The organism is Bradyrhizobium sp. FW305-F6 (assembly GCF_058782905.1).
This window is the reverse complement of sequence record NZ_JBYSYD010000001.1, coordinates 1634486-1691462: the sequence shown is the minus strand read 5'-3', so window position 1 is coordinate 1691462 and position 56977 is coordinate 1634486. Positions and strand designations below refer to the sequence as shown.

Sequence of the window (56977 nt, the reverse complement as noted above, 5' to 3'; positions counted from 1 at the left end):
TCGTCCTGATCTCGCTGGCCCTGCCGCGGGGGCTGCTGAGCCTGTTTTCCCGTGCGAAACCGAAGGGAGCCACGCGATGACCGCGCTCCTGGAAACCCGCGGCGTCTGGCAGCGCTTCGGCGGCCTCGTTGCCAACAGCGACGTCTCGATCTCGGTCGGCCGCGGCGAGATCGTCGGCCTGATCGGCCCCAACGGCGCCGGCAAGTCGACGCTGTTCAATCTCATCGCCGGCGTTCTGCCGCCGACGCAAGGCTCGATTCTGTTCGACGGCGAGGACGTCACCAAGCTGCCTGCGGCCGCGCGCTGCCAGCGCGGCATCGGGCGCACCTTCCAGGTGGTCAAGAGCTTCGAGACCATGACGGTCATCGACAACGTCATCGTCGGTGCGCTCGTCCGCAACACGGTGATGCGCGAGGCACGCCGCAAAGCGCACGATGTACTCGAATTCACCGGCCTTGCCGCGCGCGCCGACGTGCTCGCGAGTGACCTCGTGCCGGCTGAGAAGCGCCGCCTCGAAGTCGCGCGGGCGCTTGCGACTGAACCCAAGCTGCTGCTGCTCGACGAAGTCCTCACCGGCCTGACGCCGACCGAGGCGCAGACCGGCGTCGCCCTGGTGCGCAAGGTGCGCGACACCGGCATCACCGTCCTGATGGTCGAGCATGTCATGGAGATCGTCATGCCGCTGGTCGACCGCGCCATCGTGCTCGACCTCGGCAAGGTGCTGGTCGAGGGCAAGCCAGCCGACGTCGTCCGCGATCCCAAGGTGATCAAGGCATATCTGGGAGATCGTCATGCTGTCGGTGCGTGAAGTCACGACCGCCTATCAGGGCCTGGTCGCGATCTCCGCGGTCTCGATCGAGGTCGAGAAGGGCGAGATCGTCTGCGTTGCCGGCGCCAATGGCGCGGGCAAGTCGACGCTGCTCAAATCCATCGCCGGCGCCGAGCGACCGCGCTCGGGCAGCGTGACCTTCGACGGCAAGCGCCTGGACGGCATGGCGCAGCACCACATCACCGCGACCGGTATCGCCTACGTGCCGGAGAACCGCCGCCTGTTCCCCCGCCTGTCCGTGCGCGACAATCTTCGTCTCGGCAGCTACCTCTTTCGCGGCGAGGCGGATCGCGAAGCGCCGCTCGAACTCGTCTTCAAGCTGTTCCCGCGTCTGCAGGAACGATTGGATCAGCGTGCCGAAACGCTCTCCGGCGGCGAGCAGCAGATGCTCGCGATCGGCCGTGCGCTGATGACGCGTCCGCGGCTGTTGATGCTCGACGAACCCTCGCAGGGCATCATGCCGAAGCTGGTGGACGAAATCTTCCAGGCGGTGAAGCTCATCCGTGACTCCGGCATGACCGTCCTCATCGTCGAGCAGCGCATGGCCGAGTGCCTGGAGATCGCCGACCGCGCCTACATCCTGCAAACCGGCCGCGTGCTGATGCAGGGTGCAGCAAGCGAGATCAAGGGCAATCCCGACGTGCGCAAGGCGTATCTGGGGCTGTAGGCGAGAAGCATCGGGCACGCCCGCGCAACATTCTCAGCGTCATCGCCCGACTTGATCGGGCGATCCAGTACTCCGAGACGTCGATGATATGCGGAGAAGCCGCGGCGTACTGGATTCCCCGCCTTCGCGAGGAATGACAGCAGTGGGGGGAGCTAATGTCCGTGCCCGTGCCCATGCTCCGGCAACGTCACCCCAAACACCTTCACCAGATCCGTCACCTGCTCCGGCGACAGGTAGCGCGGGTTCATTCCGCGCAGCAGCAGATACAGCTTCGCCGTCTCCTCCAGCTCTTCCGTAGCAAACACCGCGGCTTCCAGCGTGTCGCCTGCAACGACCGGGCCGTGATTGGCGAGCAGCACGGACGAATATTTTCCCGCCAGTCCCTTGATCGCATCCGCAACCGCGGGATCGCCCGGGCGATAATAGGGCACGAGCGCGGTGGCGCCGCATTTCATCAGATAGTAGGCGGTCATCGGCGGCAGCGCGGCGCGCGGGTCGATCTCGGGCAGCATCGAGAGCGCGACCGAATGCGTGGAATGCAGGTGCACGATCGCACGCGCACTGCCGCGAGTGTCGTAGAGCGCAGTATGCAGCGGCACTTCCTTGGTCGGGGCGTCGCCCGACACCAGCCGGCCCTGGCTATCCAGCAGCGACAGCTTCGCCGGATCGAGGAAGCCGAGCGAGGCATTGGTCGGCGTCACCAGCCAGCCGCCGCCGTCCAGCCGGACACTGATGTTGCCTGATGAGCCCGGCGTCAGCCCGCGTTCGAACAGGGACCGGCCGAACCGGCAGATATCCTCGCGCAGCCGTGTCTCGTCGCTCGCGTCTGTTCTCATGGCCGTCATGCCCGCTTGTCTCACGCTTTGGCAGCGCGGCCAAGCCGTGATATCGGTTCGAGAAGCCGCCGCAAAGGGCGGCCATCCGGAAACGTTTCGCAAGGGTCAGTTGCATGTCGGCCTCCACGTCACAAAAGCAGCGTATCGCCGTCGTCGGGCTCGGCTCGATGGGGTTTGGCATGGCGACGTCGCTGAAGCGCGCCGGCCACGCCGTGACCGGCTGCGACGTCTCGGCCGATGCCGTGGCGCGCTTCATGAAGGATGGCGGCGCTGGGGCCAAGACACCGGCCGAAGCGGCCAAGGACGCCGACATCGTCGTCAGCGTCGTGGTCAACGCCGCCCAGACCGAGGCCATCCTGTTCGGCAAGGACGGCGCCGCCGAGACCATGCCGAAGGACGCCGTCTTCGTATCCTCGGCCACCATGGATCCCGACGTGGCGCGGCGCCTGGCCAAGCAGCTCGAGGCAACCGGCCGGCATTATCTGGATGCGCCGATCTCCGGCGGGGCGCAGCGCGCCGCGCAGGGCGAACTGACGATCCTGGCCTCCGGCAGTCCCTCCGCTTTTGCAAAGGCGCGGCCCGCACTCGATGCGATGGCGGCAAAGCTCTACGAGCTCGGCGATGCCGCCGGCCAGGGTGCTGCGTTCAAGATGATCAATCAATTGCTCGCCGGCGTGCACATCGCCGCCGCATCGGAAGCAATGGCGTTCGCGGCCAAGCAGGGCCTCGACATCCGCAAGGTCTATGAGGTGATCACGGCTTCGGCCGGCAATTCCTGGATGTTCGAGAACCGCATGCCGCATGTGCTCGACGGCGATTACACGCCGCGCAGCGCGGTCGAGATCTTCGTCAAGGACCTCGGCATCATCCAGGACATGGCGCGCACGGCCCGGTTCCCGGTGCCGGTCTCCGCCGCCGCGCTCCAGATGTTCCTGATGACGTCGGCCGCCGGCATGGGCCGCGACGACGATGCGTCGGTGGCGCGCATGTATGCGCAGGTCACCGGCGTGAAGCTGCCCGGCGACAAATAAACAAGAGGAACCTCAATGCCCCGTTTTGCCGCCAATCTCTCGATGATGTTCACCGAGGTGCCGTTCCTCGACCGCTTCGATGCCGCGGCGCAAGCCGGCTTCACCGCGGTCGAGTTCCTGTTTCCCTACGAGCATCCGGCGGAGGCTGTCGGCGAGCGGCTCAAGCGCAACGGCCTGACCCAGGCTTTGTTCAACCTGCCGCCGGGCGACTGGAATGCCGGCGAGAAGGGCTTTGCTGCGCTCCCGTCGCGGTTCAACGATCTCAAGGCGAGCCTGGACACGGCGCTGCCCTATGCCAAGGCAACGGGCGTCAAGCGCCTGCACCTGATGGCCGGCATCGCCAACCGCGGCGAGCGCGCCGCGATCGAGGCCTTCTACAAGTCGGTGGCATGGGCCGCGGAGTTCTTCGCGCCTCACGGCATCGATGTCGTGATCGAGCCGATCAATGCGCGCAACGTGCCCGGCTATTTCCTCAACGATTTCGGCTTCGCCCGCGATCTGGTCCAGGAGCTGAGGTTGGCGAACCTCAAGCTCCAGTTCGACATCTATCACTGCCAGATCATCCATGGCGACGTCACCATGCGGCTGCGCGAGATGATGCCGATCATCGGCCACATCCAGATCGCCAGCGTCCCCTCGCGCAACGAGCCCGATGGTGAAGAGCTGAACTATCCGTTCCTGTTCGAAGAGCTCGACCGGCTCGGTTATACCGGGTTCGTCGGCTGCGAATACAATCCGCGCGGCAAGACCACCGATGGGCTCGGCTGGTTCAAGCCCTATGCCGGAGTGAAGCCGTGACCCTTGCATTGGGCTGCATCGCCGACGACTACACCGGCGCTTCCGATCTCGCCAACACGCTGACGCGCGCAGGGCTACGCACCGTGCAGACGATCGGCATTCCGGCCGATGATCTGGCGCTGCCGGAGGTCGATGCCGTCGTGGTGTCGCTGAAGAGCCGCTCGATCGAGGCGGGCCTTGCAGTCTCGCGCTCGCGTGCGGCGGACAAATGGCTGCGCGGCCGCGGCGCGGGTCACGTGCTGTTCAAGATCTGCTCGACGTTCGATTCCACCGATGCAGGCAATATCGGTCCGGTGATGGACGCGCTGCGCGCCGACGGCGGCGAAGGCGCCGTTCTGGTGACGCCGGCGTTTCCGGAGACCGGCCGCACCGTTTACCAGGGCAATCTCTTCGTCGGGTCCGTGCCGCTCAACGAGAGCCCGCTGAAAGACCACCCGCTCAATCCAATGCACGACTCCAACCTGGTGCGTGTGCTGGCGCGTCAGAGCAGGACGCAGATCGGCCTCGTCGATCTCGCCACCGTCACCCGCGGCGCGGATGCGATCCGGGCGCGGCTGGGCGAGCTCGCCGCCAAGGGCGTCGGTGCCGCCATCGTCGACGCCGTCTTCGACCGCGACCTCGAGACCATCGGCCTCGTCGCCAGCGGACATCGGTTGTCGGTCGGCGCGTCGGGCATGGGCCTCGGGCTCGCGCGCGCGCTGGTGTCGACCGGCAAGGTGACATCGGCGTCGGCGAGCAGCGAGACCGGGGCTTTGGTCGGCGGGCCGGCCGCATGCCTTGCCGGAAGCTGCTCGCAGGCCACCCTTCAGCAGATCGCCAATGCCGAACGCATCATGCCGGTGCTTCATCTCGATCCGGACCGTATCATTACGGGGTCGGACGAAGCGCAGCGCGCGCTTGACTGGGCGAGACCGCGACTTGCCAACGGTCCCGTGCTGATTGCATCGAGCTCCACACCCGATCAGGTCGCCGCGCTGCAGGCGCGCCACGGCCGCGACGCCGCCGGCCATGCGATCGAGCAGGCCATGGCCGATATTGCAGAAAGCCTCGTCAAATCAGGCGTGCGGCGACTGGTGGTTGCCGGCGGCGAGACGTCCGGCGCCGTTGTCGATCGGTTGAAGATTCCCGGATTTCTCGTAGGAGTAGAAATTGCCGCGGGCGTTCCGGTGCTGCGCGCGGTCGGCGCCGAAGGCGACATGCTGCTCGCTCTGAAGTCCGGAAATTTTGGCGGAGCGGAGTTTTTCTCTGACGCGCTGAGGCTCATGCGCTGAGCGCAGGACATTTTTAGCTGCCTGTTCATTTCTTTCGGATTCCGTAGTCGCACGGAGTCGCAGTTGCCATCCGCCCAGGCGCTCTGGTGTCGGATGTCGGCGCTGCTCCCTTTTGGTTGAGTCTTTAGAGCTTCCGACGCGCGCCGGCGCCAGCACAATGGGACCCGATATGTTTGCCAACATTTCCATCCGCGCCAAGATCATCAGCGTCGTGGCGTTCCTGCTGCTCGCAATGACCGGCATGGGCCTGCTCGCCGTCATGAAGATGCGGACGATGAACGCCAACACCGTCGACATCACCACGAACTGGATGCCGAGCATCAGGGTGATCGGAGACCTGCGCGCCGCGGTCATCACCTATCGGAACGTGGTGCGCCAGCACATGCTGGCCGAAGCTCTGGACGACAAGCTCGCGGTGGAGAAGACCGCTGCCACCGTGACCGAAATGCTCGCCAAGACGCGCAGCAAGTACGAGCCCATGATCGCCTCCCCGGAGGAGCGGACGCTCTACAGCCAGTGGTCCAAGCTCTGGGACGAGTACAAGAAGGGCACCGAAGAGGTGATGGCCTTGTCGCGCAAGGAGGCCGGCAAGTTCCCGCGCGAGGCACAGGAGCTCAACTCCAAGACGGTCAACAAGATCGGGCTCCAGGCGGATGAGGTCCTGAACAAGGACATCGAGCTCAACACCAAGGGCGGCGAACAGGCGGCGCACGATGCCGCCGACAGCTACGCTTTCGCGTTGATGCTGGTTTTGGTCATCTTCGGCATCGCCGTCGTGATCGGCTGCGGCCTCAGCTTCTATCTCGTCCGAGACGTTTCCAGCGGCATCAACTCGATCATCGATCCGATGCAGGCGCTGGGCAAGGGCGACCTTTCGGCCGAAGTCCCTCATCGCGGCAAGAAGACGGAGGTCGGCGCCATGGCCGACGTGCTCCAGGTCTTCAAGGAGGCGCTGATCGCCAAGAAGGCCGCGGACGAGGCCGCGGCCGCGGATGCCGAAGCCAAGATCGAGCGCGGCCGCCGCGTCGACGACCTCACTCGCGAATTCGAAACGATGATCGGGGAGATCGTTCAGACCGTGTCGTCGGCCTCGACCCAATTGGAGGCCTCCGCCTCGACGCTGACCGCGACGGCCGACCGCTCGCAGCGGCTCGCGACCACGGTTGCCGGAGCTTCGGAGGAAGCCTCCACCAACGTGCAATCGGTGGCTTCGGCCACCGAGGAGATGGCCTCTTCGGTCGGCGAGATCAGCCGCCAGGTGCAGGAATCGGCGCGGATGGCGGGCGATGCCGTCGGCCAGGCCCGTGCCACGACCGAGCGTGTCAGCGAGCTGTCCAAGGCCGCCGCGCGCATCGGCGACGTCGTGGAATTGATCAACACCATCGCCGGCCAGACCAACCTTCTGGCGCTGAACGCCACCATCGAGGCGGCACGCGCCGGCGAAGCCGGCCGCGGCTTCGCGGTCGTCGCTTCCGAGGTGAAGGCGCTCGCCGAGCAGACCGCGAAGGCGACCGGGGAGATCGGCCAGCAGATCTCCGGCATCCAGGCGGCGACCAACGACTCGGTCGGCGCTATCAAGGAGATCTCCTCGACCATCGAACGTCTGTCGGAGATTTCGTCGGCCATCGCTGCCGCGGTGGAAGAGCAGGGCGCCGCGACGCAGGAGATCGCCCGCAACGTGCAGCAGGCCGCACAGGGCACGCAGCAGGTGTCGTCCAACATCACAGACGTGCAGCGCGGCGCCACCGAGACCGGCACGGCGTCGTCACAGGTGCTGTCGGCGGCGCAGATGCTGTCCAACGATTCCGGCCGGCTGAAGAACGAGGTCAGCAAGTTCCTCACCAACGTCCGCGCCGCCTGACAGAAGCGAACTCCGCAGGAGGAGTTGCGTCGGCTTCCATCGCGGCCGACGCATTAGCTTGGAAGCTCATGTCGGCCCCAAGACTCGCATTCAGCTGGAACTGCCAGTTTTCGATAACTCCAGTAGAATTGCGGGACGTTGCCCCGCATGTCCTCAGTAGGAATGCGGAGGACGGATAATTCTTTCCTAGGAGGTCGACCCTACAAAGGTAGGGGAACTGGTGCACAACTCACGAGAGCCGCGCGCTCGATGAGGATTCGGTGCGTGGGCAGCCTCAAGGAAAACCTATGTCTCTGATCAATAATCTACGCATTTCCATCAAGGTATCGGCGGTGTTTGTCGCGATCTGTCTCGTCGTCGCCGGCAGCACCGGGGCGATCTACAATTCGCTGAGCGTGATGAACTCGACGGCGAAGATGACGGTGCACACGTATCAGGTGATGGAGCAGCTTTCCGAGCTCGTCAGCGCCATGGTCAATCAGGAAACCGGCGTGCGCGGCTATCTCGTGTCGGGCGATACCGCCTTCCTCGCTCCCTATGAGGCCGGGCAGAAGCAGTTTCAGCAGGCGGCGGCCAAGGTCGGCAGCCTGACCTCGGACAACGCCACGCAACAGAAACGGCTCGAGCAAGTCAAGGCGCTCGCCAACGACTGGGCCACCAACGTCGCGCAGCGCGAAATCGCCTTGATGAAGGATCCGGCAACTCAGGCGAAGGCGCGTGAACTCGAGGCATCGGGCGCCGGCAAGAAGGCGATGGATGGCCTGCGTACCGTGGTGCAGGAAATGGACAAGGAAGAGCGGTCCTTGTTGTCGGTGAGGGCAGTGGCTTCCGACGCCGCGTCGGCCAGCGCCAACATGGCCATGCTGATCGGCGGCTTCGTCACCCTGCTGCTGTCGCTTGTGGGTGCCTTCGGCGTCGCGATCGCGGTGACCCGCCCGATCCAGCGCATCACCACGGAGATGGGGATTCTTGCGCAGGGTGACACATCGGTGGTCGTATCGGGCACCGAACGCAAGGACGAGATCGGCGAGATGGCCCAGGCCGTCCAGGTGTTCAAGACCAATGCGATCGAGGTCGAGCGGCTCAAGGCGGAACAGGTCGAAGCTGAGCGGCGGAGTGCGGAGCAACGCAAGCAAGACATGATCAGGCTCGCGGACGATTTCGAAGGCGCTGTCGGCCAGATCATCGGAACGGTCTCCTCCGCCTCCACGCAGCTCGAGGCGTCGGCCACGACCCTCACCGGTACGGCCGAACGCTCGCAACAATTGGCTACCACGGTCGCTGCCGCTTCGGAGGAAGCCTCGACCAACGTGCAATCGGTGGCTTCGGCGACCGAGGAGATGGCCTCGTCGGTCGGCGAGATCAGCCGCCAGGTGCAGGAATCGGCGCGGATGGCGGGCGATGCGGTCGGCCAGGCCCGTGCCACGACCGAGCGTGTCAGCGAATTGTCCAAGGCCGCCGCGCGCATCGGCGACGTCGTGGAGCTGATCAACACCATCGCCGGCCAGACCAACCTTCTGGCGCTGAACGCCACCATCGAGGCGGCACGCGCCGGTGAAGCCGGCCGCGGCTTCGCGGTCGTTGCGTCCGAGGTGAAGGCGCTCGCCGAACAGACCGCGAAGGCGACCGGGGAGATCGGCCAGCAGATCTCCGGCATCCAGGCGGCGACCAACGACTCGGTCGGCGCCATCAAGGAGATCTCCTCGACCATCGAGCGTTTGTCGGAGATTTCGTCGGCGATCGCCGCTGCGGTGGAAGAGCAGGGCGCCGCGACGCAGGAGATCGCCCGCAACGTGCAGCAGGCCGCGCAAGGCACGCAGCAGGTGTCGTCGAACATCACCGACGTCCAGCGCGGCGCCTCCGAGACCGGCACGGCCTCCTCGCAGGTGCTGTCGGCGGCCCAGATGCTGTCCAACGACTCGACCCGCCTGAAGAACGAGGTCGGCAAGTTCCTGACCACCGTCCGCGCGGCCTGACCCTTCGCCCGATGAAGACACGAGCGGCGCCGCAAGGCGCCGCTCGTCTCGTTTTGCGGTGCATCGCAGCCTGTGAGAGCTCCCGTAATGCTACGGGCGGTCCGTTTCACAGATAGTTAAATCGCATTTACGACAATCGACGGGCGGACGGGCTCAGATTGGAGACGGTCCCGATTGGAATAATCGATACTGCATTCCATCTTCTGGGGGCTTTGATGCGCAAGAACTTTCCGGTGACTGCTGTCGAATATCCGGTCAGCGACGAGACACTGATCGTCTCCCGTACCGACCTCAAGGGCAAGCTCACCTACTTCAATGAGGATTTCATTGCGGCTGCCGGCTTTGCGTCGGCGGAACTCATGGGCCAGCCGCACAACATCGTCCGCCATCCCGACATGCCGCCGGAGGCGTTCGACAATCTCTGGGACACGCTGAAGGCCGGCAAGCCTTGGCTCGGCGCGGTGAAGAACCGCCGCAAGAACGGCGACTTCTACTGGGTGCTGGCGACGGCGTCGCCGATCCGCGAGAACGGCGAGGTCAAGGGCTACACCTCGATCCGCACCAAACTGCCTTCCGACCAGCGCAAGCTCGCCGAAGAAGTCTATGCCGCCATCCGTGAGAAGAAGCCGCACGGCTATCGCATCGACGCCGGCATCATCCGCCGCCGCTCCTGGCTCGACCGCTTCAGCATCTTCACCGGCACGCTGAAGGCACGCCTGGTCACGACGATGGTGCTCCAGCTGCTGTTCATGCTCGCGCTCGGCATCGGCGGCGCGCTCTCCACCGGCGGTTCGACCAGCCTGCTGCTGTCTGCGCTTGCCGTCGTAGGCGCCGCCATCGTCTGCTTCGCCGGCTTTGCGACCATGCGTGCGATCCAGGAGCCGATGCGGCAGCTGAACGACACTCTTGTCAACATCGTGCAGGACAAGCTCGACAACCGTATCGTGATCGAGCGCGACGACGAGATCGGCGAGGCGCTGCGTAACCTCCAGACCGTGCAAACCCTGGTCCGCTTCAGCCGCGACGAGGTGCAGGCCGTGCAGCGCCGGGCCGAGGCGCAGCGCAAGGCCGACATGACCAAACTCGCCGACGGTTTCGAGGCCGCGATCGGCGAGATCGTCGAGACCGTGTCGTCGGCCGCGACCGAGCTCGAGGCTTCGGCCTCGACCCTGTCCTCGACCGCCGGCCGGGCGCAGGAACTGGCGACTGCGGTGGCAACCGGCTCGGAGGCGGCCTCCAGCAACGTTCATTCGGTGGCATCGGCGGCCGAGGAGATGTCGTCCTCGGTCCGTGAGATCGGCCGCCAGGTGCAGGATTCCAGCAGGATCGCGAGCGAGGCGGTCAGCCAGGCGCACGCCACCACCGAGCGCGTCAGCGAATTGTCGCGGGCCGCGTCGCGGATCGGCGACGTCGTCGAGCTCATCAATGCCATTGCCGGCCAGACCAACCTGCTGGCGCTCAATGCCACCATCGAGGCGGCGCGGGCGGGCGAGGCCGGCCGCGGCTTCGCAGTCGTGGCTTCCGAGGTCAAGGCGCTTGCCGAGCAGACCGCCAAGGCAACCGGTGAGATCGGCCAGCAGGTCGGCGGCATCCAGGCCGCGACGCAGGATTCGGTCAGCGCGATCGGCGAGATCAGCGGCACCATCGCGCGTTTGTCGGAGATCGCTTCGGCTATCGCGGCAGCAGTGGAGCAGCAGGGCGCGGCGACCCAGGAGATCGCCCGCAACGTGCAGCAGGCGGCCCAAGGCACCCAGCAGGTCTCGTCCAATGTCGGCCACGTCCAGCGCGGCGCTTCCGAAACCGGCTCGGCGTCCTCGGAAGTGCTGTCGGCAGCGCAGATGCTGTCCCGCGACTCCAACCGCCTCAAGCTCGAAGTCGGCAAGTTCCTGAACTCGGTCCGTGCCGCCTGAGGAATGTGGCGGCATGGCTGCGATGTCGGTTTCGCAGTGCGGTAGCAGGGAAGTGAATGCGGGATAGCGGCCGGGGGTTAGCCTTTCCGGCGGTGCTCAGGTAAAGGAGATAGGGGGTCGCCGTGGGGGCGGATCCCATACCCTCGCTTGACCTGGAATTGCCTGGCGCATGATTGCTCTGGTCCGTATTGCCCTGAGCCGGCCCTATACATTCGTCGTACTGGCGCTGCTGCTGCTGATCATCGGACCGCTCGCGGCGCTGCGAACACCGACCGACATCTTCCCGGATATCCGTATTCCCGTCATCGGTGTGGTCTGGCAGTACACCGGCTTGCCGCCGGACCAGATGTCCGGCCGCATCACCACCCCGTTCCAGCGCGCGCTGACGACCACGGTCAACGACATCGAGCACATCGTCGCCAACTCCTACACCGGCTTTGGCATCATCAAGATCTTCTTCCAGCCCAACGTCGACATCCGCACCGCCAATGCCCAGGTCACCGCGATCTCGCAGACCCTGCTCAGGCAGATGCCGCCGGGTGCGACACCCCCTTTGATCCTGAACTACTCGGCGTCCACCGTGCCGATCCTTCAGGTGGCCCTGTCGGGCGACGGGCTCACCGAGCAGAACCTCGCCGACATCGGCATCAACCAGCTTCGTACGCCGCTGGTCACCGTGCCCGGCGCGGCGATCCCGTACCCGTTCGGCGGCAAGCAGCGCCAGGTCCAGATCGACCTCAATCCGACCGCGCTCCAGGCCCGCGGCCTCTCCGGCCAGGACGTCGCCAATGCGCTCGCGGCACAGAACTTGATCACGCCCGTTGGCACTCAGAAGATCGGACAGTTCGAGTACAGCATCCAGCTCAACAATTCGCCGCTCCGAATCGAGGAACTCGGCAACCTGCCGATCAGGACCGTCAACGGCGCCATGGTCTATGTGCGCGATGTCGCGACCGTACGTGACGGCAATCCGCCGCAGACCAATATCGTCCATGTCGACGGCAACCGCTCCGTGCTGATGATGGTGCTGAAGGCCGGCGCCACCTCGACGCTCGATATCATCGCTGGGATCAAGCAGAAGGTGATCGAGGTCAAGGACCAGATGCCGGAGGCGCTGAAGATCAACTTCATCGGTGATCAGTCCGTGTTCGTCCGCGGTGCGATCCAGGGCGTTGCGGTCGAGGGCGTGATCGCGGCGCTGCTTACCAGCGTCATGATCCTGCTGTTTCTCGGCAGCTGGCGCTCGACCGTCATCATCGCCGTCTCGATCCCGCTGTCGGTGCTTGGCGCCATCATCATGCTGTCGGCAATCGGCGAGACGCTGAACATCATGACGCTCGGAGGCCTCGCGCTCGCCGTCGGCATCCTGGTCGACGACGCCACGGTCACGATCGAGAACATCAACTACCATCTGGAGCAGGGCAAGCCGGTCGAGCAGTCCATCCTCGACGGCGCCAACCAGATCGTGACGCCCGCCTTCGTGTCGCTGCTCTGCATCTGCATCGTGTTCGTGCCGATGTTCTTCCTTTCAGGCGTCGCGCGCTTCCTGTTCGTGCCGATGGCGGAAGCCGTGATGTTCGCGATGATCTGGTCGTTCATCCTGTCGCGCACGCTGGTGCCGACCATGGCGAATTATCTGCTCAAGGCGCATGTCCATCACGAGGGCGGGCCACCGAAATCGCGCAATCCCTTGGTCTGGTTCCAGCGCGGATTCGAGGCGCGGTTCGAGCGCATCCGGGGTGGATATCACGGCCTGCTTGGCCTCGCGCTGGCACACCGGGCGGTGTTCGTCATCGGTTTCATCTGCATCGTCGGGGCGTCCTTCGCGCTGGTGCCGTTCCTCGGCCGCAACTTCTTTCCAGCCGTCGATGCCGGCAACATCCTGATGCATGTCCGCACCCAGGTCGGCACCCGGATCGAGGAGACCGCGAACCAGCTTGCCGATATCCAGAAAGCCGTGCGCAAGCTGATCCCGGGCGAGATCGAAACCATGACCGATAACATCGGCATGCCGATCTCCGGCATCAACCTGACCTACAACAACACCGGCGTGATCGGCCCGCAGGACGGCGACATTCAGATCAAGCTGAGGGAGGGCCACAGGCCGACGGAAGAGCACGTAAAGGTGCTGCGCGAGCAGTTGCCGCGGCTGTTTCCCGGCGTGAGCTTCGCGTTCCTGCCGGCCGACATCGTCAGCCAGATCCTGAATTTCGGCGCGCCGGCGCCGATCGACCTGCAGATCCGCGGTGCCAATGTCAGCGCCAACTTCGCCTATGCCAACAGCCTGCTGGCTAAGGTCCGCAAGATTCCCGGCGTTGCCGATGCGCGGATCCAGCAGTCGCCGAACAATCCGACGTTCAACATCGATGTCGACCGCACCCGCGCCCAATATGTCGGCCTGACCGCGCGCGACGTCACCAACAGCCTCGTGGTCAATCTCGCCGGCTCCTCGCAGGTGGCGCCGACCTATTACCTCAATCCCGATAACGGCGTGTCGTACTCGATCGTGATGCAGACGCCGCAATACCGGATCGATTCGCTCAGTGCGCTCGAGACCCTGCCGATCACCGCGGCCGGCAATGCGCAGTCGCCGATCCTCGGCGGCATCGCCGACATCAAGCGCTCGGCGTCGAGCGCGGTCGTTTCGCAATACGACATCCAGTCGATGGTTCAGATCTTTGCCACGACCTCGGGCCGCGATCTCGGCGCGGTCGCCGCCGACATCCGCCAAGTGATTGCCGATACCGCGAAGGACGTGCCGAAGGGCTCGTCCGTGGTGCTGCTCGGCCAGGTGGAGACGATGAACAGCGCCTTCACCGGCCTGCTGTTCGGCCTGCTCGGGGCCGTCGTGCTGATCTACTTTTTGATCGTCGTGAACTTCCAGTCCTGGTCCGATCCATTCGTGATCATCACCGCGTTGCCAGCCGCGCTCGCAGGCATCGTCTGGATGCTGTTCATGACCGAGACCACGCTGTCGGTGCCGGCGCTGACCGGCGCCATCATGTGCATGGGCGTGGCCACCGCCAACAGCGTGCTCGTGATCTCCTTTGCCCGCGAGCGCTACGAGGAACTCGGCGATCCCGTCGCCGCTGCGCTCGAAGCCGGCTTCGTCCGGTTCCGCCCCGTCCTGATGACCGCTCTCGCCATGATCATCGGCATGGCGCCGATGGCGCTGGGGTTGGGTGAGGGCGGCGAGCAGAATGCGCCGCTCGGCCGTGCCGTGATCGGCGGCCTGATCTTTGCAACCTTCGCCACGCTGATGTTTGTTCCCGTGGTGTTCAGCATGGTCCACAAGAAACAAGGCGCCAAGCCCGCCGCCTCATCGGAGTCCCCGCATGTCGCCCACTGAACCCCGCTCCCCGGTGTCGCGCCGGAAACTGGGCATCTTCGGCGTGGTGGCGCTGATTGCGGCAGGCCTCGTCGTCGGCACCGGCATCCGCGCCCGCGAGGAGCAGGGCTCGAAGCTGAAGGAATGGACTGACGAACAGGCCGTTCCCAGCGTGGCCGTGGCGCTGCCCAATGCCAAGGACCTCAGCGTCACCATCGATCTGCCGGGCCGGCTGGAAGCTTACTCCCGCGCCCCTATCTTCGCGCGGGTGTCGGGCTATTTGAAGAGCTGGAGCGCCGACATCGGCGCGCGCGTCAAGGCCGGCCAGGTGATTGCCGAGATCGAGGCGCCCGACCTCGATCAGCAGCTGCTGCAGGCCCGCGCCGACCTCGCCAGCCAACAGGCCAGCGCCAGGCTGTCGGAGGCTACTCTCAACCGCCGCAAGACACTGGTCGCCTCCAACTTCGTCTCCGCGCAGGAGATCGACGAGCGCACCGCCGACCTCTCCAACAAGAACGCCGCCGTCAATTCGGGCAAGGCCAATGTCGAGCGGCTCGAAGCGCTGGCCGGCTACAAGAAGATCACCGCGCCTTTCGACGGCGTCGTCACCGCGCGCGACACCGACGTCGGCGCGCTCATCAATGCCGGCGGCGGCTCCGGCCCGGCGATGTTCGTGATCTCGGACATCAGCAAGCTGCGCGTCTACGTCAACGTGCCGCAGAACTACGTGCCGGCGATCAAGATCGGGGCCAAGGCGATCATCACGCTGCCTGAATATCCCAACCGGACGTTCCAGGCGACGGTGGAGGCGTCCTCGCAGGCCGTCGACGTCGCCTCCGGCACCACACGCATGCAGCTCGGGCTCGACAATTCCAGAGGCGAGTTGATGCCCGGGGGCTATGCCAGCGTGAAGCTCAGCCTCCAGCGTGACTCAGCGCCGCTGAGCATCCCCGCCAGCGCCTTGATCTTCAACGGCAGCGGCCTGCGAGTGGCGACGGTCGGTGCGGATGACAAGGTGCTGTTCAAGAGCGTGACGATCGCCCGCGACCTCGGCCGCGAAATCGAGCTCGCCTCGGGGATTGCAGCGGATGACCGCGTCATCACCGCGCCGCCGGATGGGCTTTCGGATGGCGATGCGGTCCGCGTCGTCGGCGCCAAGGGCAAGCCGGCGACCGCGTCGGAGAAGCAGGCACCGAAGAGCTGAGTGTTCTTCACCGCGCCCGCTTGCGGCGGGCTATCGTATTTGAGAATGTTTCCCTGCGGCCATCCTTCGAGACGCCCGCTTTGGGCGGGCTCCTCAGGATGAGGGCGGAGTGCGCGGCAACAGTCTCAACGGGCACTGACGCTGATTAGCCTCATCCTGAGGAGGCGCGTCAGCGCCGTCTCGAAGGACGAGGCGTGCACGAAGGCCGTCGCCACAAGTCACTCGATAGCTCTGCGGCTTGCGGGGAGAGGGAGGATGCTACGCAACCCGCCACTCCGGCACGCCATCCCCGGCCATCGCCAACTCGCCGATTGAGCCGACCGGCGTGCGATCCATGTCCAGCAGATGCGCGAGTGTCGCATTGTCGCTCGCCGGAATCCGCGCCAGCGTGCGCCGGTCGTCTTCCGTGCGCAGCATCGCCACGCCGTGTTCGACATCGCCGCCGCGGCCGTAGAGCACGGTAAAGCTTTCGACCTTGCCCCTGCCGTTTGCCTCCGCCGCGAACTCCGGCACCGCGCGCTTGTTGCGGTCGGCTTCACCTTGCACACTGGTCTCCTGCGACAGCGTCTCGCGCGGCGGTGCCTTCGCCACCACCAGCGCGTGATGCTTGGTGACGAAGCCGCCCTGGCCATAGAGCAGCCCGAGCTTGGCGCCGTCGCGCACGCGCCGCACCATCGCGCATGCGGCATGCGTCATGTAGGTGTTGAGCGGCGCGCCGAAGAAGGTGAGGCCGCCGGTCACGGTCGGCTGCACGTCGTCGCCGAGCCCCAGCGTCCGCCGCGCCATCTTGGGCACGCAGGGGAAGCAGCTGTAGAGCTCGATCGCGTCGAATGTCCTGCCGTCGCCGTCGGCAAGATCCATCGCCGCCTTCAGCACGGCGTTCTGCGGATGGCTCTCGTAGAATTGGTCGCGCAACAGATAGTCGCGCGGCTCCTCGGCGGAGGCGCCGCCGAGCGGATACACCAGCTTGTCTTCGGCGATGCCGAGCGCGCGCGCCTTGGCAAGGCTGGTCAGCAGCAGCGCGCCGCCCATGTTGACGCTGGGGTTGGCGACCATCAGCTTGTTGTAGGGCCAGGCGATCAGCCGGTTGTCGGCGCTCGGCGTCGTGATCTCCTCCGGCGTATGGCGCCGCTTCAGCCAGGCATTTGGGTTCTGCGCGGCGGCTTCGGAATAGCGCGACCACAGCGTGCCGGATTCCGCCATGGCCTCGCGCGGCGTCTGGCTCCAATGGGCGGAGGAGGCTGCCTCGTAGAACGGATAGACCGTGACGGGTCGGAACACACCGAGCTTCACCGCGAGCGGCTTCTGAAACGCCGCGCCGCGCTTGGGTTCCTCGACGTCATGGGCGAACGGCGTCCATGGCAGCTTGACGCCGGCGCGCTCGGCCTTGGTCGCGGTCGACTGCGCCTCGGCGCCGCAGACGGCCGCCACGCTGCACTCGCCGCGCGCGATGCGCTTGGCGGCTTCGTGGATGTAGCGGATCGGACTCTCGCCGCCGACGGGACCGTAATAGCAATGCGCAGGCGACACGCCGAGGCGCTGCGCCAATAGCTGCTCCGGATCGCGATAGCGCCAGCTCAGGAAGTTGACGACGTCGAGCGACTGCACCTCGCCGAGCAGTTTTGCGCCGGCGTCCTGCTCGGCCCGCCGCAGCGCTTGCTCCAACAGATCGAGCGGCTCGAGGCCGTCTGTAATTTCTTTCGGACGGTCGACGATCTCGCCGATGCCGACGATGACGGGGATGCGGTCTTCGGGGAGAGGGGAATTGGTCATTTCTTCTTGCTTCACGTTTCAGATATTGGGTACGCCGTCGTCCTTCGAGGGCCGCTGAAGAAGCGGCCACCTCAGGATGACGGCTATGGATACAGCGTCATCCTGAGGTGTGAGGCCGGCGGCGCAGCGCGCCGTCGGACGAGCCTCGAAGGATGGGCCGCGGACACCGCTCCGGTCGCACACACCATCACTCCGCCACCAGCGCATTCATGTGCTCGACGGCTTCGGCGAACTCTTCCTTGAACTCCTGCACCACGGCGCCTGCCGATTTCACGCTGTCGATCAGGCCGACGCCCTGGCCGACGAAATAGCTGACGAGATCGCGGGCCCGGGCGTTGCCGCCCGCGGCGGCGCGGTCGATCGAATTGAAGGCGTCGCGGCTGATGATGCTCTGCAGCGGCATCGGCAGCGCGCCCGGGCTGTCCGGTGCGCGGTCCCAAGCATCGGTCCAGACCGAGCGGAGCTGCCGCGCCGGCTTGCCGGTGCGGCCTTTCGAGCGCACCGCGTCGCGCGAGGACGCCGCGATCATCTTCTCGCGAAAGATCTCGGATGTCTCGGACTCGACCGTGGCCAGCCACACCGAGCCGGTCCAGGCGCCGGCCGCGCCCATCGCCATGCAGGCCGCCATCTGCCGGCCGGTCATGATGCCGCCGGCCGCCAGCACCGGCACGTCGCGGATGTTCCTGATCGCCTTGATCACCTCCGGCACCAGCACCATGGTCGAGACCTCGCCGCAATGGCCGCCGGCCTTGGTGCCCTGCACCACGAGGATGTCGACGCCCGCCGCGACCTGGCGCAGCGCGTGCTCCTTGGCCCCGACCAGCGCTGCGACCGGCACGCCATGCCTCTTGCCCATCTCGATCATCGCCTTCGGCGGAACGCCCAACGCATTGGCGATCAGCCGGATCGGATGGTTGAAGGAGATTTCGAGCAGCTCGAGCGCGGTTTTCGCATCGAACGGCTGCGGCTGATCGGCTGCGACCTCAGTGGTCGTCAGCTCGATGTCGTATTTCTCCAGGAGATCGCGCGTGTAAAGGCGATGCTCCTGCGGCACGCGCGCTTCCAGGCTCTTCCAGGTGACGTCTTTCTCGCCTGATGTCGAGATGTTCTCCGGGATCAGCACGTCGATGCCGTAAGGCTTGCCATCGACATGCGCGTCGATCCACTTCAATTCGCGCTCGAGCGTGTCAGGCGTGTGCACGGTCGCGCCCAGCACGCCGAAGCCGCCGGCGCGGCTGACCGCGGCGACGACATCGCGGCAATGGCTGAAGGCGAGCAGCGGGAATTCGATGCCCAGCATGTCGCAGATCGGCGATTTCATGGCTCTCTCCCGGCGGCTCCTCGCGTTCGCGTTGCTTTCCCTCACGAAGCAAAGCGACGCTAGCCGATCGACACGCGCGATGCCACGCCGGATTCGGCAATGCATCTTGCGTGTAGGCGTTGCGCTCTTTCCACAGGCCCGCTGCGTCCCAGGTGAGGCCGTCATTCCGGGGCTCGCGTCAGCGAGAACCCGGAATCCATCTTTCAGAGCATTCCTGCCGGCACGATGGATTCCGGGCACGCCCTGCGGGCGCCCCGGAATGATGAGAGGGAGCTTGCCATGACGAAACGGTGAGACGCCCCGCCCGGCAATGCGTCTCGGAGGCCTTGCCATTCGGCATTGTCGGGCTAATTAATGCAGACGCATCCTTTTTCCCGGAGCCCCGCATGACCGACGCCCCCGCCTACGTGCCGCCCAAAGTCTGGACCTGGAACAAGGAGAACGGCGGGCAATTCGCCAGCATCAACCGCCCGATCGCCGGGCCCACCCACGACAAGGAGCTGCCGGTCGGCAAGCATCCGCTTCAGCTCTATTCGCTGGCGACGCCGAACGGGGTGAAGGTTACGGTGATGCTGGAGGAGCTCCTGGCACTCGGCCACAAGGGTGCTGAATACGACGCCTGGCTGATCAAGATCGGCAATGGCGACCAGTTCGGCAGCGGCTTCGTCGACATCAACCCCAACTCGAAAATTCCGGCGCTGATGGATCGCTCCGGACCCGAGCCGATCCGGGTGTTCGAATCCGGCTCGATCCTGTTCTACCTCGCCGAGAAGTTCGGCTCCTTCCTGCCGAAGGAGGTCAAGACCCGAACCGAGACGATGTCCTGGCTGTTCTGGCAGATGGGCAGCGCCCCCTATCTCGGCGGCGGCTTCGGCCATTTCTATGCCTATGCGCCGACCAAGATCGAATACGCCATTGACCGTTTCGCGATGGAGACCAAGCGCCAGCTCGACGTGCTCGACCGTCGCCTCGCCGATAACGAGTACCTCGCGGGCAAGGAGTACACGATCGCCGATATGGCGGTGTGGCCCTGGTATGGCGCACTCGCCAAGGGGCTGGTCTACGGCGCCGGCGAGTTCCTCTCCGTGCAGGACTACAAGAACGTGCAGCGCTGGACCGACCAGATCGCGCAGCGCCCCGCCGTGAAGCGCGGGCGCATGGTCAACCGCGTCTCCGGCGATCCCGCGAGCCAGCTCCACGAGCGCCACGACGCATCCGATTTCGAGACGAAGACTCAGGACAAGGTCTCCCCCGCAACGTAGGGCGCTTTCCTCACCTCTCCCCGCTTGCTGCAGGGCGATCGCATATGGGTTTTTGAAAGGCCTGAGCGCACGCCTCGCCCTTCGAGACGACCGCTTCGCGGTCCCTCAGGGTGAGGCTAGGCGGCACCGGCGCTCGTTGAAACCAGCGCAACGCACTCAGTCCTCATCCTGAGGGCCCGCCAACGGCGGGCGTCTCGAAGGATGGCCAGAGGCAATATCGCTCCCATATGCGATTGCCCTGCCGCTTGCGGGGAGAGATCGAATTTGATCGCAGACGAATGCGGGTGAGGGGGTACAGGCCTTTAGCTCAAAGAGCGAAGGCGGAAGCGTTGCCCACCAATCGGCGTGATCCGCAAGAAAGACGTGGGGCGCGGCGCCACGCGCCTTTGCCCCCTACCTCTTTTTCACGCCTTCCGCTGCCGGAAACACCACGCGGTCATCGGTGCGGCAGTAGCGGTCGGCGAACATGCGGCCGATCGGGTGATAGCGGTCCATGTGCACCCGCATCGCGTCGTGGTCCCACAGCTCGTCGCGGATGTGGAAGTGGAGGCCTTCGCCCATGATCAGCCGGCGATCGTCGTTGACGTCGATCAGCTTCCAGAGCTTGCACTCCATCGCCCACGGCGTGTCAGCGAGCCGTGGCACTGAGATTGTCGTCGAGGGCGCAAGCTTCAGCCCGAGATAATCGGGCTCGCCGATCTCAGGCGGAAAGTCTCCGCTGCTCTCGTGCATGGCCCGGGCCAGCGGCTCGTCCGCGATATTGACCACGAACTCGCCGGTGCGCTGGATGTTGAGGAAGGTGTCCTTGTCCTGTCCGTTCGGCTTGCGGTTGGCCGCGAACATGCAGAGCGGCGGATCCTCGCAGAAGGCGTTGAAGAAGCTGAACGGGGCGGCATTGACGACGCCGGTCGGCCCGAGCGTGGTCACCCACGCGATGGGCCGCGGCAGGACGAAGGACGTCAGCACCTTGTAGCGCTCGCGAGGCGTCAGATCGCTGGCGGCGTAGTCCATGGCGGCTCCTGGGCAAGTCGTCATTGCCGGGCTTGACCCGGCAATCCATCAATTTCGAAGAAATGTTCCCTTCGATGGATGCGCGGGTCAAGCCCGCGCATGACGAGCAGAGATCACGCCATGCTCAGCTCGTGCCGTCCGACCACCATCCAGTGCACCTCGTCCGGACCGTCGGCGAAGCGCAGGTGACGCACGTCCTGGTACATTTCGGCGAGCGGGGTCCAGTGCGAGATGCCCGTGGCGCCGTGGATCTGGATCGCCTGGTCGATGATCTTGCAGGCGCGCTCCGGCACCATGGCCTTGACCATGGAGACCCAGACGCGGGCTTCCTTGTTGCCGAGCACGTCCATCGCCTTGGCGGCCTTCAGCACCATCAGCCGCATCGCCTCGATCTCGCAGCGCGCCTGCGCGATGATCTGCATGTTGCCGCCGAGATGGGCGATCTTCTTGCCGAAGGCTTCGCGAGTGAGGCCGCGCTGCACCATCAGGTCGAGCGCCTTCTCTGCCTTGCCGATGGTGCGCATGCAGTGATGGATGCGGCCCGGGCCGAGGCGGAGCTGCGAGATCTCGAAGCCGCGGCCTTCGCCGAGCAGGATGTTCTCCTTCGGCACCCGCACGTTGTTGAAGCGCATGTGCATGTGGCCGCGCGGAGCGTGGTCCTGGCCGAACACGTGCATGGGGCCGAGCACCTCGACGCCGGGCGTGTCGCGCGGCACCAGGATCTGCGACTGTTGCTTGCTCGGCGCCGCGTCAGGATTGGTCTTCACCATCACGATGAGGATCTTGCAGCGGGGATCGCCGACACCCGAGATGTAGTACTTCTCGCCGTTGATGACCCATTCGTCGCCGACGAGCTTGGCGGTCGTAGAGATGTTCTTGGCGTCGGAGGAGGCGACGTTCGGCTCGGTCATGACATAGGCCGAGCGGATCTCGCCGTTGAGCAGCGGCTTCAGCCATTTCTCCTTCTGCTCCTTGGTGCCGACGCGCTCCAGCACCTCCATGTTGCCGGTGTCGGGCGCCGAGCAGTTCATGGTCTCGGACGCCAGCGGGCTCTTGCCGAGCTCGGCCGCGATATAGGCGTAGTCGAGATTCTTCAGGCCCTGGCCGGTCTCGTCGTCGGGCAGGAAGAAGTTCCACAGGCCTTCCTGCTTCGCCTTGTTCTTGGCCTTCTCCAGCACTTCGAGCTGCTTCGGCGTGAAGCTCCAGCGATCCTCCTTGCCTTCGCCGGCCTTCGCGAACTCGATCGACATCGGCTCGACCGTGTCACGGATGAACTTCTTGACGTGGTCGTAGAGCGGCCGGACCTGCTCCGACATGCGGAGGTCGTTGAGCTCGTCGCCGGGATTGAGGGTGTAGTTGGTGGTGCGGGGAATGTAGGTGTGTTTTGTCATTGGTCCTCCCGGGAGCGCTAGAATGTGTTGAGCGAAGAATAGTCGCAGCGCCGCGAAAGTGCGAGCGCGCATTTTCACCCGCAGGCATGCCACGCGATGGAATTCGCGAGGACGTTTGAAATGTTGTTTGAATGAGGGTGCGAAAAATCCTCCCAATGTCGTCCCCGGACAAGCGCGCCACAAGCGCGCGCAGATCCGGGACCCATAACCACAGGAAGACGGTTGGCGAAGACTCGGAGTGACCGGCTCGCTCCATAACCGCTCCCTGGGGCTATGGGTCCCCGCCTTCGCGGGGACGACACCGGCTTTGTGCCAGCTCAGTTCGGCATCCGATGCATCGCGCAGATCTTGTTGCCGTCGAGATCGCGCAAGTAAGCCAGATACAGCTTGCCACCAGGGCCCTGACGCACGCCGGGCGGATCCTCGATGGATTTTGCGCCGGCCGCGACACCAGCCGCGTGCCACGCGTCGACCTGCTCCGGCGAATTGGCGGCAAAGCCGATCGTGCCGCCGTTCGCGCAGGTCGCCGGCTCGCCGTTGATCGGCTTCGACACCGAGAACACGCCGGTCTTGGTGATGTAGAAGATGCGATGGCCGTCGACCCTGGCCGGCCGCACCTCGAGCGTGCTCAGCAGATTGTCGTAGAACGCTTTTGCCTTGTCCAGGTCGTTGGTGCCGATCATGACGTGCGAGAACATTTGCCCATTCCCTCAGTGTTTGCAGCCCGGATGGAGCGAAGCGAACTCCGGGTCTTGCTTGCTTGTGGCAATCCCGGATTGCGCTTCGCTCCATCCGGGTTACGAACTGCTGAACTAGAAGGCCGTATAGCCGCCGTCGATCACGAACGTATCCGCGGTGTGATAGGACGAGGCCTTGCTCATCAGATACACCGCGATGCCGCCGAAATCGGCCGCCTCGCCGAAGCGCCGCATCGGTATGCGCGGCATCACGTTGCCGACGAACTTGTCGTTGGCCATCAGCCCCGCAGTCATGTCGCTCTTGATCCATCCCGGCAGGATCGCATTGGCGGTGACGCCGTGGCGCGCCAGCTCGACGCCGAGCGCGCGCACCAGCGCGTTGATGGCGGCCTTAGTCGCCGCATAATGCTCGTTGCGCGCGGTGCCGAAGATCGAGGCGAGGCTCGAGGTCGCAACCAGCCGGCCGAAGGGATCGCCGGCATTGGCGCGCTCGGTCATGTGCTTCGCGGCCGCCTGGAACGCGTGGAATACGCCGTCGAGATTGGTCGCAAACATCGTGCGCCACTCTTCCTCGGTGCGCTCGATGAAGGACCGCCTTCCGCCGCCGCCGATGCCGGCATTGGCGAAGCAGCCGTCGACCCGGCCGAAGGTATCGAGCGTCGCCTTCATCGCTGAAGCGACCGAGGCAGGATCGGTGACGTCGCAGACGCGGGCGTCTACCTTGCCGGGAGCGCCGGCCATGCTGGCGGCAGCCGCCTTGTTCTTGTCCGCATTGCGGCCCCAGATCGAGACGTTGCAGCCCTGGGCCGCGAGCGCCTGCGCGATGCCGAGCCCGATGCCGCCATTGCCGCCGGTGATCACGGCCACGCGGCCGGTGAGGTCGAAAATGTTCATGGCGCGTTTCCTGTTCTTCTTGGTCTGCGGCCCATCAGCCGCTGCGCACAAGATTGCTTGCTATGCTGCGATCACCATGGACAAGAGCGCGCCAAAAATCAAATATGCGCCCCGGCCAGGCAAAATTCCGGTCTGCGAAACTGACGCAGGCGCAACCGACGAGGAAACCATGCAGTTCAAACACGTCACGCTCGATTTCGATGGCGCGGTCGCGATCCTCAAGCTCGACCATCAGGAGGTGATGAACGCGGTCTCCGTCGACATGCTGGGCGGTCTCTCCGAAGCGCTCGATGCGATCGAGGAGAAGAAGAATGAGGTGCGCTGCGTGGTGCTGACCGGCGCGGGGCGGGCGTTCTGCACTGGTGCGAATCTGCAAGGGCGCAACGACCAGTCGAAGAAGACCAAGGCCGGCCTAACGCTCGAGACCGGCTTTCACCCCTTCCTGCGCCGTATCCGCAACCTGCATTGCCCGATCGTCACTGCGGTCAACGGCCCCGCCGCCGGCGCCGGCATGAGCTTTGCGCTGCTCGGGGACATGATCCTGTGCGCGCGCTCGTCCTATTTCCTGCAGGCCTTCCGCCGCATTGGCCTCGTGCCGGATTGCGGCTCGACCTGGCTCCTGCCCCGGCTCGTCGGCCGTGCCCGCTCGATCGAATTGTCGCTGATGGGCGAGCGGCTTCCGGCCGAGAAGGCGCTGGAATGGGGCCTCGTCAACCGCGTCTATGACGACGGCGTGCTGATGGAGGAGGCGATGAAGCTCGCGCGCGATCTCGCCAGCGGGCCGACCGTGGCACTCTCTCTGATCCGCAAGCTCTATTGGGACAGCCCGGAAAATTCCTTCGAGGATCAGCTCAATCTCGAGTTCCAGTGCCAGCTCCGCGCCGGCGACACCCAGGACTTCCGCGAGGGCGTCGGCGCGTTCCTCGAGAAGCGGCCCGCGCAGTTCAAAGGCAAATGATCGAAGCGGAGCTTTCGCGCAGTGCCAGGCGCTGGTGCCCGGGCGCGACCGGCGTCACGGGCGCGGCAAAGCTGTCCGGCGGCGCCAGCCAGGAAACCTGGCGGTTCGACATCACCCATCCCGACGGCGTGATCGGCGCGATCCTGCGCCGTTCGCCAAAGGGGTATGGCGCCGCGCCGACCCGTGCGGCCGGTCTCGCCGCTGAAGCGCAACTGATGCAGCTGGCCTACGAGGCCGGCGTGCCGTCTCCCCGCGTGATGCACGTGCTCACGCCGGAGGACGATCTCGGCACCGGCTTCATCATGCAGCGGGTCGAGGGCGAGACCATCGCGCGCAAGATTCTTCGAGATGAGGAGTTTGCTGCGGCGCGCCCCATTCTGGCGCGGCAGATCGGCGGCATTCTCGCTGGCCTGCACAGGCTGCCGCAGGACAGATTGCCTGAATTGCGCAGCAGGGGCGCGACCCAGGAGATAGCGGAATTCGAGCGCGACTACCGCAGCCTGAACTGGCCCAAGCCCGTGTTCGAGCTTGCACTGCGCTGGCTGCGTGATCATGATCCCGGCCCATCGGGCGAGACCACGCTGGTGCACGGCGATTTCCGCAACGGCAACCTCATCATCGGTCAGGATGGCGTGCGTGCAGTGCTGGACTGGGAACTCGCCCATCTCGGCGATCCCATGGAGGATCTCGGCTGGGTCTGCGTCAACTCCTGGCGCTTCGGCGAGATCGACAAGCCCGTCGGCGGTTTCGGTTCGCGCGAGGAATTGTTCGCGGGTTATGAGGCCGCCGGCCGCAAAGTCGATCCCGAACGCGTCAAGTTTTGGGAAGTGATGGGCACGTTGCGCTGGGGCATCATGTGCGGCGGCATGATGCAGCGCTTTCGCGAAGGACCGGACCATTCCATGGAGCGCGCCATGATCGGCCGCCGCGCCAGTGAGACCGAAATCGATCTGTTGCGGCTGCTGGCGCCGCGCGGGAGTTGAGCCATGCAGGACGAACCCACACCGATCGAGCTGACCAAGGCCGTCGCCGATTTCCTCCGCAACGACATCACCCCCCTGATCTCAGGCCATCAGGCCTTCAAACTCCGCGTCGCCATCAACATCCTCGATCTCGTCACGCGACAGCTGACGCGGGAGGAGGGGAGCGACGCCAACGAGGTCGAGCGCCTGCGCGCGCTGCTCGGCGAGGACGGCTCGGTGATGGAGCTGAACCGCGCACTCGCCGAGCGGATCGCCAAGGGAGAAATCGATCTCGCAACCCCGGGCCTCACCGAGCACCTGTGGGCGACTACGATGGACAAGCTCGCAGTCGACCAGCCGAACTATGCTTCGTACAAGCGCGAGGTGGGGCGCAATCCGTAAGACGGGTAGAGCGCAGCGCTCCCCGTCATTCCGGGGCGTCGCGGAGCGACGAGCCCGGAATCCATTTATCCGCGCGTTCTGCCGCCTAATGGATTCCGGGCTCGCGCCTGACGCGCGCCCCGGAATGACCGCGCAGGCGCGGTCACTTCCCCACCCATTTCGGCGGCCGCTTCTCGGAAAACGCCTTCGGGCCCTCGATGTAATCCTGCGAGGCCACCATGGCTTGTACCGCCGGATAGTCCCGCTGGTCCGCGATCGCCTGCTCCAGCGAGACGGCAAGCCCCTTCTGGATCGCCTGCTTCGAGGCGCGGATCGACATCGGCGAATTCTTGGCGATCATGTCGGCCCAGCGCAGTGCGGCGTTCAGCGCCTCGCCCTGCGGTACCACCTCGTTGACGAAGCCGAGTTCATGGCCCTCCTTGGCGCTGACGTGGCGTGCGGTCAGGATCATGCCCATCGCGCGCTTCAGCCCGATCTGGCGCGGCAGCCGGTGCAGGCCGCCGGCGAGCGCGGCGAGCCCGACGCGGGGCTCCGGCAGGGCGAAGGTGGCGTTCTCCGAGGCGATGATGAGGTCGCAGGCCAGCGCGATCTCGAAGCCGCCGCCCATGGCGACGCCGTTGACGGCGGCGATGATCGGCTTGTCGCAGTCGAAGCGGGAGGTGAGACCGGCAAAGCCGCCCTTGTCCCAGCCGCGCTTGCCGCCGGCCGCCTGCCACTTCAAATCGTTGCCGGCGCAGAACGCCTTGTCGCCGGCGCCTGTGACGATCGCGATCCACTGCTCGGGATCGCCCGAGAAATCGTCGAACACCTTTTGCAGTTCGAAATGCGCATCGGTGTGCAGCGCGTTGTAGACCTCGGGCCGCGACAGCGTCACGATTGTGATCGGCCCCTTGCGTTCCACTTTCGAAAACTTCAGCTCCATCGTGCGCTCCCGCATTTTCTCGTGAAGGAATATTTGACGACATACTACCGCGCGCCGGCGGCAGAGCACCATCGAATTGCGCAATGCGCCTTGCGCGCGCCACACGCTTCGGTTTGCTTGACTTGCGCGCGCTCTTCTCCGCTTAATCGTGCGAAGCATGAGCGCGCCTAGCGCCTTAACGCAAAACCACAAAATCAGTCCGGGAGAGAAGCTTTGGATTTCTCATTGCCTGCCGACCTCGTCGCCTATCTCGCAGAGCTCGACCGTTTCATCGAACGCGAGATCAAGCCGCTGGAGGAGGCCGACGACAACATCCGCTTCTTCGACCATCGCCGCGAATGGGCACGCACCGATTTCGAGAATGGCGGCCTGCCGCGCCACGAATGGGAAGCGTTGCTGCGCAAGGCCAAGGATCTCGCCGACGCCGCCGGGCACCTGCGCTTTCCGGTACCGAAGCAATATGGCGGCAAGGACGGCTCCAACCTCTGGATGGCCGTGATCCGCGAGCATTTTGCTGCCAAGGGTCTCGGCCTGCACAACGACCTCCAGAACGAGCACTCGATCGTCGGCAACTTTCCCGTCGTCACCATGCTCGACCGCTACGGCCGCGACGACCAGAAGGCGATGATCGACGGCTCGATCAGGGGCAAGTACCGCATCACCTTCGGCCTGACCGAGCCGCATCACGGCTCGGACGCCACCCACATGGAGACGCGCGCGGTCCCCGCGACCCGCGACAACGTCAAGGGCTGGATCATCAACGGCGAAAAGATGTGGACCACCGGCATGCACGTCGCCACCCACTGTGCGCTGTTCGCGCGGACAAGCGGCAATGACGGCGATGCCCGCGGGATCACCTGCTTCCTGGTTCCCGCGAAGAGCCACGGGGTGAAGGTCGAAGAATACATGTGGACCTTCAATATGCCGACCGATCATCCGCGCGTCAGCTTCACCGACGTCTTCGTGCCCGAGGATGCGCTGTTCGGCGAGGTCGGCCGCGGCCTGTCGCTGGCGCAGTGTTTCGTGCACCAGAACCGCATCCGCCAGGCGGCGAGCTCGCTGGGGGCCGCCGTCTACTGCATCAACGAGAGCGTGAAGTATGCCCGCGAGCGAAAGCCGTTCGGCCGGGCGCTCGCGGAGAACCAGGCGATCCAGTTCCCGCTGGTCGAGCTCGCCACCCAGGCCGAGATGTTGCGCCTTCTGATCCGCAAGACCGCCTGGGAGATGGACCAGCTCACCGAGGAACAGATCGAGCGTACGCTCTCCGACCGCGTCTCGATGTGCAACTACTGGGCAAACCGCCTCTGCTGCGAATCCGCCGATCGTGCCATGCAGGTCCACGGCGGCATGGGCTATTCACGCCACAAGCCGTTCGAGCACATCTATCGCCACCACCGGAGATATCGCATCACCGAAGGCAGCGAGGAGATCCAGATGCGCAAGGTGGCGGGGTTCCTGTTCGGCTATATGGGGCCGGGGAAGCATTGAGTCGTTACCGCGCGTTATCTCTCCCGAGTCGTCCCCGCGAAGGCGGGGACCCATAACCCCAGGGAGAAGCGTGGCGCGGGAAAGCAACTCCGTGTCGTCGCCAAACTCTACCCTGTGGATATGGGTCCCGGGCTCGCGCTGCGCGCGCCCCGGGACGACGAAATGGATAGACCGCGGATCAATTCACCCTTCGGTCTTTCCCCTCCCAATACGGCTCGCGCAATTGCCTGCGCAAAATCTTGCCGCTCGGATTGCGCGGCAGCGCCGGCAAAAACTCCACGCTCTTCGGCGTCTTGTAGCCGGCGATGCGGGTCCGCGTGAAGTTGATGATGTCGGTCGCGGTCGCCTCTTTGCCGGGCTTCATCACCACCACGGCCTTCACCGCCTCGCCCCATTTGTCATCGGGCACGCCGATCACGGCGGCTTCGGCGACGTCGGGGTGATCGCACAGCGCGCTCTCGACTTCGGCAGGGTAGATGTTCTCGCCGCCCGAGATGATCATGTCCTTGATGCGGTCGTGGATGTAGAGATAGCCGTCCTCGTCCATGTAGCCGGCATCGCCCGTGCGCAGCCAGCCGTCGCTGCGCAGCGTCGATGCGGTCGCCTCCGGCAGGTTCCAGTAGCCGGCCATGTTGGAGCCCGAGCGCGTCGCGATCTCGCCGACCTGCCGCGGCGGCAACGGCTTGCCGTCAACATCCAGGATCGCGATTTCCACGCCCGGCAGCGCCTTGCCGGCCGAGCGCATCCGCTCCAGCCCCTCGACGTGATCCTCGGGCGGCAGCGCGACGATGGTGCCGGTGGTCTCGGTCATGCCGTACATCTGCACGAAGCCGCATTTGAAGACCTCGATGCATTCCTTCAGCAGTGCCGCCGGAATCGGCGAGGCGCCATACAGCATGTATTTCAGCCTGGAGAAATCGACCGTCCTGGCGCGCGGTTGCCGCACCACGAACTGCATCGCCGCCGGCACCATGAACAGTTTTGTGATGCCCGACTGCTCGAAGAAGTCCAGAACCTTGGTCGGATCGAACTCGCGCGCGATCACGCCGCGGGCACCGTGATATAGCCCCATCACGCCCCAGCCGGAGCCGCCGATGTGGAAGATCGGCATCGCCACCAGCGAGACGTCGTCGGTCGACCACCGGTTCCACTCCGGCTTGTCCTCGGCATTGCCGGTCTGCACCAGGTTCAGGAAGTTCGCGTGGCTCAGCATCGCGCCCTTCGGCTTGCCCGTCGTGCCCGAGGTGTAGAGCTGGATCGCGATGCCGCGGGTCGCGATCGGCACCTTGGGATCCTCGCCGCTCTGCGCATCGCGCCAGGCCGTAAAATCCTGCCATTCCGGCGCGCCGCCCTCGGTGGTGATGATGCTGCGGACGCCCGGAATCTGGTCCCTGATCTGGCGCACCTGTGCGATGAATTCCGGTCCCACGAACAGCACCGGCGCCTTGCAGTCCGCAACGATGAAGGCAACCTCCGGCCCCGCGAGCCGCCAGTTCACCGGCGCCATCACGGCGCCGGCCTTCATCGCGCCCATCAGCAGCTCGAAATAGAGGTCGCTGTTCTTGCCGAGATAGGCGATGCGATCGCCGGATCTCACGCCCATCGCGATCAGGGCGTTGGCGACCTTGTTGGTCTTGATGTCGAACTCGGCGAAGCTGGTGGTGCGGCCCTCGAACTCATAGGCGATGGCGTTGCCGCGGCTCTTTGCACGCTCGCGCACCATGTCGGCGAGATTCGCCAATGGCTGTGTGGACATGTTTCTCCCGTGACGCTTTGTTCTTGTACGGGGAGTGTGGAGTCAATCGCGGGTGATGACAAGATGGGAGGCCCGCTGTCGTCCCGGACAAGCGCGCCCTAAGCGCGCGCAGATCCGGGACCCATACGCCGCAGCAGGGATTTGGCGACGACTCGGAGTGACCTGTCTCGCTCCACGACTCCTCCCTGTGGTTATGGGTCCCCGCGTTCGTGGGGACGACAGTTGAGGTGGCGCGAGAGCGTCAGCTCCTGATGCCCCGCATCCACACAACCTCGCCTTCACCCCCGCTTCGCGCGGTCCTTCTCGTTCTGCGCCATGATGCTCTCGCGCGCGGTCTTCCAGTCGTCGTCGCTCCAGTCGCGGAGCTGGTAGAAATTGCCGCCCATGGCCAGCGCCTGCGCGCCGTCCATGGCGATTGTCTCGCCGTTGATCCAGTTGCAGCCGCCGGAGATCAGGAACACGGCGACGTTCTGCAACTCCTCCATGGTGCCGACGCGGCCCATCGGGTTCATCGCCTTGGTGCGCGCGCCGGCCTCGTCACCGGGCTTGATGCGCTTGCTCATGCCCTCGGTCGGGATCTCGCCCGGGGCGATGGTGTTGAGGCGGATGCCGTGGCGGCCCCATTCGGTCGCCAGCGACATCGTCATGGCGTGAATCGCCGATTTGCTCATTGCCGACGGCACCACGTAAGGCGAGCCGTTGCGCACCCAGGTCGTGGTGATGGAGACGACGTTGCCGGGCTGCTTCAAGGCGATCCAGCGCTTGCCGACCGCATGGGTCACGTAGAACGTGCCGTGCATGACGATGTTGGCGACCGCATCGAAGCCGCGCGGCGACAGCTCCTCGGTGCGCGAGATGAAATTGCCGGCGGCGTTGTTGATGAGATCGGTGAGGGGACCATCGCGGAAGATGGTCTCGATCATCTCCTCGACCGCGAGCGCGTTGCGGATGTCGACGCCGTGGCTGGTGACGCGGCCGCCATACTGGGCCATCAGCTCGGTCGCGGTCTCGTCGCACACGATCTTGCGCCGGCCGCAGATGTGCACCTCGGCGCCGAGCTGGAGGAAGCGCGTCGCCATCGACTTGCCGAGACCGGTGCCGCCGCCGGTCACGAGAATGCGCCGGCCGGCCAGAAGATTTTCCTTGAACATGGCTGTTTCCCCCGTAGGGATTGTCAGTTAATTGGTCGATTGACTAAATCCGTCCGCCGGCGTCCTGTAAAGCGGCAACCGGTCAAGAACAAGGGAGAATTCGTCCATGGAAGAGCGCGTCTCGATCTCGATCTCGGAAGGCGTCGCCGACGTGCGCCTAGTGCGCGCCGACAAGATGAACGCGCTGGATCAGGCCATGTTCGAGGCACTTGTTGCGGCAGCGGAACGGCTTTCGAAGGAAAAAGGCGTGCGCGCCGTCGTGCTCTCGGGCGAAGGCCGCGCCTTCTGCGCCGGTCTCGACATGGGACGTTTTGCCGCCATGAAGGAGAAGGGCGGCAACGGAATTCCGGGCGGCGAAAATCGTGATCTCACCAAGCGCACGCACGGCCTAGCGAACTTCCCGCAACAAGCGGTGTGGGGCTGGCGCCAGCTTCCGGTGCCCGTCATCGCAGCCGTGCACGGCGTCGCCTTTGGCGGCGGCTTCCAGCTCTCGCTCGGCGCCGACATGCGGTTTCTCTCGGCGGACGCGCGGATGTCGATCATGGAGATCAAATGGGGCCTCGTGCCTGACATGGCGGGCACGCCGATCCTCGCCAGCCTCGTGCGCGACGACATCCTGCGCGATCTCACCTATACGGGCCGCATCTTCTCGGCGCAGGAGGCGATGACATACGGCCTCGCCACCCGCATCTGCGACGATCCACGCGCGGCAGCGCTGGAGGTTGCGCGCGAAATCGCGGGAAAAAGCCCCGATGCGATCCGCGCGGCCAAGCGGATGCTGAACAACCTTTCGGTCGATCCCGGCCCGGCGCTGCTGGCGGAATCCGTCGAGCAGCAGAAGCTGATCGGCAGCGCCAACCAGACTGAGGCCGTGCGGTCGAATCTGGAGAAGCGTGCGCCGAAATTCGCGGATTAGCTTTCCGTCATTCCGGGGCGCAGCGTAGCGGCGAGCCCGGAATCCATCAGGCCGCATGCTCTGCCGTAAAATGGATTCCGGGTTCGATGCTACGCATCGCCCCGGAATGACGACCCGAGTGGTGTCCACGTGTCAACCCGGCGAAAGATCGGACAACAACAATGAGCGAAACGTCCCCCTTCCTCGGCATCGTCTCCGGCGACCGCCGCCGCAGCCACACAGAGGTCGCCGCCCGCGCCGACCGCATCGCCTCCGGCCTCGCAAAAATCGGCGTCCGCCAGGGCGATTGCGTCTGCATGCTCATGCGGAACGACATCGCCTTCCTCGAAGCCGCCTATGCCACGATGCGCCTGGGTGCCTATGGCGTGCCGATCAACTGGCACTTCAAGCCGGAGGAGATCACCTACATCCTGAACGACACCGGCACGTCCGTGCTGATCGGGCATGCCGACATGCTGCACGCCCTGCGCGGCGCCATCCCGGAGGGCGTCACCGTCCTCAGCGTGCCGACCCCGCCGGAGATTTTGTCCAGCTACAAGATCGATCCCGATGATCTGAAGACCCCCGGCTTCGCGATCGACTTCGAATCCTGGCTCGCGCAACACCCGCCTTATGACGGCCCGGTGGTCCCGCAGCCGATGAACATGATCTATACGTCAGGCACGACCGGTCACCCCAAGGGCGTGCGGCGCAACGCGCCGACACCAGAGCAGCAGGCCGCCGGCGAGCGCATGCGGGCGATGATCTACGGGCTCAAGCCCGGCGCCCGCGCGCTGCTGCCGGGGCCGCTTTATCACTCCGCGCCGAATTCCTTCGGCATCCGCGCCGGCAAGCTCGGCGGGGTGCTGGTGCTGATGCCGCGCTTCGAGGCCGAGGAATTCCTGGAAGCGATCGAGCGCTATAAGATCGACACCATCTTCATGGTGCCGACCATGTTCATTCGCCTGATGAAGCTGCCCGAGGCGGTGCGCAGGAAGTACGACGTTTCCTCGCTGCGCCACGTGATCCACGCCGCCGCGCCGTGTCCGGCCGACGTCAAGCGCGCCATGATCGAGTGGTGGGGACCGGTGATCTACGAATTCTACGGCTCGACCGAATCCAGCGCCGTGACCTTCGCGACGTCGGAAGATGCGCTCAAGAAGCCCGGCACCGTCGGCAAGATCTCGCCCGGGGCCGAGCTACGCTTCATCGGCGAGGACGGACGCGTGCTCGGCGTGGGCGAGATCGGCGAGATCTATTCCCGCATGGCCGAGATGGCCGATTTCACCTACCACAACAAGCCGGAGAAGCGCGCCGAGATCGACCGCGACGGCTTCATCACCTCGGGCGACGTCGGCTATATCGACGAGGACGGCTACGTCTTCATCTGCGACCGCAAGCGCGACATGGTGATCTCAGGGGGCGTCAACATCTACCCCGCTGAGATCGAGTCGGTGCTGCATGCCGTGCCCGGCGTGCACGATTGCGCGGTGTTCGGCATTCCCGACGCCGAGTTCGGCGAGGCGCTGATGGCGGTGGTGGAGCCGCAGCCCGGGATCACGCTCGCTGCCTCCGATGTCCGCGCCGCGCTGAAGGCGCATCTGGCTGATTACAAGGTCCCCAAGCACGTCGAGATCCGCACTGGCCTGCCGCGCGAAGATTCCGGCAAGATCTTCAAGCGCCGCCTGCGCGATCCCTATTGGGAGCAGGCGGGCCGGAAAATTTAAGGCGGTGCCGTAGGGTGGGCAAAGCGAAGCGTGCCCACGAATTCTTGCTTATGGAGACAGATCGTGGGCACTGCGCAAGAGCGCCTTTGCCCACCCTACGAGACAACCGATGGGGAAAGAAATGACCGATACAGCAACCGAAGTCCTCTACACTGTCGCCGACCACATCGCGACCATCACCCTCAACGCGCCGGAGCGCATGAACACCATCTCCGGACCGATGCTGAACGACCTCGCCCGGCTGCTGACGGAGGCCAATGAGGACAACAACGTCCGCGTCGTGATCCTCACCGGGAAGGGTAGGGCGTTTTGCGCCGGGCTCGACCTGCGCAAGGAGCGTGACGGCAACGGCCTCAGCGCTGCCTCATCGCCGACCACGATCAACCTCCGCAACACGCCGCCGACCATCCTGCATGCGATGGACAAGCCGACCATCTGCGCCGTCAATGGCGGCGCCGCCGGCTACGGCATGGACACGGCGCTCGGCTGCGACATCCGCATCATGGCGGAGTCGGCCAAGCTCGCCGCCGCCTTCGTCAAGCGTGGCGTGGTGCCGGAATCCGGTGGCACCTGGCTGCTGCCGCGCATGCTCGGCTGGGCCAAAGCCTCCGAGCTGATCTTCACCGGCCGCACCCTCAGCGCGCGCGAGTGCCTGGATTGGGGCCTCGCCAACGAGGTGGTGCCGGATGCCGAGTTAATGGCTCGCGCCACGGCGATCGCCCGCGAGATCGCCGCCAACGCGCCGCTCGCGGTGCAGGCCTCCAAGCGCATGATGCGGATGGGCCTCAACGAGAATTTCCAGGACCATGTCCACCACGTCTATCTCCAGCTCCTGCCACTGTTCAAAACCGCGGACATGGCCGAGGGCATGAAGGCCTTCATGGAGAAGCGCGAGCCGAAGTTCGAGGGCCGGTAGCCGAGGCTAGCTGGTGCGCGCAGGAGTAGCAATTATCGACCGGCTCGGCTAGGTTGGCGTTCCCACGCCAATTTGTTGCGATCGTCCATGCCCTCCTATCGTGCCGGTTTCTTCGAAGTCCCCCATGCCGCCGTCTACGTGCTGATGACGGTGACAGTGCTCGCATCGGGGTTCTGCTTCATCCAGGCGGGCGGTCCGGCGGCGCCGGGGGAGCTGCTGTATCGCTACGGCGGCATGTATGCGGGCGCGATCGCGCGGCATGAATACTGGCGCCTCGTCGCCTATGGCTTCCTGCACGTCAATTTCGTTCATCTCACTATGAACATGCTGTGTCTCGTGCTGTGGGGCGCGCATCTGGAGCGGCGGGTCGGGCCGGCCTATTTCCTCATCATTTACCTCTGCGCGATGGTGCTCGGCGCCGTCATCGGCAATGGCATCCATTCGACGCCGTATTTGACGGTCGGCGCGTCCGGCGCCACGTCGGGCATTCTGGGCGCGCTGCTTTGCTTGTGGATCCTCGGCAAGCTCGAGGTCGGGTTCGATTTCTTCGCGATCAACATCGGCTTGAACATTGCGTTCGCGTTCGGCAATTCGCGGATCGATTGGGGCGTTCACCTCGGTGGTTTTGCGGCCGGGCTGATCGTCTGCGCACTGCTGGACTTGGTCGAAAAAGCGAACGTGTGGGTGCTTCGTTGCAAATTTCCCGAACCCATGAAGGTCAATCTGACCCTGCTCGGGTGCGTCGTCGCGCTGTGGGCCTGGAGCGGTCCGGGCCAGGCGATGGCTGCCAGCGGGTCTGGATGGATCCCGGCTTTCGTTGCCGTGGTTGCGTCTTGCGCGGTCGTGAAAGCGATCGATGTCGCGCTCTCCGTCAGGAGGGGCCTTGCGATCGCCGTAGCGATTCTCGCTTGTATGAACGCGGCCGCCGTGACGCTGTCCGGTTGGGTCCTGGCATCGTCTTGCACCCCGCGCTGGCCCACCGGGGCCGTTCCGCTCGACAACTTGCTCGCCGCATTCTGCCCCAATCCCGTCCTCATTTCCGGGCTCGCCGCGATCGGCGCCGCCGCGCTGACGCTCTGGCTCTGCTCAAAGGAGATATCGCGCGGGATCGAGGATGTTGGATTTGTCGGCGCATCGCTGCGTGCCGAACGCAACCGGCGTCATGGACTATGACCTCGCGGGACGTGCTATAAGCCCGTAGCCCGGGTGAGCGCAGCGATACCCGGGACGGTGAGAGTCAGGTCCCGGATGTCGCTTCGCCCATCCGGGCTACGTTACCGTCGTAGCAGAAACAGATTTCGTACCTATATGCACGGGATCGTTGTTTTCCGGATCGTCTCATGGCCCCCGTTTCCATCCTGCTCAACATCCTCTGGATCCTCTTCGGCGGCGCCTGGATGGCGTTCGGCTGGGTGATCGCCGCGGTCATCATGGCCATCACCATCATCGGCCTGCCCTGGGCGCGGGCGGCGTTCAACATCGCGGTCTACACGCTGCTGCCGTTCGGCTCGCGCGCGGTCAACCGCTACGACGTGACCGGTGTCGAGGATATCGGCACCGGTCCGCTCGGGGTGATCGGCAACATCATCTGGTTCGTGCTCGCCGGCTGGTGGCTGGCGCTCGGCCACCTCCTGACCGCGCTGGCGCTCGCGGTCACCATCATCGGCATCCCCTTCGCTTGGGCACATCTCAAGCTCGCGGGCATCGCGCTCTGGCCGATCGGCAAGGTGATCGTGCCGGCTTGAGGCGAACGCGTAGGATGGGTAGAGCGCCAGCGAAACCCATCATCCGCACCGACACCGAAGCATGATGAGTTTCGCAAGGGCTCTGCCCATCCTACGTCGTCACACAATCTCTCGCACGGTCCGACGAGCAAAACACCCCACATGCAGGTCAAGGGACCAGGCTGCAAGATTTTCTGATTGACCGAATTTGAAGTTTCGGCTAAACCGCATTCATCCTGGCCCGTCAAAGGGGCGTTTCGCGATCGTCACGATACGTAGGCCGGGACGCGATGGACGCGGCAGCGCCGGCGCGTGACGGGACGGCAGGGCGGGCAAACCCGTGAGCCATCACGATCCGCGGCACGACACGGTGCGGTTACAGCGTTTCTTTTCGGCATCGGGGGCGAGCACGCGCGAGCTTCCGGCTGTTCGGGGAGGGACGTCCGCGGACGGCAAAAGCGTGTGGTCCTGACGCCCGGGGTCTGTGCGTCAAGGCTTGTGGTGATGCTGCGGCCCGACCGGGCGCGCGCATCAGTCATCTGCAAGGCGACGGGGGCAATAGTGCATCGCTCCCCGGGGAGAGCGCGCCATAAGTCGTAACACCATTGCGCAGGGAAGGCCGGGCGACCGGCAACACCTGTGGTCACCCCGCGTGCGTCTTGTCGCGTGCGGACCTTCGGGTGCCAGCCGGCGCCCGGCCTTCCCTGCGCCCCTTCCGCTCGGAGGGGGCGAAACGAACAGCAAGCTCGGGCGCCTGCGCCGCGAGACCGCGAGGGCATGTTTATTCCACAACGAGCTCATCTGTGCCCCCCGGACGCAGCGCTATCACGAACGCGGCCAGCAGTTTTGCATCGCCCTAACTTCATCTTGCACTGCGGTAGAAAAATAGCGCAAACTCCGCCGGACCGGGCCGCCAAGGGCGCGAGCAGGGGAGCGAGCCATGTCCCTCCAGACCGTATCATCCGAGAGCACCGAGCCTCGCCCTAACCGTCCCGAGGACGCCCAGGCGCTGGAGGCCGAGGCGCGGCTGCGGGACGACATCCGCCTGCTCGGGCGCATCCTCGGCGACACCGTGCGCGACCAGGAGGGGGCCGATGTGTTCGACCTGGTCGAGCGCATCAGGCAGACCTCGATCCGGTTCCACCGCGACGAGGACAGGCTCGCCCGCCGCGAGCTCGAGCAGATCCTCGACAGCATGTCGACCTCGGAGACGGTGCGGATCGTCCGCGCCTTCAGCTATTTCTCCCACCTCGCCAACATCGCCGAGGACCAGAACAACATCCGCCAGATGCGCGCCCGCGCCGGAGCCAATGGCGGCAGTGCGGGCGTCCTGGCGCAGACGCTGGCCCACGCCAGGGACGCAGGCATCGGCCCCGACCAGCTGCGCAGCTTCTTCAAGACGGCGCTTGTCAGCCCGGTGTTGACGGCGCACCCGACCGAGGTCCGCCGCAAGAGCACCATGGACCGCGAGATGGAAATCGCGCAGCTGCTCGACCGCCGCGAGCGCGTGGCGCTGACCACGGAGGAGCTTGATGCCAGCGACGAGCAGCTTCGCCGCGAGGTGCTGACGTTGTGGCAGACCAATCTCCTGCGCCGGACAAAGCTGACCGTGCTGGATGAAGTCGCCAACGGCCTGTCGTTCTACGACTACACGTTCCTTCGTGAGGTCCCGCGGCTGATCAACACGCTGGAAGACCGGCTGGGCGACGGCGGCGAGCATGCCGCTGGCGAGCTCGCCTCGTTCCTGCGCATGGGCAGCTGGATCGGCGGCGACCGCGACGGCAATCCCTTCGTCACCGCCGATGTCATGCGCGGCACGCTGCGGCTGCAGTCGAGCCGGGTGATGCAGTTCTATCTGAACGAGCTGCACGTGCTCGGCGCGGAGCTGTCGATCGCGGCGCATCTCGCCGATGTCTCCGAGGAGCTGCGCACGCTCGCGGAGCGCTCGCCCGACACCTCGCCGCACCGGAGCGGCGAGCCTTATCGCCTGGCGGTCTCCGGCATCTATGCGCGCTTGACGGCGACGGCCGAAAAGCTCGAGGTCGAGATCACGCGCCGTCCGGTCGGCAAGGGCAAGCCCTATGAGAGCGTCAGGGAGTTGCAAGCCGATCTCGACGTGCTGCACCGCTCGCTGATCTCAAACAACGCCCGCGTCATCGCCCGCGGCCGGCTGCGGCTGCTGCGCCGCGCGGTCGACTGCTTCGGCTTCCATCTGGCGCGGCTCGACATCCGCCAGAACTCGGCCGTGCACGAGCGCACCATCGCCGAGCTGATGGACGCCGCCAATCCCGGCATGTCCTACCTGGCGCTCGGCGAGGACGCCCGCATCTCGCTGCTCACCAACGAGCTGCGCTCGACGCGCGCGCTGGTGTCGCCCTTCGTCAAGTACAGCGACGAGACCATGGGCGAGCTCAACGTGTTCCATGCGGCGGCGGAAGCGCATGCGAAGTTCGGCTCGGATGCCATCCCCCAATGCATCATCTCGATGTGCAAGGGCATGTCGGACATGCTCGAGGTCGCGGTGCTCTTGAAAGAGGTCGGCCTCGTTCATCCCTCCGGGCGCAGCGCTATCAACATCGTGCCACTGTTCGAGACCATCGAGGATTTGCAGGCCTCATCCGGCATCATGGACCGCATGCTGTCGCTGCACGATTACCGGCGCCTGGTCGACAGCCGCGGCAGCGTGCAGGAGGTCATGCTCGGCTATTCCGACTCGAACAAGGACGGCGGCTTCGTCACTTCGGGCTGGGAGCTCTACAAGGCCGAGATCGGCCTCGTCGAAGTGTTCGAGCGCCATCACGTGCGCCTGCGCCTGTTTCACGGTCGCGGCGGCTCTGTGGGCCGTGGCGGCGGGCCGAGCTATGACGCCATCATCGCCCAGCCTGGCGGCGCCGTGAACGGACAGATCCGCATCACCGAACAGGGCGAAATCATTTCGTCGAAATATTCCAACGCCGAGGTCGGCCGCAGCAATCTGGAGATCCTCGCCGCCGCGACGCTGGAGGCGAGCCTCCTGCATCCGCGCCAGAGCGCGCCGCGCCGCGAATATCTGACGGCGATGGACGAATTGTCGAGCCTCGCCTTCAAGGCCTATCGCGGCCTCGTCTACGAGACCGAAGGCTTCGTCGATTATTTCTGGTCATCGACTGTCATCAACGAGATCGCGACGCTGAACATCGGCAGCCGTCCGGCCTCGCGCAAGAAGACCCGCGCCATCGAGGATCTGCGCGCGATCCCCTGGGTGTTCTCCTGGGCGCAATGCCGGTTGATGCTGCCGGGCTGGTACGGCTTCGGCAGCGCCGTCGAGCAATGGATCGCCGAGCATCCTGACAAGGGCATGCCGTTCCTGAAGGAGCTCTACAGGGAATGGCCGTTCTTCCGCATGCTGCTGTCGAACATGGACATGGTGCTGGCGAAAAGCTCTATCGCGATCGCCTCGCGCTATGCCGAGCTGGTGCCGGACGAGGCCTTGCGCGAGAAGATCTTCGGCCGCATCCGCCGCGAATGGCATTCCTGCATCGAGACGCTGCTCGACATCATGGGCCAGGACCGGTTGCTCCAAGGCAACCCGCTGCTGGAGCGCTCGGTGCGCAACCGCTTCCCCTATCTCGACCCGCTCAACCACGTGCAGGTCGAGCTGTTGAAGGAGCACCGCGCGCAGAACCCGGACGAGCAGGTGCTGCGCGGGATTCAGCTGACGATCAACGGCATCTCTGCGGGGTTGCGGAATACGGGGTAGGGTAACGCAACTGCTCCGCCCTCGATCGTCATGCCCGGGCTTGTCCCGGGCATCCACGTTCTTGGTGCAGTGTGGCAAGGCGTGGATGGCCGGGACATGCCCGGCCATGACGTGGAGAGTATGTGTCCTTACACCGGATCCCAGGTGAAGATGTCGGCCGAACGATCCAGCTTGTAGAACGAGCCCTTCAGCGCCGGCATGCCGTGCTCCGCGATCGATTGCGGCGTCCAGCCTTCGCTCCGTTGCACCGAGCGGATCGGCCGGTTCTGGCTGAACAGGAAGATCTCGTTCATGCGCACGCCGAAGATCTGGCCGGTGACGTCCTTGGCGGAATCGCCGAGGAGGTAGCCGCACAGCGGCGCGATCTTTTCCGGTCCCATCTGCTTGATCTTTTCGACGCGCGCCTTCTCGGCCTCGGTCTCGGTCGGGATGGTGCCGATCATGCGCGTCCAGGCGAACGGCGAGACGCAGTTGGAGCGGACGTTGAAACGGCCCATGTCGAGCGCGATCGACTTGGAGAGGCCGACGATGCCGAGCTTGGCGGCGGCATAGTTGGCCTGGCCGAAATTGCCGATCAGGCCTGAGGTCGAGGTGAAGTGCACGAACGAGCCCGACTCCTGCTCGCGGAAGATGCGCGCCGCAGCGTGGCTGACATAGAAGGAGCCCATCAGATGCACCTTGATGACGGCCTCGAAGGCTTCCACGCTCATCTTGTGGAAGATCATGTCGCGCAGGATGCCGGCATTGTTCACGACGCCGTCGAGCCGGCCGAAATGATCGGTCGCGGTCTTCACGATCTTGCTGGCGGGGATCGCTTCCGCCACCGATTCGAAATTGGCGACCGCGGTGCCGCCGCGCTTCTTGATCTCCTCGACCACCTCCTCGGCGGGTGCGGCGTTCGAGCCGCCGCCGTCGGCGGCGCCGCCGGGATCGTTGACGACGACCTTGGCCCCTTCGCCGGCGCAGAGCAGCGCGATCTCGCGCCCGATGCCGCGGCCTGCGCCGGTGACGATGATGACCTTGTCTTGCAGTGATTTGCTCATGGGGGTGCCTCTCTATGTTGTCTTCATCGCCGCGTCTAACCCAGCTTGTCATGCGCGGGCTTGACCCGCGCATCCATCTTCAGACGAGGATGGATTGCCGGGGCAAGCCCGGCAATGACGGCTGGGTATTGCCGCGCCGTTACCTCTCGTTCGTAAACACGATCGTGCCCGACGCTGCGAACATGCCGCCCACGCCGTGGCACACCGAAATCTTCGCGTTCGGCACCTGGGCCGGCGCGATCCCGCGCATCTGGCGCACGCTCTCCTGCAGCGCGTACATGCCATACATGCCCGAATGCATGTAGCTCAATCCGCCGCCATTGGTGTTGAGCGGCAGCTTCCCGCCAGGCCGCGTGTTGCCGTCGGCGATGAATTGGCCGGTCTCTTCATACGGCATGAAGCCGAGATCGCCGAGGCCGAACAGCGGCAGATGCGCGAACGCATCGTAGATCATGAGATGGTCGACATCCCCATGCGCAATGCCGGCCTCCTTGAAGGCCAGCGGCCCCGCGGTCTTGAACGCGCGCGAGGAGTTGAAGGTCTCCATCTGGCTGACCATCGGCGTTTCCACGCTCTCGCCGGTGCCCATGATGTAGACGGGCTTCCTCGGAAAGTCCTTGGCGCGGTCGGCCGAGGTCAGGATCAGCGCGCCGCCGCCGTCGGTGACGAGGCAGCACTGCAGAAGCCGGAACGGATAGGCGATCATGCGCGAGTTGAGGACGTCGGCGACCGTGATCGGCTCCTTCATCATCGCGCGCGGATTCTTCGCCGCCCATTCCCGCTGCACCACCGCAACCGAAGCCAGCTGCTCGTGGGTGATGCCGTAGGTCTTCATGAAGCGCAGCACGGGGATCGGGAACATGCTGGGCGGGCCGTAGACGCCGAAAGGAGCCTCGAACTGGCCGTTGAGGCTGTCCGCCGGCGTCGACCGCGGCAGCTTGCCGATCATCGATTTGCCGCTCTCGGCATGGGTGATCAGCACGATTTTGCACAGGCCGGCCTCGATCGCCGCCGCGGCGTGGCGGACATGCAGCATGAAGGAGCAGCCGCCGACCGAGGTGCCGTCCACCCAGGTCGGCTTGATGCCGAGATAGTGGCAGACCTGCTGCGGCGTTTCGACCGCGGTAGCAAAGCCGTCGATGTCGGAGAGCCTGAGTCCGGCATCCGCGATGGCATTGAGCGCCGCGTCCGCATGCAGCTGGAGCTGCGACGCGTTCGGGATGACCCCGAGCTCGGTGGTCTCGGCCGCGCCGACGACGGCAACCTGGTTCCTGCGCATGACCTTATCCCTTCGCCGGACGGAAGACGGGGAGGGTGATCTTGTCGTCGAGCGCCTGGAAGGCGACCTCAAGCTTCATGTCGAGTTCGAGTGCTTCGGGGGTCTGCGGGCAATCGATGATGTTGCTCATCATCCGCGGTCCCTCGTCGAGCTCGACCACCGCGATGGCGTAAGGCGGCGTGAAGCCGGGCGCGGCGGGGCGGTGGTTGATGACGTAGCTGTAAAGAAAGCCCTTGCCGCTCGCCTTGAAGATGCTCACCTTGCGCGAGGCGCAGGACGGGCAGAACGGCCGCGGCGGGAAATAGACATGCGCACAGGCGTCGCAGCGCTGCAGGCGCAGCTCGCCGGCCTTGGTGCCGTCCCAGAAATGCTGGGTCTCCGGCGTCGGTTTCGGTCGCGCGCGCTGCGGTTCGGCCATGTTGGCGCTCCTCCAAGGGACAGGCCTCGCGCCCGCCTGTTCGAACTTGATGCGACATTCGACCATGGCGCGTCAACGGTCCAGCAATGCGCATGCATGCCATCATGCGCACAGTGCTTGTGTCGAGCTGAGCCAGCGCTATAGATTGCGCGCGAAATATTCCGTGAGACAGACATGCCCGATTTTCCGACACTGGCGAAGCTCGCCGAAGACCTCGAAAGCGGCCGCACCACCTCCCGCAAGCTGGTCGAGGCCTGCCTCGCCAGGATCGCCGACCCCGCCGGCGAGGGCCAGCGCGCCTTCATCCATGTCGACAAGGATGCCGCGCTCGCGGCAGCCGATGCGATGGATTCCCTGCGCAAGGCCAAGGCGGCGCCGTCGCGCTATGCCGGCATCCCGATCTCGATCAAGGATCTGTTCGATATCAAGGGCCAGGTGACGCGCGCAGGCTCGCGCGCGCTCGAGGATTCCTCGCCTGCCGAGCAGGACGCCGCGACGGTGGCGCGGCTGCGAAAGGCCGGCTTCGTCGTGATCGGGCGAACCAACATGACCGAGTTCGCTTATTCCGGCATCGGCATCAATCCGCATTACGGCACCCCGAAGGGCGCCTGGAACCGCGCCGAAGGCCACGTGCCCGGCGGCTCGTCCTCGGGCGCGGCGGTGTCCGTGCTCGACGGCATGGCCCATGGCGCGCTCGGCACCGATACCGGCGGCTCCTGCCGCATTCCGGCGGCCTTCAACGGCATCGTCGGCTACAAGCCGACGCAGCGCCGGGTACCGCTCGACGGCTCCGTGCCGCTGTCGTTCTCGCTCGACAGCATCGGGCCGCTGGCGCGATCGGTCAGCTGCTGTGCCATACTCGACGCGGTGCTTGCGAACGAGCCGATTGCCCCGCTGAAGCCGCGGCCGGTTGAGGGCATGCGGCTTGCTGTGCCCACCACGATTGCGCTCGACGATCTCGACGCGGAAGTGGCCCAAACCTTCGAGCGTGCGCTGAAGACGTTGTCTGATCACGGGGCCATCATCGAGCGCATCGAGATGGCGGAGTTCCACGACATCGGCCCGATGAACGCCAAGGGCGGCTTCGCGGCCTCCGAAAGCTACGCCTGGCACCGTTATCTCATCACGGCCAAGGGTGACGTCTACGATCCTCGCGTCTTCGTCCGCATCATGCGCGGCGAGGCGCAGAGCGCTGCCGACTACATCGACCTGCTCAATGAACGGCGGTCGCTGATCGCGCGCGTCAACGCGCGCATCGCGCCCTATGATGCGCTGGTGCTGCCGACCACGCCCAACACCCCGCCGAAGATCGCCGACCTCGCGGACGATCAGGCATTCACCCGCGAAAACATCCGCGCCTTGCGCAATTGCAGCCTGATCAACCTGATCGACGGCTGCGCCATCTCGCTGCCCTGTCACCGCGACGGCGACGTTCCCGTCGGCCTGATGCTGGCGGGCGCGGGCGGCTCGGACCATCGCATCTTCGAACTTGCTGCCGGCATGGAGGCCGTCGTTCGTGTTTGACCTGACTTTCACCATTGACGCCCAGGACACCACCACGCCGCTGACGCTCGCGATCGACCAGCTGGTCATCGCCGGCTGGACCGGCCGCGATCCGGTCGCGCGCGACAAGCACATCAAGGAGCTGCAGGAGATGGGCATCGCCCCGCCGGCCTCGACGCCGATCTATTACCGCGCTTCGGCGCGGCGGCTGACCCAGGAGGACAGCATCGAATGCACCGGCGGCGATTCCTCCGGCGAGGTCGAGTTCGTGCTGATCGGCTGGCAGGGCCGCATCTTCGTCGGCTGCGGCTCCGACCATACCGACCGCAAGGTCGAGGCCTACAACGTCACAGTGTCCAAGCAGATGTGCGACAAGCCGATCGCCGCCACCCTGTGGGAGCTGGAGGACGTCATCGGCCATTGGGACAAGATGATCCTGCGCTCATACGCCACGATCAAAGGCGAGCGCGTGCTGTACCAGGAGGGCACGCTGGACGCGATGCTTCCGGTCACCGACCTCATCGCGCGCGGCTTTGACGCCGGCAAGCTCCCCGACGGCTGCGCCATGTTCGGCGGCACCTTCGCCGCCAAGGGCGGCATCCGCCCGGCCGACCGCTTCGACTTCGAGCTGGAAGACCCCGTGCTGAAGCGCACGATCAGGCACGGCTATGATGTGACGACGCTGCCGGTGAGGGGGTAGGTCTACCCCACGGGCATTGCGAGCGAAGCGAAGCAAAGCAATCCAGACTGGTTCCGCGGCGGGATTCTGGATTGCTTCCTCGCAAGGGCTCCTCGCAATGACGGCGAAAGAGTCATCGGAAATCGGGTGGCCGTAGCGCTCGCGCCTTGCCACACCCACATCCGTCATTCCGGGGCGCGCCCACTTGGGCGCGAGCCCGGAATCCATCGTGCGGCATGGTCGGTGGATGAATGGATTCCGGGCTCGCGACTTCGTCGCGCCCCGGAATGACGGACTTGGATAGGATATCGCTATGGCCATTGCCAAACGTGTTGCCGCACCAGACTCTGTGGCCGACCTCGCCGCCCACGTCGACGCCCTCGACTGGCCGCAAATCACCGCCGAGCTCGACTCCCAAGGCTGCGCCGTCCTGAAGAACCTGCTCACGCCCGATCAATGCCGCGCCGTCGCCTCGCTTTACTCCGAGGACACGCACTTCCGCAGTCGCGTCGTCATGGGCCGCCACGGCTTCGGCCGCGGCGAGTACAAATACTTCGCCTATCCGCTGCCCGACCTGATCGCGCAGCTCCGCCCGGCGCTCTATGCGCAGCTGCACGGCGTTGCCAATCGCTGGAACGAGGCGATGGGGATCGACATCCGCTATCCCGCCACGCACGCGGCGTTCCTGAAGCGCTGCCACGGGGCGGGCCAGAGCCGGCCGACGCCGCTGCTGCTGCAATACGAAGCCGGCGACTACAATTGCTTGCACCAGGATCTCTATGGCGAGCACGTGTTCCCGCTCCAGGTCGCGATCCTGCTCTCGGAGCCCGGACAGGATTTCACCGGCGGCGAGTTCGTGCTGACCGAGCAGCGCCCGCGGATGCAGTCGCGTGCCGAGGTTGTGCCGCTCGCGCAGGGCGATGCCGTCGCCTTCGCTGTGCATCATCGCCCGGTGCAGGGGACACGTGGCACCTACCGCGTTAATCTGCGCCATGGCGTCAGCCGGATCAGGTCCGGCCGGCGCCATACGCTGGGTGTGATCTTTCACGATGCGAAATGAGCGGAGCCTTTGACGGCTGATTTGTTCGATAGCGTCGCCGAAGCCCAACCGTCGCGCGAAAACATCGCCGATGGGGCCGTGCTGCTGCGCGGCTTCGTCAAGCCGATCGAGAGCGAGCTGATCGAAGCCGTGCGCGCCATCGTGGCAAAATCTCCGTTCCGGCGGATGACGACGCCCGGCGGCCATCTAATGTCGGTGGCCATGACCAATTGCGGCGAGCGCGGCTGGATCACCGACCATACCGGCTATCGCTACGACCCGATCGACCCGCGCACGAGCGCACCGTGGCCGGCGATGCCGCTGCTGCTCCGCGATCTCGCCCGCCGCGCCGCGGAGCAGGGCGGCTTTCGGGACTTCACGCCCGATGCCTGCCTCGTCAACCGCTACGAGCCCGGCACGCGGCTGTCTCTGCATCAGGACAAGGACGAGCTGGATTATGCGGCGCCGATCGTCTCGGTCTCGCTCGGCCTGTCGGCCACGTTCCTGTTCGGCGGCCTCGCGCGTGCCGACAAGCCGCGCCGCTTCCGCCTCGTCCATGGCGACGTCGTGGTCTGGGGCGGCGCCAGCCGGCTCGCCTACCACGGCGTGGCGCCGCTCGCTGACGGCGAGCATCCGCTGCTGGGGCGAAAGCGGATCAATCTGACCTTCCGCAGGACGCGCTGAGGCGTTTCCTCGCAGCCCTTGCTCGTCTAAGCTTGGGACGGGGAGGCGGCAACATGACGACCACGGAGCTCTCGGCCGGCACGGGCGCGGCGAACCGCACGGGCCTTTATCTGGCTGCGCTGCAACTGGTGTTCACGCTAGGCTGGACGACCTACGTCGTCTACCTGCCGAGACTCGCCGCCGAGGTCGGCATCGCGCCGTCCGCTGTGATCCTCATTCTCATGCTGGATCAGGCGATCTTCACCATTGCCGACACCGCGATGGGAATCGCCGCCGACAAGCTCGCGCCCCATCTCGGGCGGCTCGGCCTGTTCGTCGGGCTCATGGCTGCGATCTCCTGCGGCGCCTTCGTCGCACTCCCCTTCGTTGCCGGCATCGGTCCGGCCGCGCAAGTCTGGTTCATTGCCCTGATCGTGATCTGGTCGATCACGTCCTCTGCGCTGCGCGCGCCGCCGCTGACCTTGCTCGGAAAATACCGTGCCAAGCCGCAGGTGCCGTTCCTCACGGCGCTGGCCATGCTCGGCTACGGCGTCGCCGGCGCGGTCTCGCCGTATCTCGGCGTGGTGCTGCGCCAGCACGATGCGCGTTTGCCGTTCGTGATCTCCAGCGTGGTGCTGCTGCTCACCGCGCTGGCGCTGTCACGGATCGAGTACGATGTCGCGCAGGATACGACACCGCCGACGCCGGCCGAGGCGGCTAAGCCGCTCGGTCTCGTCCCCATCGCCTTCATCGTCGCGATGGTGGCGCTGGCGCTTGGTTATCAGCTGCACTTCGCCATGAACAGCGCGCCGTTCTATTTGCGCTTTGCCAAGCCGGATGACCTGCAATGGCTGATGCCGTTGTTCTGGATCGGCTTCAACATCGCGATGTTTCCGGCGAGCCTCGTGGTCAAGCATCGCGGCGGCCTGATCGTGATGGGGGCGGCCGGCCTGTTCGGCGCTGCGGCGATCGCGGCGGCCGAGTTCGCCGGCAGCCTCGACATGCTGATTGCTGCGCAATTCCTCGCCGGCGCCGCGTGGGGCTGCATGCTGATGAGCGCAGTCTCGGCGGCGCTCGCCATCGGCTCGACCGGCGCGGAAGGCAAGGTGACGGGCCTCGTCTTCTCTGCGCTCGCCCTTGGAGCCTTCGCGCGGATGGCGGCAGTTGCCGGCGGCTTGCAGAAGATGCCGGAATACGCGCCGCTGCTGCATTGGGCGCCGATCGCCTGCTGGTCGGTCGCAGGCGCCGGCCTGCTGGTGATCGCGGCCGCGCGGCTACAGGGCCGTGCTCCCGTCAAGGCTTCGGCGGGTGAATGAACGCCCAGGGGCTCACTTCCGAATCCCTGGTGACCTCGACCGAGATCAGATACGGCCCGCCGTGGCTCAGCGCCTTCTCCAGCACCGCCTTGAACTGGTTCGGCGCGGTCACGCGCGCAGCCGCCACGCCGAAGGACTCCGCGAGCTTGACGAAATCGGGATTGACGAGATCGGACGCCACCACGCGGCCGTCGAAATGCTGGCGCTGGTCGCGGCGGACATTGCCGTAGGCATTGTTGTTGAACACTAGCGTCACCACGCCGATGTTGAACTGCACGGCGGTGGAAAGCTCCTGCACGCCGAACATGAAGCCGCCGTCGCCGGTGATCGCCACCACCGGCGTGTCGGGGTTGGCGACCTTGGCGCCGAGCGCGGTCGGAAAGCCCGAGCCGAGCGTGCCTTGATAGCCCGACGTGATGAAGGTGCGCGGCTCGTAGACGGGGAAGCCATACCAGGAGGCGAAGCCGACCTGGGACAGCTCGTCGGTGACGATCGCATTCGCGGGCAGCAGCTCGCGCAGGATGTCGAGATAGGCCATCTGCGGCTGGATGCGCTGGATCTCGGACTGCGCCGCGGCGGTTGCCTCGCGAATGTCCTCGCGCCGGCCACGGCCCCTGGCATAGCCGGCCTTCTTCACCGCCGCGACGAGATCGCCGGTGCCGTCCACGGCGTCGGCGACAACAGCAACATCGGCGGCGAGCCGGCGCATCTCGGCGGGATCGATGTCGATCCGAATAGATTTCAGTCCGGTCGGCTGATAGGGCCAGCGAAAGCCCGAAGCCGGCAGCTCGGCGCGGGTGCCGATCGCGATCATCAAATCGGTCGTGGGCCAGAGCTTGTAGGCGGCCGCCATGGTGAGGCCGAGCTCATGCGCGTTGGACACGATGCCGCGACCGCTGCGGAAGGCGACGACGGGCGCATCGATCATCTCGGCGAGCTCGAGGATCTCTTCGCCTGCCTCGATCGCGCCGCTGCCGACGAAGATCATCGGCGCCTTGCTGGCCTTGATCAGCGCCGCCGCCTGCTTGACGAGATCATGATCGGGCCGCGGCGCGCGCAGTGGCTCCAGCACTCGTGCGGCGGCGGTGTCGGCGCGCCGGGTGAAGACGTCCCAGGGCATCTCGACCGAAGCGGGCCCGCGCCGGCCCGACATCATCTCCTGGAACGCGCGCGCCACGATGGTCGGCGCATTGCCGGGATATTCGATGCGCTCGGCCCATTTCACATAGGTGCGCAAGGTCGCGAGCTGGTCCGGCATCTCGTGCAGATGGCCGCGACCCTTGCCCAGGAACGAGGTCGGCACCTGGCCGGTGACGCACAGCACCGGCTCGTTGCAGCCGAACGCGGTGAGCAGCGCCGCGCTGGCATTGAGCACGCCGGGGCCCGGCACCACGCTGAACACACCGGGCCGGCCGCTCGAGCGCGCATAGCCGAACGCCATGTAGCCGCAGGCCTGCTCGTGCCGCGCGCCGATCACCTTGAGCTGGGCCTGGTGGAAGGCGTCGAACAGCCCGTAGACCTGCGCGCCGGGCAGGCCGAACACGGTGTCGACGCCGTGGGCGACAAGCCCGCTTACGATCGCTTCGCCGCCGGTGAGGGTGGTCATTGCATCATTCCACTTCGATTGTTGGTCAAGCTTCGTCGACCACGCCGTTGCGCAGGCGCCCGATGCCCTCAGCCTCCACCTCGATCACATCGCCGGGCTTCAGATATCGCGGCGGATCGAACCGCGCACCCGCGCCGGTCGGCGTGCCCGTGACGATGATATCGCCGGGGACCAGGGTTGCGAAAGTCGAGATATAGTTCAAGAGATAGCGGAACGGAAACATCAGCCGGCTGGTGCGATCGTCCTGCCTGAGTTCGCCGTTGACATGCGTGGTGAGCCGGATGTCGGCGATCTGCGATTCCCGCGTGTAGGGCACCAGCCACGGGCCGAGGCTGCCGCTGGAGTCGAAGTTCTTGCCCTGCGTGACGTTGAACTTGGCGTGGCGCAGCCAGTCGCGCACCGAGCCCTCGTTGCACAGCGTGAGCGCGGCGATGTGATCAAGCGCGCTGCTTTCGGGGATATGCCGGCCGGGCTTGCCGATCACCAGCACGATCTCACCCTCATAATCGAGCTGCGCGGAGGCGCGCGGGCGCACCAGCGGCGTGTCGTGGCCGACGAAGGAGCGGGGCGAGCGCATGAACATGCTCGGATATTTCGGCGCCTCCTGACCGTCCTTGTACTCGGCGTTGCGGTCGGGATAGTTGACGCCGATGCAGATGATCTTCTCCGGCGCCGGGACCGGCGGCAGCCATGTGATGTCGGCAAGCGCGTGGTCGGGTTTGCGACCGGCGGCCTCTTCGGCAAAGCTGACGAGCTTGCCGGCCGCGATCACCTCGCGCAGCGTGGGATAGTCTCTCGCGTAACGCGCGGAGAGATTGACGATGCCGCCCTCCAGGACGGCGCCGTAGCTGACATCACCCTTGAGGGAATAGGTGGCGAGGCGAGGGAGCTTCATCGCTTAATCCGCCACCAGCACGTCGGCCACGAATTTCGGCTCGCGCACGGCCTGGCCCGTGAACGGCGAGCCCTGCTCGAACCAGGAGCGCGGCGCCGGTGCGCCCCACAGCGTCTGGCGGCGCGGATCGCGCAACGACCAGCGCAGCGGCTCGTGGTCGTGATCGCCCGTGAAGTAGTCGCTGGTGTAGAGCTCGAGCCGGTGCCCGTCGGGATCGCGCACATAGAGGAAGAACGCGTTCGAGATGCCGTGGCGTCCCGGCCCGCGCTCGATGTTCTTGACGAAGCCTTGCGAAGCCATGACGTCGCAGAGATGGATGATGTTCATCGCCGTCGGCGTCCAATAGGCGAAATGATGCAGCCGCGGTCCCTTGCCGTTGGTGATGGCGAAGTCGTGGACATTGCCCTTGCGATGCATCCAGGCCGCGGCGATGCGGCCGTTCGGTCCGTCCTCCTCGGCGTATTCGGTCAGGCGGAAGCCGAGCCGGGCGTAGAATTCCATGGTGTCCTGCACCTCGGCGGCGAAGACGTTGAAATGATCGAGCCGCTGCGGATGGCACCCCCGGTAGAGGTCGTAGCGGCGGAGCAGATGCGGCCGCCGGTCCATCGACGCGTAGAGCTCGATCTGGAAGCCGAAGGGATCGGTGAATTGCAGCGTGCGGCCCTGAAAAGGTTGATCGACGAACGCGTAGGCGAGGCCGTTCTCGGAGAGAAACCTTGCGGCCTTGTCGAGATCGGCGTCGTTGCCGACCTTGAAGCCGAGCCGCGCGCAGGCCGGCACTGCTGCCTTCCGCAGCACCAGCGAATGATGCTGATGCTCCTCGGCGGCGCGCAGGTACACGACCTTGTCGTCGGCATCCTCGACATGCAGGCCGACCATGCTCTCGTAGAACTCGCGGCTCAGCTTGAGGTCGGTCACGTCGAGCGCGACGTGGCTGGAGCGGATGATGTTGAACGGCGGTTCGAAGACGTGTTGCGGTACGGGCATGTGCGTTTCCCCTCGTTAGTCCCCGTCATTCCGGGGCGCCCGAAGGGCGAACCCGGAATCTCCAGGTTCCGGGTTCGCTTCGCGCCCCGGAACGACTGCTTGCCTCTAAATCCCCAGTCTCTGTATCTTATGCGTGCCCCGCGCCAGCGAGACGTGCTTGGTTTCCATGTAGAAGTCGAACGAGTAATCCCCGCCGTCGCGGCCGATGCCTGAGGCCTTCATGCCGCCGAACGGCGTCGGCAGGTGGCGGACGTTCTCCGAATTCAGCCAGATCATGCCGGCTTCCAGCGCATCCGCAACGCGAAGCGCGCGGCCCATGTCGTTGGTCCAGACATAGCCGGTGAGGCCGTAGCGGATGTCGTTGGCGATCGCGATCGCGTCCGCTTCGTCCTTGAACGGCAGCACGGTGAGGAACGGGCCGAACACCTCTTCCTGCGCTACGCGCATCTTGCCATGCGCGCCTGTTACCAGCGTCGGCTCTACATAATGTCCGCCTCCGGGGCCGTCATGGGCCTTGCCGCCGACCGCGATGGTGGCGCCGTCCTGGCGCGCCACGTCGAAATAGGAGCAGACCTTTGCGAGATGCCGTTCGTGGATCAGCGGCCCGATCTCGGTGGCGGGATCGAGGGGATCGCCGACCTTCAGCGCCTTCACGCGCGCCGCCAGCTTCTCCACGAACTTTTCCGCGATGCTCTGCTGGATCAGCAGGCGGCTCGACGAGGTGCAACGCTCGCCGTTGAGCGAGTAGATCATGAACACGACGGCATCGAGCGCGCGGTCGAGATCGGCATCGTCGAACACGATCACCGGGTTCTTGCCGCCGAGCTCGAAATGCACGCGCTTTAGGGTCGGCGCACCCTGAACCATGATGGCCGAGCCCGTCGCGCTCTCGCCGACGAAGCCGATCGCCTTGATGGCGGGATGCTCTGTCAGCGCCTTGCCGGCCTCTTCGCCGAAGCCGTGCACTGTGTTGAGCACGCCGTCGGGCACGCCGGCTTCCTTCACGAGCTTCGCCAGGATGGAAGCCGTCACCGGCGACCATTCGGCGGGCTTGTGCACGACGGTGCAGCCGGCGGCTAGGGCAGGGGCGATCTTCCAAGTCGAGAGCATGAAAGGCGTGTTCCACGGCGTGATCACGCCGACCGGGCCGATCGGCACGCGGGTCGAGAGGTTCCAGTGCTCGTCGCTCGGTGTGTTGAGGCCGTCGCGCGCCTCCGCGCATTTGTCGGCGAAGAAGCGGAAATTCTCGGCAGCGCGGATCGCGGCCTTGGCCATGAAGCGATAGGCCTGCCCGGTGTCGATACATTCGAGTACCGCGATGTCCTCGGCATTGTCCTCGATCGCATCGGCCACGCGATGCAGCAGCTTGCGCCGCATCGCCGGCCCCATGTCGCGCCAGGACTTGAAGGCGAGCGCCGCCGCTGTCGCCGCGACGTCGATGTCCTCGGCATTGCCGCGGGCAACGTTGGCGAGCATTGCGCCATCGACCGGCGATTTCGTCTCGAATGTTTCGCCCGAGATCGAGGCGACGATCTTGCCGTCGATCATGTGGCCGATGCCGTCGGTGCGCAACGTCTTCAAGAGCGGCGCGAGGCGGTCGCGGTTGGCCTGGAACACATCGGCTTTGGGCGTGGGCTTATCCATGGGCAGCCTCCGCTTTCAGGGCGTCGTGGATGTTGTTGCGCTTCCAGCTGGTGTCCTTGTCGTTGATCTGCATGTCGAACGACAGAGCGAACTTGCTGGCGGCGAAGACGGGATCGAGATGTTTCGAGAGCGCCTGGAAGACGTGCTCACCGGCCTTCTGGCGGGCGGGAAGGTCGCGGCCCTCGCCGATGCGCAGCACCATGTCGAGAAAGCCGTAATCCTGGCGGGCGTCCGCGATTGCATAATGCTCGCACCTGACGGCGCGAACGCGGATGCCGCCGAGCGGGAAGATGCCGGTCTCGACGGCTGCCTTGCGCACGACCTCGCACACCGCGGCGATGTCGAGACGGCCGTCGAGATTGGCCGAATATTCGATGGTGAAATGCGGCATCGCCGTTTCACTCCCTGTCTTGTTGTTCGCATTAGGCGAAGTAGCAGCTCACCGAGCCGTAGGCGCCATAATCGGCTTGAATTGTGTCGCCCTTGCGGGTCTCGATCGGGCGGATGAAGGAGCCGGCCAGCACGACTTGCCCGGGCTCCAGCGCAAGGCCGAGCGGCGCAATCTTGTTGGCAAGCCAGGCCACCGCGGTGGCGGGATGATTGAGCACGCCGGCGGCAAGGCCTGTCTCTTCCAGCTGGCCGTTCCTGAAGCAGAGCGCGCCGATCCAGCGCAAATCGGCGTCCAGCGGACGGATCGGCCGTCCTCCGAGCACGATGCCGGCATTCGCCGCATTGTCGGCGATGGTGTCGAAGATCTTTCGCGTCGCCTTGGTCTTGGCATCGACGCGTTCGATCCGCGTGTCCAGAATCTCCAGCGCCGGCACCACGAAGTCGGTAGCGTTGAGCACGTCGAACAGCGTGCAATCAGGGCCTGACAGGCGCTTCTTCATCACGAAGGCGAGTTCGGCTTCCACACGCGTGGCGATGAAGCGCTCCGTCGGAACGAGGCCGCCATCGGCAAAGAACATGTCGTCGAGCAGCACGCCGGAATCGGGCTCGTCGATATTGAGCGCGCTCTGCATCGCCTTCGAGGTCAGGCCGATCTTGTGGCCCTTGACCACGCGCCCCTCGGCGATCTTGACGTCGACCCAGGCCTTCTGAATCGCGTAGGCATCCGCGATGGTGATCTCGGGAAAGTCCTGCGAGAGCTGCCGGATCTGCGTGCGGGTCTTTTCCGCCTGGTGCAGACGCCTCGCGCAAGCTTGGATATCGTCGTTGTTGAGCGCCATCTGTAATCATAGAACCCTGGTGCCGCGAGATACTTAACATGTTAAGTGAATGCGTCAAACTCAATTTCGGCATGTTGCACTGCAAACGTTGTCCGGCTTGAAAGGGCGTCATGACGAAGAAATCCGCCGATCCCGCCGACGCCGGCGTGCCTGCCGCGCGCCAGGTGCCGATGCGCGACTTCTCGCGCTCGCTGCCGATGTCGCTGCTGCGGGCCCGCGAGGCGGTGATGCGGCAGTTTCGTCCCTCGCTGCGCGAGCACGGCCTGACCGAGCAGCAATGGCGCATCCTGCGCGCACTCGCATCCATCGAAGCGGTCGAGGTCACGGAGCTCGCGCGCACTGCGTTCCTGCTGGGGCCGAGCCTGTCGCGCATCCTGCGCGACCTCGAGGCCCGCGACCTGATCGAGCGCAGAACGGCGAAAGCGGATCAGCGCCGCAGCATGGTCTCGATTTCGAAGGAGGGGTTGAAGCTGATGGCCTCGGTGGCGCCGACCTCGGAGGCGATCTATGCCGAGATCACGCGGCGCTTCGGCGCGCGCAAGCTGGCCGAATTGCAGGAGATGCTCGGCGAGCTCGAACAGAGTCTTGCCGGGCTCGGCAGTGCCGACGATACACTCGCGGACGGGTGAACCCAGATATGCGTCCGTGCGCGGCGTGAGCCATGGACATTCACGCTTTTTTTCGCTCAAAGTGCGGCCAACCCGATCCGCGGCGAGTGAGAGCAACAGGGAAGGAAAGGCAACGTGGCGAACAAAGTCAAAGAAATCTGGAAGTCGGGCAAGGCGGTCGTCAACGCCTGGCTTGCGATTCCCTCCGGCTTCTCGGCCGAGATGATCGCGCAATGCGGCTTCGACAGCGTCACGGTCGACATGCAGCACGGCGTGCAGGACTATCTCTCGATGGTGCAGTGCTTCCAGGCCATGGACAAGCATCCGGTCACCCCGATGGTCCGCGTGCCCTGGAACGAGCCGGGCATCATCGGCAAGGTGCTCGATGGCGGCGCCTACGGCGTGATCTGCCCGATGGTCAACACGCCCCAGGAGGCCCGGAACCTGGTCTCGTACTCTAAATATCCGCCCAAGGGCGTGCGCTCCAACGGTCCGATCCGCGCCGGCATGTACGGCACCGCGGGTTCCTATCAGAAGACGGCCAACGACGAGATCGTGCTGCTGCCGATGATGGAGACCAGGACCGCAGTCGAGAACATGGAAGCGATCCTCGATGTCGAGGGCATCGACGGCGTCTATATCGGCCCGTCCGATCTCGGCTTCTCCTACGGCCTCGAGCCCAAGCTCGACCGTACCGAGCCCGAGATCCTCGCGATCTACGACAAGATCATCAAGGAGTGCGGCAAGCGCGGCCTCAACCCGGGTATTCATTGCAGCGGCGCCGAGGGCGCGGCACGCGCCATCAACATGGGCTTCAAGCTGGTGACGCTGTCCAACGAAGTCGGCCTGATGACCACCTACGCCAAGATGCAGGTGAACGCGACCCGCAAGGATTCAGGCGGCAAGGCGTAAGCTCTCGTGTCCCGGACGCGATGCGGTGCGTAGCACCGCTTCGCAGCGCCGGGACCCCGAAGCCTGCGACGACATGATAGATGGGCCTGGCTCAGCAGCGCACCGTTTCCCGCTGCGCTGCGTCCGGGGCACGATGGTTTCGATACAGGAGATTCCCATGACCCTCAGCCCCGTCATCCGTCTGCATCCCGATGATGGCGTGCTGATCGCGCGCGCGAGCCTGCCGCCGGGAACATTGGTCGCCGACGGAGTGACCACGCTCGAGCGCATTCCCTCCGGCCACAAGGTCGCGATCAAGCCGATCGCGGTGGGCGAGCCGGTCAGGCGCTACGGCCAGATCATCGGCTTTGCCACTCAGGCGATCGCGCCGGGCCAGCACGTGCACACGCAGAACTGCGGCATGGGCGATTTCGCCAAGGACTACGCCTATTGCGTCGACGTCAAGCCGACGCCGA

49 protein-coding genes (2 of these 49 cut by a window edge) are annotated in these 56977 nt (G+C 65.3%); 30 read left to right on the top strand and 19 right to left on the bottom strand.

Annotated features, from left to right (window positions below; genetic code table 11):
- The 3 genes in view from AC3WLX_RS08235 to AC3WLX_RS08225 are tightly spaced (each overlapping or abutting the next) and all read left to right on the top strand, a layout consistent with a single transcriptional unit that may run on beyond the window.
- A protein-coding gene (locus tag AC3WLX_RS08235; RefSeq protein WP_492335445.1) for a branched-chain amino acid ABC transporter permease crosses the window boundary here: on the top strand, positions 1 to 80 show its end. 904 nt of this gene lie to the left of the window's left edge; 80 of the gene's 984 nt are visible here — the last part of the coding sequence; its start codon lies off the left edge, out of view; the stop codon is at positions 78 to 80.
- Complete coding sequence (locus tag AC3WLX_RS08230; protein WP_492335444.1) at positions 77 to 808, top strand: ABC transporter ATP-binding protein; 732 nt, start codon at positions 77 to 79, stop codon at positions 806 to 808. The genes AC3WLX_RS08235 and AC3WLX_RS08230 overlap by 4 nt, the downstream gene beginning before the upstream one ends.
- Positions 792 to 1496, top strand: coding sequence for an ABC transporter ATP-binding protein (locus AC3WLX_RS08225; RefSeq protein WP_492335443.1), 705 nt, complete (start codon positions 792 to 794; stop codon positions 1494 to 1496). The genes AC3WLX_RS08230 and AC3WLX_RS08225 overlap by 17 nt, the downstream gene beginning before the upstream one ends.
- A gap of 152 nt (positions 1497 to 1648) precedes the next feature.
- Here AC3WLX_RS08225 and otnC read toward each other — a convergent pair whose 3' ends face one another.
- Complete coding sequence (gene otnC, locus AC3WLX_RS08220) at positions 1649 to 2341, bottom strand: 3-oxo-tetronate 4-phosphate decarboxylase (protein WP_492335442.1); 693 nt, start codon at positions 2339 to 2341, stop codon at positions 1649 to 1651.
- Between the two features lie 104 nt (positions 2342 to 2445).
- Between otnC and ltnD the strand changes: the two genes are divergently transcribed.
- The 8 genes from ltnD to AC3WLX_RS08180 all read left to right on the top strand — a co-directional run bounded on the left by ltnD (position 2446) and on the right by AC3WLX_RS08180 (position 15711).
- Entirely contained in the window at positions 2446 to 3363 is a 918-nt protein-coding gene (gene ltnD, locus AC3WLX_RS08215; RefSeq protein WP_492335441.1) for an L-threonate dehydrogenase, read from the top strand.
- Between the two features lie 15 nt (positions 3364 to 3378).
- Positions 3379 to 4161, top strand: a complete 783-nt coding sequence (gene otnI, locus AC3WLX_RS08210) for a 2-oxo-tetronate isomerase (protein WP_291628638.1) — start codon at positions 3379 to 3381, stop codon at positions 4159 to 4161.
- Positions 4158 to 5432 carry a 3-oxo-tetronate kinase gene (gene otnK, locus AC3WLX_RS08205; RefSeq protein WP_492335440.1) on the top strand — a complete coding sequence of 425 codons (1275 nt, stop codon included), beginning with the start codon at positions 4158 to 4160 and terminating at the stop codon, positions 5430 to 5432. Before otnI ends, otnK begins: the two co-directional genes overlap by 4 nt.
- A 169-nt stretch (positions 5433 to 5601) precedes the next feature.
- Positions 5602 to 7293, top strand: coding sequence for a methyl-accepting chemotaxis protein (locus AC3WLX_RS08200; protein WP_492335439.1), 1692 nt, complete (start codon positions 5602 to 5604; stop codon positions 7291 to 7293).
- A 287-nt stretch (positions 7294 to 7580) separates the two neighbouring features.
- On the top strand, positions 7581 to 9269 hold the full coding sequence (locus AC3WLX_RS08195; protein ID WP_492335438.1) for a methyl-accepting chemotaxis protein: 1689 nt from the start codon (positions 7581 to 7583) through the stop codon (positions 9267 to 9269).
- A gap of 215 nt (positions 9270 to 9484) precedes the next feature.
- The gene (locus AC3WLX_RS08190) at positions 9485 to 11179 is read left to right on the top strand and encodes a methyl-accepting chemotaxis protein (RefSeq protein WP_492335437.1); all 1695 of its coding nucleotides are present in this window, start codon (positions 9485 to 9487) and stop codon (positions 11177 to 11179) included.
- Positions 11180 to 11348: 169 nt separating this feature from the next.
- Positions 11349 to 14528: an efflux RND transporter permease subunit gene (locus AC3WLX_RS08185; RefSeq protein ID WP_492335436.1), complete on the top strand. Its 3180-nt coding sequence runs from the start codon at positions 11349 to 11351 to the stop codon at positions 14526 to 14528.
- Complete coding sequence (locus AC3WLX_RS08180; RefSeq protein ID WP_492335435.1) at positions 14515 to 15711, top strand: efflux RND transporter periplasmic adaptor subunit; 1197 nt, start codon at positions 14515 to 14517, stop codon at positions 15709 to 15711. Before AC3WLX_RS08185 ends, AC3WLX_RS08180 begins: the two co-directional genes overlap by 14 nt.
- 258 nt (positions 15712 to 15969) lie before the next feature.
- On the opposite strand, the gene AC3WLX_RS08175 is transcribed toward AC3WLX_RS08180, so the two are convergent.
- Together AC3WLX_RS08175 and AC3WLX_RS08170 are read right to left on the bottom strand one after the other, a co-directional pair.
- Positions 15970 to 17484, bottom strand: coding sequence for an acetyl-CoA acetyltransferase (locus tag AC3WLX_RS08175; protein ID WP_492335434.1), 1515 nt, complete (start codon positions 17482 to 17484; stop codon positions 15970 to 15972).
- Between the two features lie 187 nt (positions 17485 to 17671).
- Complete coding sequence (locus AC3WLX_RS08170; protein ID WP_492335433.1) at positions 17672 to 18805, bottom strand: nitronate monooxygenase; 1134 nt, start codon at positions 18803 to 18805, stop codon at positions 17672 to 17674.
- 386 nt (positions 18806 to 19191) lie between these two features.
- On the opposite strand from AC3WLX_RS08170, the gene yghU reads away from it, so the two are divergent.
- Positions 19192 to 20067, top strand: a complete 876-nt coding sequence (yghU, locus tag AC3WLX_RS08165) for a glutathione-dependent disulfide-bond oxidoreductase (RefSeq protein ID WP_492335432.1) — start codon at positions 19192 to 19194, stop codon at positions 20065 to 20067.
- 393 nt (positions 20068 to 20460) lie between these two features.
- On the opposite strand, the gene AC3WLX_RS08160 is transcribed toward yghU, so the two are convergent.
- From AC3WLX_RS08160 to AC3WLX_RS08145, 4 genes are all read right to left on the bottom strand, one after another.
- Positions 20461 to 21078, bottom strand: a complete 618-nt coding sequence (locus tag AC3WLX_RS08160; protein WP_492335431.1) for a flavin reductase family protein — start codon at positions 21076 to 21078, stop codon at positions 20461 to 20463.
- 113 nt (positions 21079 to 21191) lie between these two features.
- Entirely contained in the window at positions 21192 to 22469 is a 1278-nt protein-coding gene (locus tag AC3WLX_RS08155; RefSeq protein WP_492335430.1) for an acyl-CoA dehydrogenase family protein, read from the bottom strand.
- Between the two features lie 317 nt (positions 22470 to 22786).
- On the bottom strand, positions 22787 to 23167 hold the full coding sequence (locus tag AC3WLX_RS08150; protein WP_291627552.1) for a VOC family protein: 381 nt from the start codon (positions 23165 to 23167) through the stop codon (positions 22787 to 22789).
- A gap of 114 nt (positions 23168 to 23281) precedes the next feature.
- Positions 23282 to 24061 carry an SDR family NAD(P)-dependent oxidoreductase gene (locus AC3WLX_RS08145; protein ID WP_492335429.1) on the bottom strand — a complete coding sequence of 260 codons (780 nt, stop codon included), beginning with the start codon at positions 24059 to 24061 and terminating at the stop codon, positions 23282 to 23284.
- Positions 24062 to 24230: 169 nt separating this feature from the next.
- Here AC3WLX_RS08145 and AC3WLX_RS08140 point away from each other — a divergent pair, with 169 nt between their 5' ends.
- The 3 genes from AC3WLX_RS08140 to AC3WLX_RS08130 are packed head-to-tail and all read left to right on the top strand — an operon-like array spanning position 24231 to position 26383.
- Complete coding sequence (locus tag AC3WLX_RS08140) at positions 24231 to 25019, top strand: enoyl-CoA hydratase/isomerase (RefSeq protein ID WP_492335428.1); 789 nt, start codon at positions 24231 to 24233, stop codon at positions 25017 to 25019.
- Positions 25016 to 26002: a phosphotransferase family protein gene (locus AC3WLX_RS08135; protein WP_492335427.1), complete on the top strand. Its 987-nt coding sequence runs from the start codon at positions 25016 to 25018 to the stop codon at positions 26000 to 26002. The genes AC3WLX_RS08140 and AC3WLX_RS08135 overlap by 4 nt, the downstream gene beginning before the upstream one ends.
- Positions 26003 to 26005: 3 nt before the next feature.
- Positions 26006 to 26383 carry a DUF6285 domain-containing protein gene (locus AC3WLX_RS08130; protein ID WP_492335426.1) on the top strand — a complete coding sequence of 126 codons (378 nt, stop codon included), beginning with the start codon at positions 26006 to 26008 and terminating at the stop codon, positions 26381 to 26383.
- A 142-nt stretch (positions 26384 to 26525) separates the two neighbouring features.
- On the opposite strand, the gene AC3WLX_RS08125 is transcribed toward AC3WLX_RS08130, so the two are convergent.
- A complete protein-coding gene (locus tag AC3WLX_RS08125; RefSeq protein ID WP_492335425.1) occupies positions 26526 to 27305 on the bottom strand; it encodes an enoyl-CoA hydratase-related protein in 780 nt (259 codons plus the stop codon).
- Positions 27306 to 27518: 213 nt separating this feature from the next.
- On the opposite strand from AC3WLX_RS08125, the gene AC3WLX_RS08120 reads away from it, so the two are divergent.
- A complete protein-coding gene (locus AC3WLX_RS08120) occupies positions 27519 to 28793 on the top strand; it encodes an acyl-CoA dehydrogenase family protein (RefSeq protein ID WP_291627564.1) in 1275 nt (424 codons plus the stop codon).
- Positions 28794 to 28971: 178 nt separating this feature from the next.
- Here the strand turns inward: AC3WLX_RS08120 and AC3WLX_RS08115 are convergent, their stop codons facing one another.
- Entirely contained in the window at positions 28972 to 30549 is a 1578-nt protein-coding gene (locus AC3WLX_RS08115; protein WP_492335424.1) for a fatty acid--CoA ligase, read from the bottom strand.
- A gap of 278 nt (positions 30550 to 30827) precedes the next feature.
- Positions 30828 to 31700, bottom strand: coding sequence for an SDR family oxidoreductase (locus AC3WLX_RS08110; protein WP_492335423.1), 873 nt, complete (start codon positions 31698 to 31700; stop codon positions 30828 to 30830).
- Positions 31701 to 31806: 106 nt separating this feature from the next.
- On the opposite strand from AC3WLX_RS08110, the gene AC3WLX_RS08105 reads away from it, so the two are divergent.
- The 6 genes from AC3WLX_RS08105 (at position 31807) to ppc (ending at position 40701) form a co-directional block, all read left to right on the top strand.
- Complete coding sequence (locus AC3WLX_RS08105) at positions 31807 to 32616, top strand: crotonase/enoyl-CoA hydratase family protein (protein WP_492335422.1); 810 nt, start codon at positions 31807 to 31809, stop codon at positions 32614 to 32616.
- Between the two features lie 161 nt (positions 32617 to 32777).
- Positions 32778 to 34322 (top strand): acyl-CoA synthetase, encoded by a 1545-nt coding sequence (locus tag AC3WLX_RS08100; protein ID WP_492335421.1) that lies wholly within the window; start codon positions 32778 to 32780, stop codon positions 34320 to 34322.
- A gap of 121 nt (positions 34323 to 34443) precedes the next feature.
- Complete coding sequence (locus AC3WLX_RS08095; protein WP_492335420.1) at positions 34444 to 35238, top strand: enoyl-CoA hydratase/isomerase family protein; 795 nt, start codon at positions 34444 to 34446, stop codon at positions 35236 to 35238.
- 87 nt (positions 35239 to 35325) lie between these two features.
- Positions 35326 to 36411, top strand: coding sequence for a rhomboid family intramembrane serine protease (locus AC3WLX_RS08090; protein WP_492335419.1), 1086 nt, complete (start codon positions 35326 to 35328; stop codon positions 36409 to 36411).
- Between the two features lie 167 nt (positions 36412 to 36578).
- The gene (locus AC3WLX_RS08085; protein WP_291624491.1) at positions 36579 to 36983 is read left to right on the top strand and encodes a YccF domain-containing protein; all 405 of its coding nucleotides are present in this window, start codon (positions 36579 to 36581) and stop codon (positions 36981 to 36983) included.
- 919 nt (positions 36984 to 37902) lie between these two features.
- On the top strand, positions 37903 to 40701 hold the full coding sequence (ppc, locus tag AC3WLX_RS08080) for a phosphoenolpyruvate carboxylase (RefSeq protein ID WP_492335418.1): 2799 nt from the start codon (positions 37903 to 37905) through the stop codon (positions 40699 to 40701).
- A gap of 128 nt (positions 40702 to 40829) precedes the next feature.
- Here the strand turns inward: ppc and AC3WLX_RS08075 are convergent, their stop codons facing one another.
- The 3 genes from AC3WLX_RS08075 to AC3WLX_RS08065 form a co-directional block, all read right to left on the bottom strand.
- Positions 40830 to 41744: an SDR family NAD(P)-dependent oxidoreductase gene (locus AC3WLX_RS08075; RefSeq protein ID WP_492335417.1), complete on the bottom strand. Its 915-nt coding sequence runs from the start codon at positions 41742 to 41744 to the stop codon at positions 40830 to 40832.
- Positions 41745 to 41883: 139 nt separating this feature from the next.
- Positions 41884 to 43023 carry a thiolase C-terminal domain-containing protein gene (locus AC3WLX_RS08070; RefSeq protein WP_492335416.1) on the bottom strand — a complete coding sequence of 380 codons (1140 nt, stop codon included), beginning with the start codon at positions 43021 to 43023 and terminating at the stop codon, positions 41884 to 41886.
- A gap of 4 nt (positions 43024 to 43027) precedes the next feature.
- Positions 43028 to 43441 carry a Zn-ribbon domain-containing OB-fold protein gene (locus AC3WLX_RS08065; protein WP_100178942.1) on the bottom strand — a complete coding sequence of 138 codons (414 nt, stop codon included), beginning with the start codon at positions 43439 to 43441 and terminating at the stop codon, positions 43028 to 43030.
- 174 nt (positions 43442 to 43615) lie between these two features.
- Here AC3WLX_RS08065 and AC3WLX_RS08060 point away from each other — a divergent pair, with 174 nt between their 5' ends.
- The 5 genes from AC3WLX_RS08060 to AC3WLX_RS08040 all read left to right on the top strand — a co-directional run bounded on the left by AC3WLX_RS08060 (position 43616) and on the right by AC3WLX_RS08040 (position 48641).
- A complete protein-coding gene (locus AC3WLX_RS08060; RefSeq protein ID WP_492335415.1) occupies positions 43616 to 44965 on the top strand; it encodes an amidase in 1350 nt (449 codons plus the stop codon).
- A complete protein-coding gene (locus tag AC3WLX_RS08055) occupies positions 44958 to 45644 on the top strand; it encodes a DUF2848 domain-containing protein (protein WP_492335414.1) in 687 nt (228 codons plus the stop codon). The genes AC3WLX_RS08060 and AC3WLX_RS08055 overlap by 8 nt, the downstream gene beginning before the upstream one ends.
- A gap of 292 nt (positions 45645 to 45936) precedes the next feature.
- Entirely contained in the window at positions 45937 to 46683 is a 747-nt protein-coding gene (locus tag AC3WLX_RS08050) for a 2OG-Fe(II) oxygenase (protein WP_492335413.1), read from the top strand.
- Between the two features lie 9 nt (positions 46684 to 46692).
- The gene (gene alkB, locus AC3WLX_RS08045; protein ID WP_492335412.1) at positions 46693 to 47346 is read left to right on the top strand and encodes a DNA oxidative demethylase AlkB; all 654 of its coding nucleotides are present in this window, start codon (positions 46693 to 46695) and stop codon (positions 47344 to 47346) included.
- A gap of 53 nt (positions 47347 to 47399) precedes the next feature.
- Entirely contained in the window at positions 47400 to 48641 is a 1242-nt protein-coding gene (locus AC3WLX_RS08040; protein ID WP_492335411.1) for an MFS transporter, read from the top strand.
- On the opposite strand, the gene AC3WLX_RS08035 is transcribed toward AC3WLX_RS08040, so the two are convergent.
- The 6 genes from AC3WLX_RS08035 to hpaH all read right to left on the bottom strand — a co-directional run bounded on the left by AC3WLX_RS08035 (position 48619) and on the right by hpaH (position 55002).
- Entirely contained in the window at positions 48619 to 50247 is a 1629-nt protein-coding gene (locus tag AC3WLX_RS08035) for a thiamine pyrophosphate-dependent enzyme (RefSeq protein ID WP_492335410.1), read from the bottom strand. The two genes, AC3WLX_RS08040 and AC3WLX_RS08035, sit on opposite strands and share 23 nt — an antisense overlap.
- Before the next feature lie 25 nt (positions 50248 to 50272).
- Positions 50273 to 51142, bottom strand: coding sequence for a fumarylacetoacetate hydrolase family protein (locus tag AC3WLX_RS08030; RefSeq protein WP_492335409.1), 870 nt, complete (start codon positions 51140 to 51142; stop codon positions 50273 to 50275).
- Between the two features lie 3 nt (positions 51143 to 51145).
- Positions 51146 to 52129, bottom strand: coding sequence for a 3,4-dihydroxyphenylacetate 2,3-dioxygenase (gene hpaD, locus AC3WLX_RS08025; protein WP_492335408.1), 984 nt, complete (start codon positions 52127 to 52129; stop codon positions 51146 to 51148).
- A gap of 105 nt (positions 52130 to 52234) precedes the next feature.
- Positions 52235 to 53773: a 5-carboxymethyl-2-hydroxymuconate semialdehyde dehydrogenase gene (gene hpaE / locus AC3WLX_RS08020; protein ID WP_492335407.1), complete on the bottom strand. Its 1539-nt coding sequence runs from the start codon at positions 53771 to 53773 to the stop codon at positions 52235 to 52237.
- The gene (locus AC3WLX_RS08015) at positions 53766 to 54164 is read right to left on the bottom strand and encodes a 5-carboxymethyl-2-hydroxymuconate Delta-isomerase (protein ID WP_291623900.1); all 399 of its coding nucleotides are present in this window, start codon (positions 54162 to 54164) and stop codon (positions 53766 to 53768) included. The genes hpaE and AC3WLX_RS08015 overlap by 8 nt, the downstream gene beginning before the upstream one ends.
- A gap of 31 nt (positions 54165 to 54195) precedes the next feature.
- Positions 54196 to 55002: a 2-oxo-hept-4-ene-1,7-dioate hydratase gene (gene hpaH, locus AC3WLX_RS08010; protein WP_492335406.1), complete on the bottom strand. Its 807-nt coding sequence runs from the start codon at positions 55000 to 55002 to the stop codon at positions 54196 to 54198.
- A gap of 110 nt (positions 55003 to 55112) precedes the next feature.
- Between hpaH and hpaR the strand changes: the two genes are divergently transcribed.
- The 3 genes from hpaR to AC3WLX_RS07995 all read left to right on the top strand — a co-directional run.
- Positions 55113 to 55631: a homoprotocatechuate degradation operon regulator HpaR gene (gene hpaR, locus AC3WLX_RS08005; RefSeq protein WP_492335405.1), complete on the top strand. Its 519-nt coding sequence runs from the start codon at positions 55113 to 55115 to the stop codon at positions 55629 to 55631.
- 114 nt (positions 55632 to 55745) lie between these two features.
- Entirely contained in the window at positions 55746 to 56522 is a 777-nt protein-coding gene (locus tag AC3WLX_RS08000; RefSeq protein ID WP_291623894.1) for an HpcH/HpaI aldolase family protein, read from the top strand.
- A 157-nt stretch (positions 56523 to 56679) separates the two neighbouring features.
- Positions 56680 to 56977, top strand: partial view of a UxaA family hydrolase gene (locus tag AC3WLX_RS07995; RefSeq protein WP_492335404.1) — the 5' end (the start) only. Its footprint extends 1226 nt past the window's final position; only the first 298 of its 1524 coding nucleotides appear in the window; it begins with the start codon at positions 56680 to 56682; its stop codon lies beyond the right edge, outside the window.

Excerpts from the sequence above, each read along its gene's own strand:
- AC3WLX_RS08230 (WP_492335444.1), top strand. The coding sequence starts at position 77 with ATGACCGCGCTCCTGGAAACCCGCGGCGTCTGGCAGCGCTTCGGCGGC.
- AC3WLX_RS08225 (WP_492335443.1), top strand. The coding sequence starts at position 792 with ATGCTGTCGGTGCGTGAAGTCACGACCGCCTATCAGGGCCTGGTCGCG.
- otnC (WP_492335442.1), bottom strand. The coding sequence starts at position 2,341 with ATGACGGCCATGAGAACAGACGCGAGCGACGAGACACGGCTGCGCGAG.
- ltnD (WP_492335441.1), top strand. The coding sequence starts at position 2,446 with ATGTCGGCCTCCACGTCACAAAAGCAGCGTATCGCCGTCGTCGGGCTC.
- otnI (WP_291628638.1), top strand. The coding sequence starts at position 3,379 with ATGCCCCGTTTTGCCGCCAATCTCTCGATGATGTTCACCGAGGTGCCG.
- AC3WLX_RS08200 (WP_492335439.1), top strand. The coding sequence starts at position 5,602 with ATGTTTGCCAACATTTCCATCCGCGCCAAGATCATCAGCGTCGTGGCG.
- AC3WLX_RS08195 (WP_492335438.1), top strand. The coding sequence starts at position 7,581 with ATGTCTCTGATCAATAATCTACGCATTTCCATCAAGGTATCGGCGGTG.
- AC3WLX_RS08190 (WP_492335437.1), top strand. The coding sequence starts at position 9,485 with ATGCGCAAGAACTTTCCGGTGACTGCTGTCGAATATCCGGTCAGCGAC.
- AC3WLX_RS08185 (WP_492335436.1), top strand. The coding sequence starts at position 11,349 with ATGATTGCTCTGGTCCGTATTGCCCTGAGCCGGCCCTATACATTCGTC.
- AC3WLX_RS08180 (WP_492335435.1), top strand. The coding sequence starts at position 14,515 with ATGTCGCCCACTGAACCCCGCTCCCCGGTGTCGCGCCGGAAACTGGGC.
- AC3WLX_RS08175 (WP_492335434.1), bottom strand. The coding sequence starts at position 17,484 with ATGACCAATTCCCCTCTCCCCGAAGACCGCATCCCCGTCATCGTCGGC.
- AC3WLX_RS08170 (WP_492335433.1), bottom strand. The coding sequence starts at position 18,805 with ATGAAATCGCCGATCTGCGACATGCTGGGCATCGAATTCCCGCTGCTC.
- yghU (WP_492335432.1), top strand. The coding sequence starts at position 19,192 with ATGACCGACGCCCCCGCCTACGTGCCGCCCAAAGTCTGGACCTGGAAC.
- AC3WLX_RS08160 (WP_492335431.1), bottom strand. The coding sequence starts at position 21,078 with ATGGACTACGCCGCCAGCGATCTGACGCCTCGCGAGCGCTACAAGGTG.
- AC3WLX_RS08155 (WP_492335430.1), bottom strand. The coding sequence starts at position 22,469 with ATGACAAAACACACCTACATTCCCCGCACCACCAACTACACCCTCAAT.
- AC3WLX_RS08150 (WP_291627552.1), bottom strand. The coding sequence starts at position 23,167 with ATGTTCTCGCACGTCATGATCGGCACCAACGACCTGGACAAGGCAAAA.
- AC3WLX_RS08145 (WP_492335429.1), bottom strand. The coding sequence starts at position 24,061 with ATGAACATTTTCGACCTCACCGGCCGCGTGGCCGTGATCACCGGCGGC.
- AC3WLX_RS08140 (WP_492335428.1), top strand. The coding sequence starts at position 24,231 with ATGCAGTTCAAACACGTCACGCTCGATTTCGATGGCGCGGTCGCGATC.
- AC3WLX_RS08135 (WP_492335427.1), top strand. The coding sequence starts at position 25,016 with ATGATCGAAGCGGAGCTTTCGCGCAGTGCCAGGCGCTGGTGCCCGGGC.
- AC3WLX_RS08130 (WP_492335426.1), top strand. The coding sequence starts at position 26,006 with ATGCAGGACGAACCCACACCGATCGAGCTGACCAAGGCCGTCGCCGAT.
- AC3WLX_RS08125 (WP_492335425.1), bottom strand. The coding sequence starts at position 27,305 with ATGGAGCTGAAGTTTTCGAAAGTGGAACGCAAGGGGCCGATCACAATC.
- AC3WLX_RS08115 (WP_492335424.1), bottom strand. The coding sequence starts at position 30,549 with ATGTCCACACAGCCATTGGCGAATCTCGCCGACATGGTGCGCGAGCGT.
- AC3WLX_RS08110 (WP_492335423.1), bottom strand. The coding sequence starts at position 31,700 with ATGTTCAAGGAAAATCTTCTGGCCGGCCGGCGCATTCTCGTGACCGGC.
- AC3WLX_RS08105 (WP_492335422.1), top strand. The coding sequence starts at position 31,807 with ATGGAAGAGCGCGTCTCGATCTCGATCTCGGAAGGCGTCGCCGACGTG.
- AC3WLX_RS08100 (WP_492335421.1), top strand. The coding sequence starts at position 32,778 with ATGAGCGAAACGTCCCCCTTCCTCGGCATCGTCTCCGGCGACCGCCGC.
- AC3WLX_RS08095 (WP_492335420.1), top strand. The coding sequence starts at position 34,444 with ATGACCGATACAGCAACCGAAGTCCTCTACACTGTCGCCGACCACATC.
- AC3WLX_RS08090 (WP_492335419.1), top strand. The coding sequence starts at position 35,326 with ATGCCCTCCTATCGTGCCGGTTTCTTCGAAGTCCCCCATGCCGCCGTC.
- AC3WLX_RS08085 (WP_291624491.1), top strand. The coding sequence starts at position 36,579 with ATGGCCCCCGTTTCCATCCTGCTCAACATCCTCTGGATCCTCTTCGGC.
- ppc (WP_492335418.1), top strand. The coding sequence starts at position 37,903 with ATGTCCCTCCAGACCGTATCATCCGAGAGCACCGAGCCTCGCCCTAAC.
- AC3WLX_RS08075 (WP_492335417.1), bottom strand. The coding sequence starts at position 41,744 with ATGAGCAAATCACTGCAAGACAAGGTCATCATCGTCACCGGCGCAGGC.
- AC3WLX_RS08070 (WP_492335416.1), bottom strand. The coding sequence starts at position 43,023 with ATGCGCAGGAACCAGGTTGCCGTCGTCGGCGCGGCCGAGACCACCGAG.
- AC3WLX_RS08065 (WP_100178942.1), bottom strand. The coding sequence starts at position 43,441 with ATGGCCGAACCGCAGCGCGCGCGACCGAAACCGACGCCGGAGACCCAG.
- AC3WLX_RS08060 (WP_492335415.1), top strand. The coding sequence starts at position 43,616 with ATGCCCGATTTTCCGACACTGGCGAAGCTCGCCGAAGACCTCGAAAGC.
- AC3WLX_RS08050 (WP_492335413.1), top strand. The coding sequence starts at position 45,937 with ATGGCCATTGCCAAACGTGTTGCCGCACCAGACTCTGTGGCCGACCTC.
- AC3WLX_RS08040 (WP_492335411.1), top strand. The coding sequence starts at position 47,400 with ATGACGACCACGGAGCTCTCGGCCGGCACGGGCGCGGCGAACCGCACG.
- AC3WLX_RS08035 (WP_492335410.1), bottom strand. The coding sequence starts at position 50,247 with ATGACCACCCTCACCGGCGGCGAAGCGATCGTAAGCGGGCTTGTCGCC.
- AC3WLX_RS08030 (WP_492335409.1), bottom strand. The coding sequence starts at position 51,142 with ATGAAGCTCCCTCGCCTCGCCACCTATTCCCTCAAGGGTGATGTCAGC.
- hpaD (WP_492335408.1), bottom strand. The coding sequence starts at position 52,129 with ATGCCCGTACCGCAACACGTCTTCGAACCGCCGTTCAACATCATCCGC.
- hpaE (WP_492335407.1), bottom strand. The coding sequence starts at position 53,773 with ATGGATAAGCCCACGCCCAAAGCCGATGTGTTCCAGGCCAACCGCGAC.
- AC3WLX_RS08015 (WP_291623900.1), bottom strand. The coding sequence starts at position 54,164 with ATGCCGCATTTCACCATCGAATATTCGGCCAATCTCGACGGCCGTCTC.
- hpaH (WP_492335406.1), bottom strand. The coding sequence starts at position 55,002 with ATGGCGCTCAACAACGACGATATCCAAGCTTGCGCGAGGCGTCTGCAC.
- hpaR (WP_492335405.1), top strand. The coding sequence starts at position 55,113 with ATGACGAAGAAATCCGCCGATCCCGCCGACGCCGGCGTGCCTGCCGCG.